The 56,736-nt window shown below is 65.2% G+C and carries 52 protein-coding genes (2 of these 52 only partly in view); 20 read left to right on the top strand and 32 right to left on the bottom strand.

The window, feature by feature from the left end; translation table 11 throughout:
- The 4 genes from HU230_RS39080 to HU230_RS39065 all read left to right on the top strand — a co-directional run.
- Window positions 1-1,921, top strand: partial view of an AsmA family protein gene (locus HU230_RS39080; protein WP_176533662.1) — the 3' portion only. The gene continues 56 nt to the left of window position 1, outside the view; the window shows 1,921 of its 1,977 coding nt (coding positions 57-1,977); the start codon falls outside the window, past its left edge; the stop codon is at window positions 1,919-1,921.
- Between the two features lie 177 nt (window positions 1,922-2,098).
- Window positions 2,099-3,484 (top strand): ABC transporter substrate-binding protein, encoded by a 1,386-nt coding sequence (locus HU230_RS39075; RefSeq protein ID WP_176533663.1) that lies wholly within the window; start codon window positions 2,099-2,101, stop codon window positions 3,482-3,484.
- A gap of 198 nt (window positions 3,485-3,682) precedes the next feature.
- Entirely contained in the window at window positions 3,683-4,552 is an 870-nt protein-coding gene (locus tag HU230_RS39070) for a carbohydrate ABC transporter permease (RefSeq protein WP_092123532.1), read from the top strand.
- Window positions 4,549-5,400 (top strand): carbohydrate ABC transporter permease, encoded by an 852-nt coding sequence (locus HU230_RS39065; protein WP_176533664.1) that lies wholly within the window; start codon window positions 4,549-4,551, stop codon window positions 5,398-5,400. The genes HU230_RS39070 and HU230_RS39065 overlap by 4 nt, the downstream gene beginning before the upstream one ends.
- Before the next feature lie 64 nt (window positions 5,401-5,464).
- On the opposite strand, the gene HU230_RS39060 is transcribed toward HU230_RS39065, so the two are convergent.
- From HU230_RS39060 to HU230_RS39045, 4 genes are all read right to left on the bottom strand, one after another.
- The gene (locus HU230_RS39060; RefSeq protein ID WP_176533665.1) at window positions 5,465-6,280 is read right to left on the bottom strand and encodes an ABC transporter permease; all 816 of its coding nucleotides are present in this window, start codon (window positions 6,278-6,280) and stop codon (window positions 5,465-5,467) included.
- Window positions 6,280-7,194: an ABC transporter permease gene (locus HU230_RS39055; protein WP_176533666.1), complete on the bottom strand. Its 915-nt coding sequence runs from the start codon at window positions 7,192-7,194 to the stop codon at window positions 6,280-6,282. The genes HU230_RS39060 and HU230_RS39055 overlap by 1 nt, the downstream gene beginning before the upstream one ends.
- Window positions 7,191-8,291 carry an ABC transporter ATP-binding protein gene (locus tag HU230_RS39050; protein ID WP_224944285.1) on the bottom strand — a complete coding sequence of 367 codons (1,101 nt, stop codon included), beginning with the start codon at window positions 8,289-8,291 and terminating at the stop codon, window positions 7,191-7,193. Before HU230_RS39050 ends, HU230_RS39055 begins: the two co-directional genes overlap by 4 nt.
- Before the next feature lie 302 nt (window positions 8,292-8,593).
- The gene (locus HU230_RS39045) at window positions 8,594-9,985 is read right to left on the bottom strand and encodes a serine hydrolase domain-containing protein (protein WP_176533667.1); all 1,392 of its coding nucleotides are present in this window, start codon (window positions 9,983-9,985) and stop codon (window positions 8,594-8,596) included.
- A 343-nt stretch (window positions 9,986-10,328) separates the two neighbouring features.
- Between HU230_RS39045 and HU230_RS39040 the strand changes: the two genes are divergently transcribed.
- On the top strand, window positions 10,329-11,558 hold the full coding sequence (locus HU230_RS39040; RefSeq protein WP_176535220.1) for a tetratricopeptide repeat protein: 1,230 nt from the start codon (window positions 10,329-10,331) through the stop codon (window positions 11,556-11,558).
- Between the two features lie 7 nt (window positions 11,559-11,565).
- Here the strand turns inward: HU230_RS39040 and HU230_RS39035 are convergent, their stop codons facing one another.
- From HU230_RS39035 to HU230_RS39025, 3 genes are all read right to left on the bottom strand, one after another.
- A complete protein-coding gene (locus HU230_RS39035; RefSeq protein ID WP_176533668.1) occupies window positions 11,566-13,032 on the bottom strand; it encodes a glycerol-3-phosphate dehydrogenase in 1,467 nt (488 codons plus the stop codon).
- 336 nt (window positions 13,033-13,368) lie between these two features.
- A complete protein-coding gene (locus HU230_RS39030) occupies window positions 13,369-14,892 on the bottom strand; it encodes an ABC-F family ATP-binding cassette domain-containing protein (RefSeq protein ID WP_176533669.1) in 1,524 nt (507 codons plus the stop codon).
- A gap of 357 nt (window positions 14,893-15,249) precedes the next feature.
- Window positions 15,250-17,928: a sensor domain-containing protein gene (locus tag HU230_RS39025; RefSeq protein ID WP_176533670.1), complete on the bottom strand. Its 2,679-nt coding sequence runs from the start codon at window positions 17,926-17,928 to the stop codon at window positions 15,250-15,252.
- 273 nt (window positions 17,929-18,201) lie between these two features.
- On the opposite strand from HU230_RS39025, the gene HU230_RS39020 reads away from it, so the two are divergent.
- Window positions 18,202-19,305: an NAD(P)/FAD-dependent oxidoreductase gene (locus HU230_RS39020; protein WP_176533671.1), complete on the top strand. Its 1,104-nt coding sequence runs from the start codon at window positions 18,202-18,204 to the stop codon at window positions 19,303-19,305.
- A gap of 93 nt (window positions 19,306-19,398) precedes the next feature.
- On the opposite strand, the gene HU230_RS39015 is transcribed toward HU230_RS39020, so the two are convergent.
- On the bottom strand, window positions 19,399-19,584 hold the full coding sequence (locus HU230_RS39015) for a YdcH family protein (RefSeq protein WP_050422666.1): 186 nt from the start codon (window positions 19,582-19,584) through the stop codon (window positions 19,399-19,401).
- A gap of 240 nt (window positions 19,585-19,824) precedes the next feature.
- Between HU230_RS39015 and HU230_RS39010 the strand changes: the two genes are divergently transcribed.
- The 3 genes from HU230_RS39010 to HU230_RS39000 all read left to right on the top strand — a co-directional run bounded on the left by HU230_RS39010 (window position 19,825) and on the right by HU230_RS39000 (window position 20,688).
- Window positions 19,825-20,031: a YdcH family protein gene (locus tag HU230_RS39010; RefSeq protein ID WP_029085523.1), complete on the top strand. Its 207-nt coding sequence runs from the start codon at window positions 19,825-19,827 to the stop codon at window positions 20,029-20,031.
- 177 nt (window positions 20,032-20,208) lie between these two features.
- A complete protein-coding gene (locus HU230_RS39005) occupies window positions 20,209-20,418 on the top strand; it encodes a hypothetical protein (protein ID WP_176533672.1) in 210 nt (69 codons plus the stop codon).
- 18 nt (window positions 20,419-20,436) lie between these two features.
- Complete coding sequence (locus HU230_RS39000) at window positions 20,437-20,688, top strand: hypothetical protein (RefSeq protein WP_050422668.1); 252 nt, start codon at window positions 20,437-20,439, stop codon at window positions 20,686-20,688.
- 3 nt (window positions 20,689-20,691) lie between these two features.
- On the opposite strand, the gene HU230_RS38995 is transcribed toward HU230_RS39000, so the two are convergent.
- On the bottom strand, window positions 20,692-21,408 hold the full coding sequence (locus HU230_RS38995) for a GGDEF domain-containing protein (protein WP_176533673.1): 717 nt from the start codon (window positions 21,406-21,408) through the stop codon (window positions 20,692-20,694).
- A 145-nt stretch (window positions 21,409-21,553) separates the two neighbouring features.
- Between HU230_RS38995 and purE the strand changes: the two genes are divergently transcribed.
- Both purE and HU230_RS38985 read left to right on the top strand, forming a co-directional pair.
- On the top strand, window positions 21,554-22,042 hold the full coding sequence (gene purE / locus HU230_RS38990) for a 5-(carboxyamino)imidazole ribonucleotide mutase (RefSeq protein ID WP_176533674.1): 489 nt from the start codon (window positions 21,554-21,556) through the stop codon (window positions 22,040-22,042).
- The gene (locus tag HU230_RS38985) at window positions 22,039-23,142 is read left to right on the top strand and encodes a 5-(carboxyamino)imidazole ribonucleotide synthase (RefSeq protein ID WP_176533675.1); all 1,104 of its coding nucleotides are present in this window, start codon (window positions 22,039-22,041) and stop codon (window positions 23,140-23,142) included. The genes purE and HU230_RS38985 overlap by 4 nt, the downstream gene beginning before the upstream one ends.
- A gap of 178 nt (window positions 23,143-23,320) precedes the next feature.
- Here HU230_RS38985 and aqpZ read toward each other — a convergent pair whose 3' ends face one another.
- The gene (gene aqpZ, locus HU230_RS38980) at window positions 23,321-24,043 is read right to left on the bottom strand and encodes an aquaporin Z (RefSeq protein ID WP_176533676.1); all 723 of its coding nucleotides are present in this window, start codon (window positions 24,041-24,043) and stop codon (window positions 23,321-23,323) included.
- Between the two features lie 264 nt (window positions 24,044-24,307).
- Between aqpZ and rpsU the strand changes: the two genes are divergently transcribed.
- Window positions 24,308-24,604: a 30S ribosomal protein S21 gene (rpsU, locus tag HU230_RS38975; RefSeq protein ID WP_021078544.1), complete on the top strand. Its 297-nt coding sequence runs from the start codon at window positions 24,308-24,310 to the stop codon at window positions 24,602-24,604.
- 113 nt (window positions 24,605-24,717) lie between these two features.
- Window positions 24,718-25,377, top strand: a complete 660-nt coding sequence (locus HU230_RS38970; protein ID WP_176533677.1) for a tetratricopeptide repeat protein — start codon at window positions 24,718-24,720, stop codon at window positions 25,375-25,377.
- Between the two features lie 73 nt (window positions 25,378-25,450).
- Here the strand turns inward: HU230_RS38970 and HU230_RS38965 are convergent, their stop codons facing one another.
- From HU230_RS38965 to HU230_RS38925, 10 genes are all read right to left on the bottom strand, one after another.
- Complete coding sequence (locus HU230_RS38965; RefSeq protein ID WP_176533678.1) at window positions 25,451-26,359, bottom strand: hypothetical protein; 909 nt, start codon at window positions 26,357-26,359, stop codon at window positions 25,451-25,453.
- A 261-nt stretch (window positions 26,360-26,620) separates the two neighbouring features.
- On the bottom strand, window positions 26,621-26,905 hold the full coding sequence (locus tag HU230_RS38960; protein ID WP_028340624.1) for a cupin domain-containing protein: 285 nt from the start codon (window positions 26,903-26,905) through the stop codon (window positions 26,621-26,623).
- A gap of 115 nt (window positions 26,906-27,020) precedes the next feature.
- Window positions 27,021-28,118, bottom strand: a complete 1,098-nt coding sequence (locus tag HU230_RS38955) for a calcium:cation antiporter (RefSeq protein WP_176533679.1) — start codon at window positions 28,116-28,118, stop codon at window positions 27,021-27,023.
- Window positions 28,119-28,172: 54 nt separating this feature from the next.
- Window positions 28,173-28,991, bottom strand: a complete 819-nt coding sequence (locus HU230_RS38950) for an alpha/beta hydrolase (protein WP_176533680.1) — start codon at window positions 28,989-28,991, stop codon at window positions 28,173-28,175.
- A gap of 16 nt (window positions 28,992-29,007) precedes the next feature.
- On the bottom strand, window positions 29,008-29,142 hold the full coding sequence (locus HU230_RS43740; RefSeq protein ID WP_275948969.1) for a hypothetical protein: 135 nt from the start codon (window positions 29,140-29,142) through the stop codon (window positions 29,008-29,010).
- 48 nt (window positions 29,143-29,190) lie between these two features.
- A complete protein-coding gene (locus HU230_RS38945) occupies window positions 29,191-30,588 on the bottom strand; it encodes an NAD(P)(+) transhydrogenase (Re/Si-specific) subunit beta (protein ID WP_173638198.1) in 1,398 nt (465 codons plus the stop codon).
- 43 nt (window positions 30,589-30,631) lie between these two features.
- The gene (locus HU230_RS38940; RefSeq protein WP_016841609.1) at window positions 30,632-30,949 is read right to left on the bottom strand and encodes a proton-translocating transhydrogenase family protein; all 318 of its coding nucleotides are present in this window, start codon (window positions 30,947-30,949) and stop codon (window positions 30,632-30,634) included.
- A gap of 11 nt (window positions 30,950-30,960) precedes the next feature.
- On the bottom strand, window positions 30,961-32,085 hold the full coding sequence (locus tag HU230_RS38935; protein ID WP_176533681.1) for a Re/Si-specific NAD(P)(+) transhydrogenase subunit alpha: 1,125 nt from the start codon (window positions 32,083-32,085) through the stop codon (window positions 30,961-30,963).
- A gap of 142 nt (window positions 32,086-32,227) precedes the next feature.
- Window positions 32,228-32,380, bottom strand: a complete 153-nt coding sequence (locus HU230_RS38930) for an aa3-type cytochrome c oxidase subunit IV (RefSeq protein ID WP_097676083.1) — start codon at window positions 32,378-32,380, stop codon at window positions 32,228-32,230.
- 249 nt (window positions 32,381-32,629) lie between these two features.
- Entirely contained in the window at window positions 32,630-34,546 is a 1,917-nt protein-coding gene (locus HU230_RS38925; protein WP_176533682.1) for a M3 family oligoendopeptidase, read from the bottom strand.
- Between the two features lie 142 nt (window positions 34,547-34,688).
- On the opposite strand from HU230_RS38925, the gene HU230_RS38920 reads away from it, so the two are divergent.
- The 3 genes from HU230_RS38920 (at window position 34,689) to HU230_RS38910 (ending at window position 40,664) form a co-directional block, all read left to right on the top strand.
- Window positions 34,689-36,179 carry a sigma-54-dependent transcriptional regulator gene (locus tag HU230_RS38920; protein ID WP_176533683.1) on the top strand — a complete coding sequence of 497 codons (1,491 nt, stop codon included), beginning with the start codon at window positions 34,689-34,691 and terminating at the stop codon, window positions 36,177-36,179.
- 306 nt (window positions 36,180-36,485) lie between these two features.
- Window positions 36,486-38,801, top strand: a complete 2,316-nt coding sequence (locus HU230_RS38915) for a L,D-transpeptidase family protein (RefSeq protein ID WP_176533684.1) — start codon at window positions 36,486-36,488, stop codon at window positions 38,799-38,801.
- Window positions 38,802-39,065: 264 nt separating this feature from the next.
- Window positions 39,066-40,664, top strand: a complete 1,599-nt coding sequence (locus HU230_RS38910; RefSeq protein ID WP_176533685.1) for a peptidoglycan L,D-endopeptidase MepK — start codon at window positions 39,066-39,068, stop codon at window positions 40,662-40,664.
- A gap of 26 nt (window positions 40,665-40,690) precedes the next feature.
- Here HU230_RS38910 and HU230_RS38905 read toward each other — a convergent pair whose 3' ends face one another.
- The 3 genes from HU230_RS38905 to HU230_RS38895 all read right to left on the bottom strand — a co-directional run bounded on the left by HU230_RS38905 (window position 40,691) and on the right by HU230_RS38895 (window position 43,335).
- A complete protein-coding gene (locus tag HU230_RS38905) occupies window positions 40,691-42,454 on the bottom strand; it encodes an adenylate/guanylate cyclase domain-containing protein (RefSeq protein ID WP_176533686.1) in 1,764 nt (587 codons plus the stop codon).
- A gap of 131 nt (window positions 42,455-42,585) precedes the next feature.
- Window positions 42,586-42,858, bottom strand: coding sequence for a DUF2312 domain-containing protein (locus HU230_RS38900; protein WP_029085502.1), 273 nt, complete (start codon window positions 42,856-42,858; stop codon window positions 42,586-42,588).
- A gap of 174 nt (window positions 42,859-43,032) precedes the next feature.
- Window positions 43,033-43,335, bottom strand: coding sequence for a DUF1244 domain-containing protein (locus HU230_RS38895; protein ID WP_176533687.1), 303 nt, complete (start codon window positions 43,333-43,335; stop codon window positions 43,033-43,035).
- A 197-nt stretch (window positions 43,336-43,532) separates the two neighbouring features.
- Between HU230_RS38895 and HU230_RS38890 the strand changes: the two genes are divergently transcribed.
- The gene (locus tag HU230_RS38890; protein WP_092123478.1) at window positions 43,533-44,141 is read left to right on the top strand and encodes a DUF1036 domain-containing protein; all 609 of its coding nucleotides are present in this window, start codon (window positions 43,533-43,535) and stop codon (window positions 44,139-44,141) included.
- Window positions 44,138-45,574, top strand: coding sequence for a pyruvate kinase (gene pyk / locus HU230_RS38885; RefSeq protein WP_176533688.1), 1,437 nt, complete (start codon window positions 44,138-44,140; stop codon window positions 45,572-45,574). Before HU230_RS38890 ends, pyk begins: the two co-directional genes overlap by 4 nt.
- A 116-nt stretch (window positions 45,575-45,690) precedes the next feature.
- Here the strand turns inward: pyk and HU230_RS38880 are convergent, their stop codons facing one another.
- Together HU230_RS38880 and HU230_RS38875 are read right to left on the bottom strand one after the other, a co-directional pair.
- Window positions 45,691-46,119, bottom strand: coding sequence for an OsmC family protein (locus tag HU230_RS38880; RefSeq protein ID WP_176533689.1), 429 nt, complete (start codon window positions 46,117-46,119; stop codon window positions 45,691-45,693).
- 82 nt (window positions 46,120-46,201) lie between these two features.
- The gene (locus HU230_RS38875; RefSeq protein ID WP_176533690.1) at window positions 46,202-46,876 is read right to left on the bottom strand and encodes a TetR/AcrR family transcriptional regulator; all 675 of its coding nucleotides are present in this window, start codon (window positions 46,874-46,876) and stop codon (window positions 46,202-46,204) included.
- 411 nt (window positions 46,877-47,287) lie between these two features.
- Here HU230_RS38875 and HU230_RS38870 point away from each other — a divergent pair, with 411 nt between their 5' ends.
- Window positions 47,288-48,790, top strand: coding sequence for a hypothetical protein (locus HU230_RS38870; RefSeq protein ID WP_176533691.1), 1,503 nt, complete (start codon window positions 47,288-47,290; stop codon window positions 48,788-48,790).
- 103 nt (window positions 48,791-48,893) lie between these two features.
- Here HU230_RS38870 and HU230_RS38865 read toward each other — a convergent pair whose 3' ends face one another.
- Window positions 48,894-49,370 (bottom strand): MOSC domain-containing protein, encoded by a 477-nt coding sequence (locus HU230_RS38865; protein ID WP_176533692.1) that lies wholly within the window; start codon window positions 49,368-49,370, stop codon window positions 48,894-48,896.
- A gap of 174 nt (window positions 49,371-49,544) precedes the next feature.
- On the opposite strand from HU230_RS38865, the gene HU230_RS38860 reads away from it, so the two are divergent.
- Entirely contained in the window at window positions 49,545-50,525 is a 981-nt protein-coding gene (locus HU230_RS38860; protein ID WP_176533693.1) for a LysR family transcriptional regulator, read from the top strand.
- 87 nt (window positions 50,526-50,612) lie between these two features.
- Here the strand turns inward: HU230_RS38860 and HU230_RS38855 are convergent, their stop codons facing one another.
- The 6 genes from HU230_RS38855 to HU230_RS38830 form a co-directional block, all read right to left on the bottom strand.
- Window positions 50,613-51,026 carry a DUF3052 domain-containing protein gene (locus HU230_RS38855; RefSeq protein ID WP_176533694.1) on the bottom strand — a complete coding sequence of 138 codons (414 nt, stop codon included), beginning with the start codon at window positions 51,024-51,026 and terminating at the stop codon, window positions 50,613-50,615.
- Window positions 51,027-51,038: 12 nt separating this feature from the next.
- Window positions 51,039-52,961: an ATP-dependent zinc metalloprotease FtsH gene (ftsH, locus tag HU230_RS38850; protein ID WP_092123466.1), complete on the bottom strand. Its 1,923-nt coding sequence runs from the start codon at window positions 52,959-52,961 to the stop codon at window positions 51,039-51,041.
- 259 nt (window positions 52,962-53,220) lie between these two features.
- Complete coding sequence (gene tilS / locus HU230_RS38845) at window positions 53,221-54,255, bottom strand: tRNA lysidine(34) synthetase TilS (RefSeq protein ID WP_176533695.1); 1,035 nt, start codon at window positions 54,253-54,255, stop codon at window positions 53,221-53,223.
- 50 nt (window positions 54,256-54,305) lie between these two features.
- Window positions 54,306-55,343, bottom strand: a complete 1,038-nt coding sequence (gene ybgF, locus HU230_RS38840; protein WP_176533696.1) for a tol-pal system protein YbgF — start codon at window positions 55,341-55,343, stop codon at window positions 54,306-54,308.
- Window positions 55,344-55,592: 249 nt separating this feature from the next.
- A complete protein-coding gene (pal, locus tag HU230_RS38835; protein WP_092123460.1) occupies window positions 55,593-56,087 on the bottom strand; it encodes a peptidoglycan-associated lipoprotein Pal in 495 nt (164 codons plus the stop codon).
- Between the two features lie 270 nt (window positions 56,088-56,357).
- Window positions 56,358-56,736, bottom strand: partial view of an N-acyl amino acid synthase FeeM domain-containing protein gene (locus HU230_RS38830; protein ID WP_176533697.1) — the 3' portion only. Its footprint extends 356 nt past the window's final position; 379 of the gene's 735 nt are visible here — the last part of the coding sequence; its start codon lies off the right edge, out of view; the stop codon is at window positions 56,358-56,360.

Here is a 56,736-nt window from a genome sequence, read left to right as displayed (position 1 = left end):
TTTCGGCCTGGCGCTCGTCGGGCTGGTCGGAACGTCCTGGTTCCTCAACCGGGACGCGCTGCGGAGCGCGGTGGAAGCGCAGATTCGCGCCGTGACCGGGCTCGAGCTCGTCGTCAACGGGCCGATCGACGTTTCGGTGTTTCCCGGCAGCTATGTCTCCTTTCACAACGTCGGGCTGAAGGGCGCCGATACCACCGATCCGGCCTTGCAGGTCGACGTGCTGACCGCGAATCTGCGCCTCCTGCCGCTGTTGCTGCGGCGGTTCGAGATTGCCGACGTCATGATGCTCCGTCCGCATATCCATGTGGTTCGCGACAGCGCCGGCGAGAGCAACTGGACCCCGTTCGTCGAGACCATCGCCAAGACGATGACGCCCGGCGCCGAGAACCAGGTGTCATTCTCGGAAATCCGGATCCAGGACGGCGAGCTGAATTACGAGGACGGCACCAACCACATCTCCGAACAGCTCGGCGATATCGACCTTTCACTGGCCTGGCCCTCCATCTCGCGTTCCTTTGCCGCAACCGGCCAGTTCGACTGGCGCGGCGAGCGCGTCGACGGCTCGATCAGCGCCAGCGATTTCGTCGCGCTGCTGTCGGGCGACCGCTCCGGCCTCAAGGCGCGGCTTGCCAGCGCGCCGCTGAAGATTGCGTTCGACGGAACCGTCGCCAACCGCACCAGCCTGATGATGGAAGGCACCGCCACCATGGACTCACCGTCGCTACGCAACGCGTTGCGCTGGATGGGCCAGGCGCCGCCCGGCGGCGGTGGCGGCTTCGGCCGCTTCGCACTGAAGGCTCGCGCCAATGTGGTCGGCGGCTCGGTCGCGCTGACCAATGTCAATGTCGAGCTCGACGGCAATGTCGCCGAGGGCGTGATGACCTACGCCAATAACGGCCGGCAGACGCTGCAGGCGACGCTTGCCGCCGGCAATCTCGATTTCACGCCCTACATCTCGACGTTCCGCCTGCTGGCCAGCGGCCAGCGCGACTGGAACAGGCAGCTGTTCGACCTCTCCTCGCTGTCGTCGACCGATCTCGACATGCGCCTGTCGGCAGCCAAGGTGACGGTCGGCCCGTCCAAGCTCGGCCGCACCGCGTTCGGCGCCAATCTGCGCGGCGGCGCGCTCGCGCTCAGTGTCGGCGAGGCGCAGATGTATGGCGGCATCGCCAAGGGCTCGTTCGCGATCGCGCGCTCCGATGCGGTCGCCGACGTCAGGGCGCAATTCCAGTTCACCGATGTCGATCTGCAGGCCTGTGCCAGCGAACTGTTCGGTATCAACAAGCTGTCCGGCCGCGGCAACCTCAACGTCTCGCTGACGGCCTCCGGCTCGAGCCCGTTCGGGCTCGCGTCGTCGCTGGACGGTACCGCGACGCTGAACGGGCATGACGGCGCGATCGCCGGCTTCAATGTCGAGCAATTGCTGCGGCGGCTGGAGAAGCGGCCGCTGTCCGGCGGCGGCAATTTCCGCTCCGGCTCGACGCCCTATGACAATCTCAGCGTCTCGGTGAAATTCGCCGACGGCGTCGCGACCGCCGACGACATCCATGTCGAGAGCCCCGCGGCGAAGATCACGCTGACCGGCACCGCCTCGGTGCCATCGCGCGAGTACGATCTCAAGGGCGTCGCCAGCCTGACCTCGGCGGCTGCCGGCGGCACCGCGTTCGATCTGCCCTTCGTGATCCAAGGCCCGTGGGACGATCCGTTGATCTTCCCCGATCCGGAGAGCCTGATCCGCCGCTCGCCGGCATCCGCCCCGTTGCTCGACGCGGTGAAGGATCGCAAGACCCGCGACGCGGTGCGCTCGGTGATCGAGCGCATCACCGGCGGAGCCGCGCGGCCCGCGGCCGCGCCCGATGCCGCGGCCGGCGCACCCGCCAACGCACCGGCGACAGCGGTCGAGAATGCCAAATCGAACTGACCAAGGGTCGAACTGATCGATCCATTCACTTTCCGCATCAATGCAGCGGGACTGATCCACGCTCTCCCGCGAGCCCCCTACAGAAGTCGTCGACGCAGCATCTTTATCGGGTCACGGGCATGCGCTAGTGTTTTCCCTAACCGGTTAAAAAAGCCGGCCTCATGAGGGGAGAAGAACGTGAGATCCAAGGTTATCGGTGCGCTATCAATTGCGGTCGCTGCGGTCGGCCTGTTCGCCGCAACTGCACCCGCTCTGGCCCAGGGCAAGACGATCACCGTCTGGTGGGGCAAGGGATTCTACAAGTCCGAAGACGACGCGCTGCTCGATACGATCAAGAAATTCGAAGCCAAGACCGGCATCAAGGTCGAACTGTCGCAATACGCGATCCAGGACATGATTCCGAAGACGGTTGCCGCGCTGGATTCCGGCTCCGTGCCCGACGTCGCCTATTCCGACACCTACGATGTGCAGGCCCAGGGCAAGTGGGCCTTCGAGGGCAAGCTCGAAGACCTGTCCGACATCATGCTGCCGATGAAGGACGCCTTCGCGCCGAACACGCTGGAAGCGGCCCTGCTCTACAATGACGTCACCAAGAAGAAGTCCTATTACGGCTTCCCGCTCAAGCAGCAGAGCATGCACGTCCAGATCTGGGGCGACATGCTGGAGAAGGCCGGCTTCAAGGCCGATGACATCCCGACCAAGTGGGAGGATTACTGGACGTTCTGGTGTGACAAGGTGCAGCCTGGGATCCGCAAGGCGACCGGCCAGCGCATCTACGGCGTCGGCCAGCCGATGGGCGTGGAATCCACCGACTCGTTCCAGTCGTTCTACACCTTCATGGACGCCTACCACGTCAAGCTGGTCGACGACGACGGCAAGCTGCTGGTCGACGATCCCAAGGTGCGCGACGGCCTGATCCACGCGCTGAAGGACTATACCGACACCTACATCAAGGGCTGCACGCCGCCGTCCTCGACGACCTGGAAGGACCCGGACAACAACGTCGCCTTCCACAACAAGACAATCGTGATGACCCACAATTTCACGATCTCGATCGCGGCGAAGTGGTTCGAGGATTCGACCAACCCGGCGCTGACCGACGCGCAGCGCGCCGCCGGCAAGCAGGCCTACGAGCACGACATCATCACGGCGTCGTTCCCGAAGGCACCGGACGGCTCGACGATCCGGTACCGCTCCGACGTCAAGACCGGGCTGATCTTCGCCAACGCCAAGAACAAGGCAGAAGGCAAGCAGTTCATCAGCTTCCTGATGCAGGAAGACAACGTCCGGCCCTATATCGAAGGTGCGCTCGGCCGCTGGTTCCCGGTGACCAAGGCCAGCCAGGCGAGCCCGTTCTGGCAGGCCGACCGGCATCGCAAGGCGGTCTGGAATCAGTTCACCGGCGGCACCGCGCCGTTCGACTTTACCAAGAACTGGAAGTTCACCATCCTGAACAACGAGAACGTCTGGGCCAAGGCCATGAACCGCGTCGTCAGCGAGAAGGTGCCGGTGGACAAGGCCGTCGACGAACTGATCGCCCGCATCAAGCAGGTCGCGGGGTAACGTAGAGGATGACCAGCGCTGCCGACACTTGCTTCGCGTCGTCCCGGCGAAAGCCGGGACCCATACGCCGCGGCAGCAGTTGTGGGGTATGCTGGTCGACGACTTTCGCGCAACGACCGGGACCTGTGGTTATGGGTCCCGGCTTTCGCCGGGACGACAGCGTGGTTGCGTCCGGCATCTCCTTCCCAGAGTAACCGAATGGCGATCACGCTCTCCGCATCCGATGTCCCCTCGCCGCCACTGTCTGCGCGGCTGTCGCCGCCGCAGGTCTGGGGCATCGTGCTGCTCGTGCCCTATCTGCTCGTCTTCCTCGCCTTCGTGGTCTATCCGGTCGGCTACGGCCTGTGGCTAGCGCGCCATCCGTCAAGCTATGTCGCGCTCTATAATGACCCGATCTTCGCGCGCGCGGCGGTCAACACGCTGATCTTCCTGGTCATCGGCATCAACATCAAGATGCTGATCGCGCTGTTCCTGTCCGGCTTCTTCGCCCAGCAGCGACCCTGGATCAGGTGGCTGTCTGTCATCTTCATCCTGCCCTGGGCGGTGCCGTCGATCCCGACCATCCTGTCGGTGCGCTTCATGCTCAATCCCGAATGGGGCGTGGTCAACCAGCTGATCTTCAAGTTCACCGGCGACGACGGCCCGAACTGGCTGAACGATCCGGCGGTCGCGCTCGCGATGGCGATCGGCGTGCACATCTGGAAATCGCTGCCGTTCTGGACGCTGATCCTGCTGACCGGGCGGCTCGCCATCCCGCACGATCTGTACGAGGCATCCGACGTCGACGGCGCCAATTGGTGGCAGAAATTCCGCTATATCACCTGGCCGTCGATGCAGACGCTCTACATTACCTGCACGCTGCTCTCGATGATCTGGACGCTGGGCGATTTCAACAGCGTCTATCTGCTCACCGGCGGCGGGCCCGCCGACCTCACCCACGTGCTGTCGACGCTGGGCATCCGCTATCTCAGGCTCGACCAGCTGTCGCTGGCGATGGCCTCGATCGTCTGCGCGATGCCGTTCGTGCTGCCGCTGGTCTATTACATGATGAAACGGTTGTCGCGATGAAGCTGCCCACCCTCCGCGAAGTCGGCACCGAAGCCAAGCTGCTGCTGATCGGCATCCCGGTCTTCATCTGGACCATGATCCCGATCTACCACATGTTCGTATTCGCGATCTCGCCGAAGGAGGACGCGTTCACCGGCAAGCTGTGGCCGACGCATCCGACGCTGCATAATTTCTCGATCGTGTTCCACCAGCAGCATTACTTCCTGCGCGACTTCTGGATCCAGTTCTGGAATTCGGCCGTGATCGCGCTCGCCGTCGGCGCGCTGACGCTGTTCGTCGCCACCGCCGCGGCATTCTCGATCTCGCGGCTGCGCGTCCCGGGCGGCCGGGCTGTGATGAACCTGGCGCTGTTCACCTACTTCATCCCGGCGGCATTCCTCGCCGTGCCGATGTACCGCACCATGGGCACCTACGGCCTGCTCAACAATCACTGGTCGCTGATCCTGGCGATGGTGACGATCGCCGCGCCCTACGCGATCTGGGTGCTGAAGCAGGCCTCCGACAAGCTGCCGGTCGAGCTCGACGAGGCGGCGACGATGGACGGCGCCACCACGTTGCAGCTGTTCCGCCTGGTCTATGTGCCGCTGATGATGCCGTCGCTGGTCGCGGTCGGCACCTATGCGATCCTGCTCGCCTGGAACGAATATCTCTACGCGTTCCTGCTGCTGTCGAAGGACACCGACATCACGCTGCCGGTCGCGCTCGGCAACTTCCTAGCCGCCGACGACTCGCCGTGGGAGCTCTTGATGACCACCGGCTTCATCTACGCGCTGCCGCCGGCCGCGGTGTACTACGCCTTCAAGCGTTACATGGTCGGCGGGCTGACCGCCGGCGCCGTCAAGTCGTGAGGCCAGAGCGTTTTCGAGCGAAGTGGACACCGGTTCGCGTGAAGAAAACGCGTCAAACAAGAATCTACAGCGGCGCGGCGCTCTCGCCCTGCGAGCTCGACAGTTTCGAGGCGAACGAGGCGACCACGATGATCACGGCGATCAGCGCGATCACCAGCGTGCAGATCGCGTTGATCTCAGGCTTTACGCCGAGCCGAACCTCCGAATAGATCCGGATCGGCAGCGTCGCCGAGCCGGGACCGGTGGTGAAGCTCGCGATCACGACGTCGTCGAGCGACAGCGTAAAGGCCAGCATCCAGCCGGCTATGATCGCCGGCACGATCAGCGGCAGCGTCACCAGGAGGAACGCGCGCACCGGATCGCAGCCGAGGTCCATCGCGGCTTCCTCCAGGCTGCGGTCGAGCGTGGCGAGGCGCGACTGCACCACGACGGTGACGAAGCACATCGTCAGCGTGGTGTGGGCGATCGTCACCGTCCAGAAGCCGCGTTCGGCATTCAGCGCCACGAACAGCAGCAGCAGCGACAGGCCGGAGATCACCTCGGGCATCACCAGCGGCGAATACAGCATGCCGGAGAACAGCGCCCGCCCTCGGAACCGTTCCCCGCGCGCCAGCCCGACCGCGGCCAGCGTGCCCAGCAATGTCGCCAGCGTCGCCGACACCGCGGCGACCGACAGGCTCATCCACGCCGCCTCCAGCATGGCGCGATCGCTGAAGAACTCGTGGTACCAGCGCAGCGACCAGCCGCCCCACACCGTCACCAGCCGCGAGGCGTTGAAGGAGTAGATCACCAGGATGACGATCGGCAGATAAAGGAACGCAAGCCCGAGCGCCAGCGACGTCATGTTGAAGCGCGTCAACCTCGTGACGTTGCCAGTCATCAGCGATTACTCTCGAGCTGGCGGCGCTGCAGGCGGTCGTAGAGCACGAGCGGCGGCACCAGCAGCAGCAACAATGCGACCGCCGCGGCTGACGCCACCGGCCAGTCCTTGTTGGTGAAGAACTCGAGCCACAGCGTCTGCCCGATCATCAGCGAGTTGGAGCCGGCAAGCAGATCGGGGATCACGAACTCGCCGACGATCGGAATGAAGCAGAGCAGCGCGCCGGCGCCGACGCCCGGCAGCGACAGCGGGAACGTCACCAGCCAGAACGCCTGCAGCGGCGAGGCGCCGAGATCGCCCGCCGCTTCCAAGAGCGACGCATCCATCTTCGAGAGCGTCGCATAGAGCGGCAGGATCATGAACGGCAGATAGGAGTAGACGATGCCGAGATACATTGCGCTATCGGTCGACAGCCAGACCACCGGCGCGGACACGATGTGCAGCGCCCGCAAGATCTGATTGAGCAGGCCGTCATGCTGCAGGATGTTGATCCAGGCATAGATGCGGATCAGGAATGAAGTCCAGAACGGCACGATGACCAGCATCATCGCCACGCCCTGCAAGCGCTGCGGCAGCCGCGCCATGCCGTACGCGATCGGGTACCCGATCAGCAGCAGGATCAGCGTCGAGGTCACGGCGACAACGAGGCTGCGCAGATAGGACAGGATGTACAGATTGTCCTGCAGCAGCAGGCGGAAATTGTCGAACGACAGTTGCGCAAACGCCGCCGCCAGCGCCGCGCGGCCCTCGGTGAAATCGAACACCGGCGTGTAGGGCGGCTGCGCGATCGCGGTCTGCGACAGGCTGATCTTCAGCACGAAGCCGAACGGCACCAGGAAGAACAGCACCATCCAGAGGTAGGGCGCGATCGCGGCGAGCCGCGCCGGCCGGGCGAAGATGCGGCGCGCGCTCATTGCTCGAGTACCAGGCAGTCATCGGCGGTGAACCACGCCACCACGCGCTGGCCGGCGAGATAGGCGTCGACATCGAGCCGCGCGGTATTGGCCATCGACGAACGCACCACCGCGCCCGTCTCCAGCTTCACCCGGTAGCTCGTCACGCCGCCGAGGTAGTTGACGTCGGTGACGACGCCCTCCAGCCGGTTGATCGTCTGCGATGCGCCCGCGTCCGAGGCCGGCGCGCGGCGCGACAGCTTCACCTTCTCGGGCCGGATCGCGACGCTGACGACCTCCTTGGTCACCGGCGGCCACAGCTCGCTGACCGCGAGCGCGCCTGCTTCCGCGGTCGAGACCGTCAACCGTCCATTCTCGCGGGCGGCAACCTGGCCGTTGAACAGATTGATGTCGCCGACAAACTCGGCGATCCAGCGCGAGGCCGGTGCCTCGTAGAGATTGCGCGGGGTGGCGACCTGGACCAGACGGCCGGCATCCATCACCCCGATCCGGCCGGCCATCGTCATCGCCTCCTCCTGATCGTGGGTGACGATGATGAAGGTCATGCCGAGCCGGCGTTGCAGCTCCATCAGCTCTCCTTGCGTGCTCTCGCGCAGCTTCTTGTCGAGCGCGGCGAGCGGCTCGTCGAGCAGCAGCACCTGCGGGCGGCGCGCCAGCGAGCGCGCCAGCGCGACGCGCTGTCGCTGCCCGCCGGAGAGCTGGTCGGGCTTGCGCTTCTCGAGCCCCCCGAGCTTGACGAGCGACACCATTTCCGCGACGCGGCTCGCGATATCGCGGCGCGCCATGCCCGCGCGCCTGAGGCCGAAGGCGATGTTGTCGCGCACCGACAGATGCGGGAACAGCGCATAGTTCTGGAACATCATGTTGACGGGCCGCTCATGCGGCAGCACCTGGGCGATGTCGTTGCCCCCGAGCAGGATGCGGCCCTCGTCCGGGGTCTCGAAGCCTGCGAGCATACGCAGCAGCGTGGTCTTGCCGCAGCCGCTCGGGCCGAGCAGCGCGAAGAACTCGCCGGCACGGATGTCGAGCGAGAGCCGGTCGACCGCGCGGAAATTGCCGAACGATTTGGCGACGCCATCGATCCGCAGCAGCGGCATGTCCGAGACGGCCGGTTCAGACAACGGCTTTGCCGCCTCCCCACTCGCTTCGCCCGATGTCACGTCCGCAAGCCCCGATTCCCCGCAAGGTCCAATCCTGGCGGCAAGCTAGCGGCGGATCGCCACCGGCTCAACCGCCTCACGGACATCTCCCGCAATATTGTCGGCCTCCGCGCCTCTGCTGGGGCGGGCCATCAATGCGTTGCGTCGGCTTTGAGGTACAAACCGGAAGGCACTTGCTCAATCTGAACGTTACGCTTTGGACCCTGAACGGACGTCGCGAGCCGATTGCTGCAAGCAGATCACTGAGGCGGCGCCACCCCGGCGATTTGCATGACGCCAAGCTGGTCGAACAACTCAATCTGTTCACCGTTCAGCACTGGAATGTAGCAACGACGTCTAGCAGCCGAGATCAAGATACAGAGCTTATCCTCCGCGACCGCCCATGTCCCGGTTGCAGGTCCAAAGGACTCGTCCCAGTGCGGATAAGTCATCCGGCCGTCGGGCTCGAATCGCATGGATAACGGACCATTCCTGAGCTTCGGACCGAAGCTGATCGTCTTGCCCTTGAATTTTGCGGCCAGGGTCTCACCTGTCGGTCTTTCGCCGGTTGCTGCGATGAGCGAGGCATCGGGCCCCGGATCATAGCCCTCGGCCTTCAGGATCAGCCAGAAGAGCCTGCCAATACTACGCATAGAAGGTTCGGTGAAGGGCGTGTCTTGGTCGACACGATGCACCACGACGAGGTCGAGTGCGGGAACGACCAAGGCGTACTGGCCGCCGAACCCTTCGGCCAAAAAGCTGCCCTCCGGTAAAGTCACCGTAGGCGCAACGTCACCGCTCAGAAAACCGATCCACCAGAGATAGCCATAGCCCATCCCGAACGATGCTCTCGAATAGCTGCGCGTGCTCTCTTCCACCCACTCCCGCGGCACGATCTGGTGTCCGGCCCAATTGCCTTTGTGCAGATAGAGAAGTGCAAAACGCGCCAAGTCCCGTGCGCTCATGCGGATCGCATACGCGGGGTGGATGGACGCTTCGCCGCGGACGTAGCTACCATCCTGTGGCCGGTAGTCCTGCATGCCGATTGGCTTTGCGATCTTTTGGTCGAGCGCCTCGAAGATGCCGGTGCCAGTTGCGTGTTCGTAGATCGTGCCTAGCGCGTTGAAGTCCCAATTGTTGTAATACCAGAAGGTGCCGGGCGGGTGGCTGCCGCGCGGCGGTCTCATCTTGGCCATGTCCGGCGTCTCGTAGAGCGCCGCGTGGTAGACCCCGGAACGCGCTTCGAGGAGTTCGCGCACCGTCGCGCCCTTCTCGCTCCCGGTCAAGCCAGGCGGATTATCGTCGATGCCGAGTTCGCCAAGCGTGCTGTCGGGGTTGATCAGGTGATCCGACACTGCGATGCCGGTCAGGGCGCTGAGCAGGCTCTTGCGGATCGAAGCGAGTTCCATTGGCTTCGTCGTATTGCCCCACTCGGCCACCACCTTTCCGTGCTGAACGATCACAACCGCGCTTGAGCGAATCTGATCCGAAAAGGATCGCGCTTGGGCCAATTCGGTTTCTGACCAGCCCAATTCTGCAGGGGTGACGCGCTCCCACTCCGCTGCCGGGAAGCCATCTTCTGCTGCCGCAGGCCCGAACCGAAGCAAAGTGCCGAGCAGCACGACGGCGAAAATAATCTGGCGAATATGCATTGGACGGTCCCCACACGCGGCGAGCTTGACCTGATCGCAGCACAATACTCATTAACGAAACTATGCAGAACGCCCATTGCAGAACGTGTATTGCAGTATTTTCTTTGGATTCCCGCCGACACGTTGTTGGCCCAACTCGGACCTCCGGTTATTTCCGCTCTTGCGATGTTGTTGAAGGCTAAGCAGACGTGAGCCCGACGAGGCTCGTTGCCTTTATCAGTACATGCCCTAGACTTCGCAGCCGAATTCGGGAGGACAACCGATGATTTGCGACCGCTACGGCCTGCCGCTGACGACCACCTCGGACCGCGCCGCCGCTTATTATGTCGACGGCGTCGATCGCATGCTGGCGGCGCTGCACGGCGCCGATGCGGCGTTCGAGGCGGCGATCGCCGAGGACCCCGATTTCGCGTTGGCCCATCTCGGCCGTGCCCGCGTGCATCAGCTCAACATGGAGGGCGCCAAGGCCCGCGCCAAGGCGAACGATGCGCGGCGGCTGGCGGCGGCCGCGAGCCCGCGCGAGCGCCAGCACATCGAGATCATCGCGTCCGTGATCGAGGGCCAGGGCAAGAAGGCGATGACCGCGGCCGAGCAGCATCTCGCCGAATATCCGCGCGATGCGCAGATACTCTCGCTGCTGCTCGGCGCCTTCGGCCTCTATGCCTTCTCCGGCCGGTCCGACCATGACGCCGCCCGGCTCGCAATTTCCGAACGTTACGCCAGCGACTATGGCGACGATTGGTGGTTCCTCACCTATCTCGGCTGGTCCAAGACCGAGGCCGGCGACCTCGTCTCGGGCCGCGCCATCACCGAGCGCGGCTATGCGTTGAAGCCGGAGAACGCCGGCGCCGCGCACGCGGTGGCGCATGCGCTGTTCGAGCAAGGCGACGCGGCGGAAGGCCGCAGCTTCCTCTCCGCATGGCTGCCGGCGAATGATCGCACCAGCTTCCTGCAGGGCCATCTCGCCTGGCACCTCGCTCTGATCGCGATCGAGGAAGGCGACGCCGACAGCGCGCTCGACATCTACGAGCAGCACATCAAGCCGGCCAACCGGCCCTATCCGCCGCTCAATATCTATACCGACACGGCCTCGCTGCTGTGGCGGCTGTCGGTCGCCGGCAAGACCGGCCTCGAGCCGCACTGGAACGATGTCGCCGCCTATGGCGACGGCTACTTCCCGAAGGCCGGCGCGCATTTCGCCGACGTGCACCACGCCCTGGTCGCAGCCACGACCAACAACGATGCGCTGGAGACGCGGCTGGCCGAGATGGCGGCGCGCGATGCCGACGGCAAGCTGGCGCCCGGCCCTGCCGCGATCGGGCTCGGCCGGGGCGTTGCCGCCTTCGCTGCCGGCGACCATGAGCGCGCCGTGCGCATCCTGGCGCCGCTGATGCCCGAACTGGTGCGGATCGGCGGCAGCCATGCGCAACGCGAATTGTGGGAGGACACCTTCATCGTCGCGTGCCTCCGCGCCGGCCAGGGCCAGCAAGCAACGGGCCTGATCTCGGAGCGGCTGCATCGCCGTCCATCCAAGCGTGACCTCGCCTGGTCACAGGAGGCGGCAAGGCAATAGCCGAAACTCAATCCAGCTTCGCCATGAACGCCGCGAGCGCATCCTGATCGGCTTGCGGCATGGTCAGGCCGAGCTTGGAGCGGCGCCACAGGATATCGTCGGGAAAGCGCGCCCATTCCTTGTGCATGAGGTAGCGCACCTCAGCTCCAGTCAGTTCCGGACCGAAGGCCGGACCGAGATCGACCTTCTGCTTCGCCTCGCCCAGGATATCCTTCACGTTCAGCCCGTAGGCGGCCACCAGCCGCCGCGCCTCGTCCTCGCCCAGGAAGCGCCAGCGGTCGCGCGCGATGTCGACCTCGGTCTCGAAGCGCTGCCACGCGAATTCGCCGCCCGGCAGCGGCACGGTTGCGGTCCAGCGCGGCGTCATCGGATAGAACCGCGTGAACTCCGACACCGCCCGCTCGGCACGGCGCCGCGAGGTGGTGACATCGCCGCCGAAGATAGTGAGCAGCGGTGCCTTGCCGCGCCTGAAGTCGAGCGATGCGGCGCCATCGCTGCTGCGCCGGCGCGCGGGAGCGACGACGGAATTGGCGCCGGAAATCGTTCGCAGCACATCGGCCGGGGTGATCTGCTCGCGAAAATAGCGATTGGCCGCGTCGCAGAGATAGGCCACTTCGCGCACGCCCATCGCGACAATGGCGGGATCGCCCTTGAAGGCATGACTGACACTGCCGATCAGGGTGAAGTCGCGCTCATAGGGGCTGGCGAAGATCAATTGTCCGTCGGAGTTCTGGAACGCATAGACGTTGTCGCAGTCGAACAGGCGGCGCACCACGATCTGGCTGATCTGCACGGTCGCAAGCGGTGGCGCCGGCACGCGCAACACGGTGTCGGCGACGGACGCGGTCCACGCACCGGTCGCGTTGACCAGCGACCGCGCCGTGATCACCCGCCGATAGCCGCGGTCGATCGCGACCAGCCGCCAGGTCTCGCCGCGCTCGGCCCGGGTCACGCGCGCGCCGGTGCGAATATCGGCGCCGCGCGCCGCGGCATCGACCGCGTTGAGCACGACGAGCCGCGAATCGTCGACAACGCAGTCGGAATATTCGAACGCGGTTCCGAACGGCCGCTTCAACGCATTGCCGACCGGATGGTGGGTGACATCCAGCGTCGTCGAGCGCGGCAGGCCGCTGCGCGAGGCCAAACGCTCATAGAGCAGCAGCAACGACCGCAATTGCCACGGCGGCCGCTCGTCGGCATGCGCCGGGATCGCAAAGCGCGCCGGCCGCACCAGATGCGGCGCGATGCGCAGCCAGACGTCGCGTTCCCTGAGCGCCCGACGGACGCGGAAGAACTCCCGCCGCTCCAGCCCGGCCAGATCGCCATGGACCAGCCGCGGCGAGGCCTGCGACGCGCCGGAGCCGAGATCGCCCTGCTCCAGCAGGATCACGCGCAGGCCGCGGCCGGCCGCATCACGCGCAATGCTCGTGCCGTTCAGCCCACCGCCGATGATCGCGACGTCACAGTCCGCCATGCCCAACGCCTATCGCATTTCAATGCGAACGAAATACGTGTTCGCACCCAAATTGCGTCAAGGCGTGGCGCTGAACGACATGATGTCTGGGTGAAGCGGTCTCACGGCACACTCCACCTCTCCCGCTTGCGCGAGCGACGCTTGCATGATTTCGGAATATTGGAAGAATGCCTCTGAGTTGCCCGACGTGTCAAGTAGCCTGCTCGAACGCCGGCCGCCGCCGGCTACTTTGCATGGGGTTGTTTTCGATATTTTGGCAGCGCTCCTCCTGCGACGGCCTCGCAAGCGGGAGAGGCACACAGTCCTTCGCGACGGCTATCCAATCTGACTCCATCGCTAGTCCGCACCGACCGAGGCAAAGAAGTGTTCGGGGCCGTCGGCCTCGATCAGCTTCTTGCCTTCGATCACCCAGAACCGGTTGGCCACCGTGCGTACGAGCTGGCGGTCGTGCGACACCAGGAGGCAGCTGGCCTGCTGCTCCATCAGTTCCTCCTCCAGCGCCTCCTGGCCCTCGATGTCGAGGTGGTTGGTCGGCTCGTCGAGCAGATAGAAGTTCGGCTGGGTGAGCCGCAGCATCAGCATGCCGAGACGGGCCTTCTGCCCGCCCGACAACCGCCCGATCGGACGGCCCTGCATCTCGATCGAGAGCCCGGCGCCGGCGAGCAGGCCGCGCGCTCGCTGGTCGCCGACCTCGAAGCGCCGCGTCAGCATACGCATCGGCGTGTCGCTATCCGCGAGATCGGCCAGCGCCTGATCGCAATAACCAAGCACCAGCGACTCGGTGGCCCTGATCTCGGCGGGTGCGGCCTCCGCGTCCTCGATCGCGAGCCGCAGCGCCGCGACGAACCGGGTCTTGCCCGCGCCGTTCGGTCCGAGCAGCGCGATCCGGTCGCCCTTGCAGATGAACTGCTGGCCGGTCCTGAACAACGGCCTGCCGTCGGGGGTCGCGATCGCGGCGTTGTTCAGCCTGATCAGAACCTTGGCATGGGTGTCGCGGTTGGCGAGCCGGATCGTTCCTGCCGAGCGTTCCACATGGGCCGGCTTCGCCGTCTCTTCGAGCTTCTCGGCGCGCTGCTTCAACTGCTTGGTCTTCGACAGCAGAAGGTCGCTGCCGGAGTTGATGCCGAGGTTGTTGAGCTTGGCGGCCTGCTGCCGGAGCTGCCGGACGGCCTTCATGTCGCGCTGAAAGCGCCGCTCGTCCGAGGCATCGAATTCGTCGAGCGCCGCGCGCGCCGCGGTGTAGGGCAACAAGAACAGCTGCGACCGTTCCGGGCGCAGGAACAGCGTCCGGTTGGTGGTCGCATCAAGGAAGGCACGGTCGTGGCTTGCGATCACCACCGGCATCTCGCGCGGCAGCGTATTCAGCCAGGCCTCAAGCCGGCTGATCTTGGCGAGGTCGAGGTGGTTGGTCGGCTCGTCGAGCAGCAGCACGTCGGGCTCGGTCACCAGCACGCGGGCGAGCAGCGCAAGCCGCAGCCAACCGCCGCTCAATTGCTTGAGCGATCGTGCCCACAACTCCTCCGGCACATCGAGCGATTGCAAGGCGACGTCAACCCGCCAGCCCTCGCCGGCGCGCTGCTCGCCGGGTACTGCCTCGAGCACGGCGGCATGGAACGGGGTATCGAGCAGCCTCGGCGGCGCATCCTGCTCGACATGGCCGACGGTCAGGCCACGCGAACGGGTGATGTCGCCTTCATTGGGCTCCATGCTGCCTGCGATGCAGCGCAGCAGCGTGGATTTGCCGCGGCCGTTGGCGGCAACGAGGCCGATCCGGTCGCCGGCATTGACGACAAAATTCAGTTCGGAAAACAGCGGCGCGTTCAGCGTCACACCGAGATTGCGTACATTGATGAGGGTCACGATCAAGTCTCTGGTCTTGCCGGCGATCACGACGTCATCCAGAGGCGTCCAGCCATCATCGGATGTGCGTGTCGAACCGCGGCGAGGGATTCAAATGCAGGCGCGAACGCTCAAAGGTTCGACGCCGCACGGCCACGAAGGGCAGACCAGGAAGAGATTTTGTCCGAGTTTCCGGTCAGCCCTGCAAACGCATTTGCAAGGCGTTGACGGGGCCACGCTTGAGGTGGGGATCAGTGAATCTCGCCACGACGCAGCCCTCCTTTCTCGGCTGAAATGATGTGGTGGGCCGAGATTTAGCCGGACGCGCAGCAGATGGCAAGCGCCGCCGGCCGGGCCGGTCCGACGGTTCAGGCCAATTTACCCGGCTCTGCGCACGGTTTCGGCCAGCCGGTCGCCGCCGACCAGCGCGGCAAATTGACCGATCGGGGCGGGCCGGCCGATCAGATAGCCCTGCACCGCGTCGCAACCTTCTTCGGAGAGGAAGCTGAGCTGCGCCTCGGTCTCGACGCCTTCGGCGACGATCGACATTTCGAGGCCGTGACCGAGATCGATGACCGCGCGGACGATCGCGGCCGATTGCGGATTGCGGCCGAGATTGATGACGAAGGCGCGGTCGATCTTGATCTTGTCGAACGGAAACGCCTGCAGATAGCTCAGCGAGGAATAGCCGCTGCCGAAATCATCCATCGAGATGCGCACGCCGAGCGCCTTCAGCCGCCGCAGCAACGACAGGCCGCGGTCGAAATCCTCGATCAGCACGCCCTCAGTGATTTCAAGCTCGAGGCGATCGGGCGTCAGCCCGGTCTCGAGCAGGATCGAATGGACGAGCCCGACGAGGTCGCCATGGGTGAACTGCGCCGGCGACAGGTTCACGGCGACCTGCATCGGCACCGCCCAGGAGGCAGCCTCACGGCAGGCTTCGCGCAAAATCCATTCGCCCATCTCGACGATCAGGCCGCTTTCTTCCGCGAGCGGAATGAAGTCACTGGGCGGCACGAAGCCGCGTACCGGATGGTGCCAGCGCGCCAGCGCCTCGAAGCCGATGATCTGGCTGCCCGCAACGCTCGCGCCGGTGGCCGCCTGCGGCTGATAGTAGAGCGACAATTCGCCGTTCTTGATCGCGACCGACAGCTCCTGATGCAGCACGCGGCGATCGCGGATCTGCTGGTCCATCTCCGGCTCGAAGATCGAGATCGTGCCGCGCGACTTGGCCTTGGCGCGGAACAGCGCCGCGCCCGAATTGGCCAGCAGAGAGGCGGCGTCGGATCCGTTGTGCGGGAACACCGCGATGCCGGTGGTGAGGCCGGTGCGCACCGATTTGCCGTCGATCGCGAAATCCTCACCCAACGCCTCGGCGGCCTGCTCGGCCAGCGCAATGCCGGCGGCCGGCTGCTTGCCGTCGATGATGAGGCCGAATTCGTCGCCGGACAGCCGCGCAACCACGCCGCCGCGCGCCACGGTCTGCAAGCGCTGCGCGACTTCGATCAGCACCTTGTCGCCCATCGCGTGGCCGTAGACGTCGTTGATCTCCTTCAGCCCGTCGAGGTCGACGCAGAGCACGGCGAACTCCTCGTCGGTGCCGTCGCAAGCCTCGATCATCTGGGTCAGCGCCTGCAGGAAGGCGGCGCGGTTCGGCAGATCGGTCAGGCCGTCATGATAGGCCATGTGCGCCATGCGCGACTCGGTCTGGCGCCGGTCGGTAACGTCCTCATGGGTCTTGATCAGATATTGCGGCTCGCCATGGTCGTCGAGCACGGTCATGCGGCGGGTCAGGAACAGCCGCAGGCCGTCCTTGGTCGAGATCGGGTGCTCCTCGGCGATCATGCTGCGCTTCCTGATCGCAGCCTCGTCGCGGGCGACGATCAGCTTGGCTTCGCGCGCATTGAAGATGTCGGAAGCGGTGAGCCCGGCGGCGTCTTCGCGGCGGCGGTTGAGGATCGTCTCGGCGCTGCGGTTGGCCAGGAGATAGCGGCCGTCGCTGACGCGCTGCACGATCAGCGAGACCGGGATGTTGTCGACCACGAGCTCGAGGAATTTCTTGTTGTTCTCGAGCTCGCGCGACAGCGAACGGCGGTCGGTGACGTCCTCGAACAGCGCGATCAGGAATTCCGGATCGCCAGCCTCGTTGCGGGCGATCACGCGGTTCGACGCCAGGATGCGCCTCTCCGAGCCGCGTTCGACGAAGAATTCGCTGCGGTGATAGCCTTCCGGCGCGTCCAGCGCGGCGCGGTCGGCGGTGTCGATACTGACGGCGGTCTCGGGACGGAAGATCTCGTCGGCGCGCTTGCCCACGATGTGATCGCGCGAGAAGCGCGAGAAGCGCTCGAACGCGCGATTGGCGAAGATGTAGCGGCCGTCCTCGATGTTCTTGGCCGCGACGCAGACCGGGACGTTGTCGAGCACGGATTCGAGGAATTGCGTGGTCGAGGCGAGCTTGCGCGACAGCTTGCGCTGGTCGGTGCAATCGAGATGGGTCGTGACCGAGCCGCCGTTCGGCAGCGGAAAATATTTCACCAGCACCGATCGGCCGCCGGGCAGTTCGGTGACCAGCCCATCGGGCGCTGCGGCCCTGGCGAAGAAATCCTCGGCGCTGATGTCGAGCACGCCGCGGTCGCGGCGCAGCTCCAATAGCTCGGTGCCGGTCATGTTGCGCCCGATGTCGGCGCGCGACAGGCCGTAGATGTCGAGATAGCGGTCGTTGCAGAACACGATGCGCTCACGCGCATCGGTCATCACCACGCCCTGGTTCAGATGGTTGAGGGCGGACGACACGAAGGCGTTGCGCCGCAGTTGCGCGCGCTTGGCCTTGCGCAGGGCCGAAAGGATCCACAGCCCGACCGCGCCGAGGAAGGAGGCAACCACCACGCTGCCGATCAGCAGCTCCCAGACCACACCGGGATCGAGGTCACCAAGATAGGTCGACGGGGCGAAGGCGGCCCGGGCTGCACCGACCGGCACGACGGCGGCGATCAGGCAAAGGACGGCCCTTGCCGGAATCGAATTCTTCCCGCCCGCCTGCCACTTCCTGCCAGCCATCAATCACCCGCGGATTACCGGGGCGAGTGTCCGGCTCTGGCGGTTTGGATCGGGTAAACGCGTGCGGATGCAACCGGGAAATGCCACTTAATGTACGGCAATTGCCCTGACATGATTAATGCGCCATTAACAGAGCATGGATCTCCAACCATTTGAGATAGCCCAAGCACTTGCCTGATAAGCACTTGCCGAAAGCGACCGGATCGGCTGAACGATGTTGGCGGCGACGGCACGGGCCTGGCTGCGCGGAAATGTTCGGATCTGAAGGACGAGATGGACAGGGTTGATTGTGTGGTCGTCGGTGCGGGGGTGATCGGCCTCGCGGTGGCGCGCCGGCTGGCACAGGCCGGCCGCGAAGTGATTGTGATCGAGGAGGCCGAGGGGATCGGCACCGTCACCTCGTCGCGAAACAGCGAGGTGATCCACGCCGGCATCTACTACCGGGCCGGCAGCCTGATGGCGCGGATGTGCGTCAGCGGCAAGCGGGCACTTTACCGTTACTGCGCCGAGCACGGCATCCCGCACAGGAATTGCGGCAAGCTGATCGTCGCCACCACGGCCAAAGAGACCGAAAAACTGCAGTCGATCCGGGCCCATGCCGAGGCCAACGGCGTCGACGACATGCGGCTGTTGTCCGGCGAGGCGGCCCGCGCGCTGGAGCCGGCGCTGAACTGCGACGCGGCGCTGCTGTCGCCCTCCACCGGGATCATCGACAGCCATGCCTACATGCTGGCGCTGCGCGGCGATGCCGAGGCGGCCGGAGCGGCATTCGCCTTCCATACGCCGCTGCTCCACGCCAGGGCCACGGCCAACGGGTTCGAGATCGAGGCCGGCGGCGCGGCGCCCATGACGCTGGCCTGCGATCTCCTGGTCAATGCCGCCGGCCTCGGCGCAACGGCCGTCGCGCGCAACGTCGAGGGCATGCCGATCGAGTTGATTCCAACGGCCTATCTGGCCAAGGGCAATTACTTCAGCTGCAGCGCCAGGGCGCCGTTCTCGCACCTGATCTATCCGGTGCCGGAGCCCGGCGGGCTCGGCGTGCACCTGACGCTCGACCTGGCCGGACAGGCGAGGTTCGGCCCCGACGTCGAATGGATCGATCACATCGATTATGCTGTCGACCCTGATCGGGCCGAGCGATTCTATCCGGCGATCCGGAAATACTGGCCGACCCTGCCGGACGGGGCGCTGATGCCGAGCTATTCGGGAATCCGGCCCAAGATCGTGCCGCCGGCGGTCGCGACCCAGGATTTCCTGATCCAGGGACCGGCTGATCACCGCGTCGCGGGCCTGATCAACCTGTTCGGGATCGAATCGCCCGGACTGACATCATCGCTCGCGGTCGCCGACCATGTCGGCGAGCTGGCGGAGCTCTGAGCAAATGCAGCATGACCTCCCGGGGGATGCGCGCCGCGGCGTTCATCCCTCGGTGAAAGGCCAGATCATTTGCTAATTTGCGGAGGAACCGGCTTAGTGGACCGTGTCGTCGGCGGAAAGTCTCAACCGCTCGATTTGGTCCTTGACCATCAACTTGCGGCGCTTGAGCTCGCAAATGTGGAGATCGTCTACGGAGGGATGAACGAGCGCTTCGTGCAGTTCGTTCTCAAGTATTTTGTGCTTACGCTCCAGCTCAACGAGATGGGCCTGTATTGCCATTGCGAACACTCCTCGGTGCGTTAAACCTCAGGTTCGATCCGGACCAATAAGTCTACACGAGTGGGCGGTGCTGTCGATAGGGGACGCGAAATGCCGCACGCACTCATTTCGGTTTATCTGTAACTAATCGTGACTATGGAACCGGTTCGGCTTGCGCCGCGCGCGCTCAGGGAGGATATTCCGGCGAGCGACTGCTTCGGTCGCAACAACCTCGTCGTGCTTACCAGTCAATACACAACCATGAACGATCAGGATGAGCGCGAACTCCACGCCGAGCTTGCGCGTCTGCAACAAGAGCACCGCGACCTCGATGCCGCGATCGACGCGCTGCATCAATCGCCGGCGCCGGATCTCTTGATGCTGCAACGCTTGAAGAAGCGGAAGCTGCAATTGCGCGACCGCATCGCCTTCATCGAAGATCAGATCACGCCCGACATCATCGCCTGACACCCGCCTCGGCGGCCCGCAGGTACAGATCCGGTGGCGGTTTTCCCCGTCATCCACAGCGCGTCATTGGCTTCACGTTCGCGGCACGGACACAGGTGTGCCTTTGGGCGCTTGACTCTAAAAGAACAAAATAAGAACATACCGATCCAGCCGCCAGCCATCAGAGGGAGTTTCGCCATGTCCGCACCGCCTTCCCAGCCCGACAACAGCCGCTACGAGCAGGCCTGCGATCAGGCGATTGCGATGTGCGACGGCAACCTGCGCAGCACCATCAAGGCGCTGATCATGGCCAACGAATATCTGGAAGCCGAGCTCGAGGAATTGCAGGCCGCGATCGCGGCCGGCTGCGTGCCGGCGCGAACCCATGCGGCGAGCGACGCCGCCTGATCTTCAGGGAGCACAGCAATGGCTGACGTGACCTATTACGTGGCGCTGCCTTTCATGCAGGACGACGACGGCACGCCGGTCGCGGGCAGTGCCGAGGAATGCCAGAGCTCGGCGATCGCGCTGCGCCGCGCCGAGACGATGTCGCGGATGCCCGGCAGCATCGGCGCCGTCGCGTTCAGCCGAACCGGCGATCCCGCGATCGGCGAATTCGGCGATGCCAAGCTGCTGCGAGCCTACGGCAATGTGCCGGAGGATCTGAGCGCGCTGTAATTTTCAGGATTCATGGCGCCGCTGCGCCTTGCGCACATACATCGCACGATCGGCCTCATCGAGAACGCGATCGGCATCCGAATGCGCGGTGAGGATCGCAACGCCCGCGGAAGCGCCCGCGGAGACCCGGCTGCCGCGGAACACGAAGGTCAGGCGGTCGATCGCCTCTTCCAGCGCAGCCGCCTTGGCGCGGGCATCGGTCTCGCTGAGATTCCACAGCAGCACCGCAAACTCGTCGCCACCGAGACGGCCGATCACGTCGGAGGCGCGCACCTGGTCCGATATCGCGGTGACGATCGTCTTCAGCACCTCGTCACCTGCCGCGTGCCCGAAGGCATCGTTGATCGGCTTGAGCCGGTCGACATCGAGCACGATCAGCGCGCCGGAGGCCTGATAGCGCTTGATGAAGGAGAGCGAACGGACGAGCTCGCGCTCGAAGCCGCGCCGGTTCAGGATGTCGAGCAGGAAGTCGGTCTCGGCGGAGGCTTGCAGCTCCTCGATCCGGGCCTGAGCCCGCACCAGCTGCGCCCGCAACCTGCGGATGGTGGATTTGTCGCCGGACGCGACCGCGCGCCGCGTGGAAGCTTCGGTTCCAGTCCCTTTGGTTCCGCTCCCTTTTGCTCCAGTCCTGCCCGGTGCGGATTTGCGCGCGGCGGGCGCGCCTTTTCGTCGTTTTGCCGCCCCGGAGGCCGCCGCCGTGGTCTTCTTCTTCATGCGCATCCTTGTTGAGGCCTGCTTATGAAGGCTTGCCGGGATTCACCAAGACAGGATAGTCCATTCTAACTCCCTTGCCACGCCTTGGATGACGCCCGGGCCGCCCCTATAATCGGCCTATGCGTTTGGATTCCTGCACAGAATTGAAGAGATGACCGCTCCGATCGCCATCATCATGGGAAGCCAGTCCGACTGGGAGACCATGCGCCATGCCGCCGAGACCCTGGCCGCGCTGGGCGTTGCCTGCGAAACGCGCATCGTTTCGGCGCACCGCACCCCCGATCGGCTCTATGCCTTTGCCAAGGGCGCCAAGGCGGCCGGGCACAAGGTGATCATTGCCGGCGCCGGCGGTGCCGCCCATCTGCCGGGCATGACGGCCGCGCTGACGGAGCTTCCGGTGTTCGGGGTTCCCGTCGAGTCGAAGGCGCTGTCCGGCGTCGATTCGCTGTACTCGATCGTGCAGATGCCGGCCGGCATCCCGGTCGGGACGCTGGCGATCGGCAAGGCCGGAGCGATCAATGCCGCGTTGCTCGCGGCGAGTGTGCTCGCGCTCAACGATCCTGCATTGTCGGCCCGCCTTGCGGCCTGGCGCACGCAGCAGACCGATGCGGTCAAGGAGCATCCGGAGGGCTCGGCGTGACGGCTTCGAACCTCGTGAAGCTGAAGCCGGGCGACACCATTGGAATCCTCGGCGGCGGACAATTGGGCCGGATGCTGGTGCTTGCCGCCGCGCGCCTCGGGCTCCGCTGCCAGGTGTTTTCGCCGGATCCGGACTCGCCGGCCTTCGACGTGGTGCAGAACGCGACCTGCGCGGAATATGCCGACGTCGAGGCGCTCGAACTGTTCGCCAACGACGTCGACGTCGTCACCTATGAATTCGAGAATGTCCCGGCCGCGACCGCGATGGTGCTCGCCGCACGCCGTCCGGTCCTGCCCGCACAGAAGATCCTCGAGACCACGCAGGACCGGCTGATCGAGAAGGATTTCGTCAGCAAGCTCGGGATCGGCACTGCCGATTATGCCGACGTCTCCTCGGTCGCCACATTACGCGCAGCGATCGAACGGATCGGCCTGCCCGCCGTGATCAAGACCCGCCGCTTCGGCTATGACGGCAAGGGCCAGGCCATCATCCGCGCCGGCGACGACCTCGAGCAGGTCTGGCAGGACCTCGGCACCAAGTCGGCCATCCTCGAGGCGTTCGTGCCGTTCGAGCGCGAGATCTCGGTGATCGCGGCCCGCTCGGCTTCCGGCGAGGTCGAGTGCTTCGACGTCACCGAGAACGAGCACCGCGACCATATTCTGAAAATTTCCCGCGCGCCGGCCGCGATCCCCGACGAGCTTGCGGCGCAGGCGCGGGCGATCGCCGAAAAGATCGCCGCGGCGCTCGACTATGTCGGCGTGCTCGCGGTGGAGATGTTCGTGGTAACAGGCACGGACACACCGACGGTGCTGGTCAACGAGATCGCGCCGCGCGTGCACAATTCCGGCCACTGGACGCTCGACGGTGCCTCGATCTCACAGTTCGAGCAGCACATCCGTGCGATCGCCGGCTGGCCGCTCGGCAAGCCGGTGCGCCACGGCGATGTCACCATGACCAACCTGATCGGCGACGACATCCTGAGCTATGAGCAGTGGCTCACCGTTCCCGGCGCCACGGTACATCTGTACGGCAAGGGCACGCCGCGCCCCGGCCGCAAGATGGGGCACGTCACCGAAGTGACGCCGGCCCGCAAGCCGTAATTCCACACCGGCAGCCGCTGGCCGCCTTCGCGCCATCGATGGAAATGGGATCGTGGCAACCACGATCCCATTCGAGCATCGGCTCTGACTGAATCAGAACCGATGCTCTAGCTTTGTGCTTTGACGCGTTTTCTTCAAGCGAACCGGCGTCCACTTCGCTCGAAAACGCTCCAGCAGATCACGCGGCCTTGACGCCGGCGACGACACCGGTCGGCTCGTCGCTGAGCCAGCGATAGATCACGCCGCCGAGCGCACCGCCGATCAGGGGCGCGACCCAGAACATCCAGAGCTGCCCCAGCGCCCAGCCGCCGACGAACAGAGCCGGCCCCGTGCTGCGCGCCGGGTTCACCGAGGTGTTGGTGACGGGAATGCTGACCAGATGGATCATCACCAGCGCGAGGCCGATGGCGAGCGGCGCGAAGCCGGCGGGCGCCTTGCCGTGGGTCGATCCCATGATGATGAACAGGAACATCATGGTCATCACCACTTCGGTGATGAAGCACACCACCATGCTGTAGTGGCCCGGTGAGTGCGCGTCATAGCCGTTGGACGCAAAGCCCTTGGTGACATCGAAGCCGGGCGCGCCGCCGGCGATCACATACAGCAGCCAGGCCGCGATGATCGCGCCGGCGACCTGCGCGATGATATAGGGCAGCACCTGGCCGCCGGGGAAACGCCCGCCCGCGGCGAGCCCGACCGTCACGGCCGGGTTGAGGTGGCAACCCGAGATATGGCCGATCGCATAGGCCATGGTCACCACACTCAGCCCGAAGGCCAATGACACGCCGACCAGGCCGATCCCGACCTGCGGAAAGCCGGCCGCGATCACCGCGCTGCCGCAGCCAGCGAATGTGAGCCAGAACGTACCGATCAGCTCGGCCGCGTATTTCTTCATGTCCATGTGGCATCTCCCCTATTTCCAATGTCCGGGTTATCTGAAACTCCGGGAGCGGCCCCGATCCTGGCGCCAAACCACCCAAATCAGGGCCGCACGAAGGCATTTTCGCCCCATTTCGTGGCTTTACTAGGCCCGAAAGTCACTCGACCGGTGGACATCTGCGCGTTTGTCTGATACATGCGCGCGCCTGGGGTTAAGAGGCAGGCCTTTTGCCGCCGCTTTACCTCGCCAGAATTCCGAACCGATCAATTCAAAAGAGGATGCCGCGTGCAGGTTCTCGTCCGCGATAACAATGTCGACCAAGCCCTGAAGGCGCTGAAGAAGAAGATGCAGCGCGAGGGCATTTTCCGCGAGATGAAGCTCCGCGGTCACTACGAAAAGCCCTCTGAGAAGAAGGCTCGCGAAAAGGCCGAAGCCGTGCGCCGCGCACGCAAGCTGGCGCGCAAGAAGCTGCAGCGCGAAGGCCTGCTGCCGATGAAGCCGAAGCCGGTGTTCGGCGCTGGTCCCGGTGGCGACCGTGGCGGCCGTCCCGGTGGTGCAGGCGCTGGTCGCGGACCGCGCTGAACCGTCTTGCCGATATGGAAGTCTGACAGCGCGGGCCACGGGCCCGCGTTGTTTTTTTGAAGCCAGCCGTGTTCCGGGGTACCCATGCAAGACGACCGGCGAGAGCACTTTGCATGATGGCCGTTCCGGCGCTCCGCTCCCCGCTCCCAGAAGCTGCGCACCGCCGTCGTGCGGCGCACCTCGTCATCATGGCCGTGGTTCTCGGCCTGCCGCTCGGGGGCTGTTCCTTCGACTTGGGTTCATGGGGCTCGGACGACAAGCCGAAACAGGCTGCCGCTGCGGACAAGCCTGCTGCCGACACCATCACCCCACAGGACATCAACAGCGCCAAGGATCACGCCACGCGCGGCCAGGTGCTGGCGCATTCCGACAAGGTCGATGAGGCGCAGGCGGAATTCGAGCAGGCGCTGACCGCCGACCCTTACAACATCCAGGCGCTGTACGGCCGTGGCCTGATCTATCAGGGCCGCGGACAACATCAGCAGGCGATCGACGATTTCACGGCGGCGAGCGGGCTGTCGCCGCAAAAGGCCGAGCCGCTGGTCGGCCGCGCCACCAGCTACCTCGCGCTCGACAAGGCCAAGCAGGCCGCCTCCGACCTCGACGAGGCCGTGCAGGCCGATCCCAGCAATGTTGCGGCGTGGAGCGCGCGCGGCCAGGCCTATGAGCGGCTCGGCGACAAGGCCAAGGCAGCGGCGTCCTACAATCGCGCGCTCGCGCTGCGGCCAAATGACGGAAGCGCGCGCAGCGGGCTGGCACGCACCGGCGGCTAGCACGCTTTCGAACAAAGCGGATACCGCTTCGCTCGAAGCAGATGCGTCGAGAACGATAGATCCGTGCTGCGCGTTACTTCGGCAGGACGGCGTGGAACATCGACTTCATGCCGGAGAACATGTCGTCGGTCACCGACGTGCGCTCGTTCTTCGGCGCCGGCATCGCAGCGTCGGCGCGCAGGTCGAGCGGCGCCTGCAGCACCGGGACCGGTATGTCGGCCGGCGGCGTCAGCCGATTCGCATCCTGGGCATTGGGCGCGTAGGGCGGACGCGGCTGCGCGGCTTGATCGGCATTGTCGCTGGACGGGTTCGACACCATGATCGGCGGCGGCAACGGCCGGATCGCCGGGGCTGCCGCCGGACGCTGCTGGTCAGGCAGGCGGGCGAGGTCAGTGCTGCGAGCGTCCTGGGAGCGCACGGCGTCCTGGGAACGCGCAGCGTCCTGCGGACGCTCCTTGCGCAGACGCTCGATGGCGGCACGCGCAAGATCGTTGGCATCGCGGGCTTCCTCCGGCGTGACGGCGGACTCGACCGGCGCCGCGGCGGGCGCAGCCTTCGCGACCGCCTTCGGCGCTGCCGGATGATGGCGCGAGTCGGCCGGGATGCTGGCCGTCTCGGCCGGCGCATCAGCTTTGGTGTCGGCAGCTTTGGTGTCGGCAGATTTGGTATCAGCCGCTTTGGGATCGGCGGGCTTCTCGGTGACGGTGGCCTTCTCCGACGCCGACCGCTCGATCAGGGTGCGCTCGGACATACCCTTGGCCTTCACGCCGGCTTCCGGGAGGCTGCTGACCACGGTGGACTTTTCGGCGGGCTTGGCGGCGGCTTTCGGATCCGCCTTGGGATCCACGGCGGCGGTCACCGCTGCGGCATCCGGCGCTTGCGGCTTGGCCACGATGTAGTGATTGACGATGTACGCCCCGATGATGGTCGCTGCCACCGAGGGTAAGATGTCCATCACGAATTTCTTCAGGTAACTCAGCATGACCTGCCACTCCCCACCCCGTTATTTCATGCTGGAACTTTGAGGCACATTCAGGGATCAACTGCGACGGATCGGTGGCAAACCCCCGTTCCGACGTCACCTTTGGTGTCACTTTGGTTTCAGCCGGAGGCGCCCCCTGCGTAGGCCGCATCCGTCTTCTAGATCATCGTGCAGCCGTTAACGGCTTATGAATTTCCACAGCCCCGCGGACTCGGACCTGCCATTCGGCGCGCGCAGGGTTCCTTGCAGGGTTGCGCCGCGTCAGGGCTTGAGTTCGACCTCGAGGAACACGATCTCGCTGGCCGTCTCGTTAAGCACGTCGTGCTGCACCCCGGCCTTGCGGAAATAGGACTTGCCGGCCCCGAGCTGTGCCTTCGAGCGCTCGCCGTTCGGCGCCACGATGGTCATTTCGCCTGCCGTGATCGGAACGATGACGTAGTCCATCTCATGGGTGTGGTGGCCGGTGGCACTCCCCGGCGCGAGCCGCCATTCGGTCACGCGGACCTCCGCCGTATCCACCTGCACATCCGATTTGGCACTGAGCATCGTCACTTCTCCACGAAAGCGTTTTCAAGCGAAGTGGATACCGGTTCGCGTGAAGAAAACGCGTCAAAACAAGAATCTAGAACCCCGTTCCGATTCAATCGGGATGGTAAAGGCTCTAGGGGACGAAAACCATGAATACGAACACAGCGAACACCACCATGTGAACGAGCCCGAACAGGATGTTGGTGCGGCCGGTTCCGAAGGTGAGCATGCTGACCATGAAGGTGAGCAGCAGGATCAGCATATCCTGGTTGCTGAGCCCAAGCACCAGCTGCTTGTCGAGCACCGAGGCGGCAACGGCCACCGCGGGAACCGTGAGCCCGATGGTGGCGATCGAGGAGCCGAGCGCGAGGTTGATGCTCTTCTGCAGGTCGTTCTTGCGGGCGGCCGACACCGCGGCAACGCTCTCCGGCAGCAGGATCAGGGCCGCCACGACCAGACCGGCAAAGGCCGGCGGCGCGCCGATCTTGACGGTGACGACATCGACCACCAGCGAGAATTTCTTGGCCAGCAGCACCACCGCCAGCAGCGAAACCAGCAGCAGGGCAACGCTGATCGCCGTCATGCGGTCCGACATCACCTCGCCATGCGCCGCCGCCTCATTGGCGCCGCTGACGAAATAATCGCGGTGGCGGATGGTCTGGGTGTAGAGGAACACCGCATAAAGCAGCAGGGTCACGACGCTGATCACGGCGAGCTGGGCCGTAGAGTAGATCGGGCCCGGCGCGGTGAGCGTGAAATTCGGCATGTCCAGGGTGATGGTCGCGAGCACGAACAGCACGCTGAGATAGAGATTGGCGCCGGTGATCTGGAAATCCTGCTCGCGGTAGCGGATGCCGCCGATGAAGATGCAGAGCCCGACCAGGCCGTTGCACACAATCATCACCACCGCAAACACGGTATCGCGCGCCAGGGTCGGCGCCGGCGTGTCGCCCAGCATGATGGTCGAGATCAGCGCGACCTCGATGACGGTCACAGCCAGCGTCAGGAGCAGCGTGCCGAACGGCTCGCCGATCCGCTCGGCAATCATCTCGGCATGGTGGACGGCTGCAAACACGGTGCCGAACAGGATCACCAGCAGCACAATTGCGAAGATCCAGCCGGGGGCCGACGGCGCGAAGCTGTAACCGGTGGCCGTGACCGCCGCAAACAACAGCACCGCCAGAACAGGATACAGCCAGGCCGACCGTGGCATCGGTCCGTGTGCGCTCATCGTGGGATCCCCTCGCTTCCGGTGATGCGATTATGCGATAGACAATTGCCCCCGTCAGCCTCTTGCGGCGTCGATAAACGGCCGCGCCGTCCCCATCGCACCGAAATCGTCGAGATTGTCGTGCGCGCCACCGGGCAGTCGCACAAACTGCTTGGGCTCATGGGCGAGGCTGAACAGGCGCTCGCCGAAACGGATCGGGATCACCGGATCGTCGGTGCCATGCATGATCAGGAGCGGCGCCGTGACGTCGCTGATTCGCCGGTCGGAATGGAATTGATCCCGCATCAGCAGGCTGACCGGCACATACCAGAAGTGCGCGCCGGCGACGTCAACCGTCGAGGTATAGGGCGCCTCCAGGATCAGTCTGCCGACCGGATGTTCGGCGGCGAGCGCGACCGCAACGCCGGTGCCGAGCGAGAATCCCCAGACCACGATCTGCGCGGGACGGTAGCGCGCTGTCGTGAACGCGTAAGCCACTGCTGCGTCCTGCAACAGGCCCTGCTCGCTCGGAGAGCCGCTCGAACCGGCATAGCCGCGGTAGGACAGCGCCACCAGCCCGGTGCCGTCGGCCGCGATGGCCCTGAAGCGCGCCACCCGCCCGGCAAGGAAATCGCCATTGCCGGGAAAGAACAGCACGACGGGCCGGCCGGGCTTCGCCGGCACGTGCCAGACGATGACCTTCTCGCCGTCGGCCGTGGTCAGGACATTCTCCTCCGCTTCAGGAAGGCCGGCGGCTGCGGGCGCCGTCCGCCCGACCGGCGGGATCGGAAACAGCAATTCGCGCTGCTTGACGTACAGCACCGCGAGTCCGCCGAGATAGACGACGGCCGCGGCGATCATGAGCCATTTCAGGATTGCGAGTGCCAGCGCCATATCACCGGTGCCGCAGCTATGTCTTGCCGCGGAGCTTGAGCAGCTTCTCGACGTCAACCTTGATGCTGTCGGGGATCAGCCGGCACGCGCACGCCACCGCATGCGCGACATGCCACTTGATGCGCTGCTCGCGCGTAGCCCGGGGCGGCATGCGATGGTCTCGATGCCACTCCCGGTTCAGCGCCATTCGCCGCGTGCCTTACATCGCCTTGACGATGTTCTCGGTGACCTTCTTGGCGTCGCCGAGCAGCATCATGGTGTTGTCGCGGTAGAACAGCGGGTTGTCGATGCCGGCATAGCCTGAGGCCAGCGAGCGCTTGATGAACATCACGGTGCCGGCCTTCCAGACCTGCAGCACCGGCATGCCGTAGATCGGCGAGGTCTTGTCCTCTTCGGCGGCCGGGTTGGTGACGTCGTTGGCGCCGATCACGAACGCGATGTCGGCCTGGGCGAACTCCGAGTTGATGTCCTCGAGCTCGAACACCTCGTCATAGGGCACGTTGGCCTCGGCCAGCAGCACGTTCATGTGGCCGGGCATGCGGCCCGCAACCGGGTGAATGGCGTACTTCACCTCGACGCCTTCCTTCTTCAGGAGGTCGGCCATCTCGCGCAGCGCGTGCTGGGCCTGCGCCACCGCCATGCCGTAGCCGGGCACGATGATGACCTTGGAGGCGTTCTTCATGATGAAGGCGGCATCGTCCGCCGAGCCAAGCTTGGCGGGCTTCTGCTCGCCCGAGCCGCCGCCGGCCGCCGCGGTCTCGCCGCCGAAGCCGCCGAGGATCACCGAGATGAACGAGCGGTTCATCGCATGGCACATGATGTAGGACAGGATCGCGCCCGACGAGCCGACCAGCGCGCCGGTGATGATCAGCGCCGAGTTGCCGAGCGTGAAGCCGATGCCGGCCGCGGCCCAGCCGGAGTACGAGTTCAGCATCGAGATCACGACCGGCATGTCGGCGCCGCCGATCGGGATGATCATCAAGACGCCGAGCGCCAGCGCGATGATCGTGATCAGCCAGAAGTCGAGCGCGCTGCCCGACATCACCAGGCCGACGATGAAGAACACCAGCGCCAGTGCCAGCACGATATTGATGACGTGGCGGAACGGCAGGATGATCGGCGCGCCGCTCATCCGGGCCGACAGCTTCAGGAACGCGATCACCGAGCCGGTGAAGGTCAGGGCGCCGATCGCGACGCCGAGCGACATCTCGACCAGGCTCTGCGGATGGATGTTGCCGGGCGTGCCGATGTCGAACGCCTCGGGCGCGTAGAACGCGCCGGCCGCGACCAGCACCGCGGCCATGCCGACCAGCGAATGGAACGCGGCGACCAGCTCCGGCATCGAGGTCATCGGCACCCGGCGCGCAATCACGGCACCGATGCTGCCGCCGATCGCGATCGCGACGATCACCAGGAGCCAGGCCACGCCATCGGCCGGCGGATGGCTCGCCAGCGTGGTGGCGACCGCGATCGCCATGCCGATCATGCCGAAGAAATTGCCCTGGCGCGACGATGCCGGGCTCGACAGGCCGCGCAGCGACAGGATGAACAGCACCCCCGCCACGAGGTACAGAACAGCAGCCAGATTGGCGTTCATCTCAGGTCCCCCTTTGTCTTCGTCACCCCGAGGTGCACGCCGCTCACTTGGCTTTCTTCTTGTACATCGCCAGCATGCGCTGGGTGACCAGGAAGCCGCCGAAGATGTTCACGCAGGCGAAGATCAGCGCCACGAAGCCGAAGCCGCGGGCCCAGCCCGAGCCGCTCGACACCATGCCGACGCCGACCGCGAGCAGCGCACCGACCACGATCACCGAGGAGATCGCGTTGGTCACGCTCATCAGCGGGGTATGCAGCGCGGGGGTCACCGACCACACCACGAAGTAGCCGACGAACACGGCAAGAACGAAGATCGACAGCCGGAACACGAACGGATCGACGGCCTGCGCGAGATGCTCCATGGCTTCTCTCCTTACTTCGGCTGGAAGTTGGGATGGATGACGGCGCCGTCCCTGGTCAGCGCGGTGGCCTTCACCAGCTCGTCGTCCCAATTGACCGCGAGCGCCTTGCTGGCCTTGTCGACCATCGTCTCGATGAACGAGAACAGATTGCGCGCATACAGGCTCGAGGCCGAGGCGGCGACCCGGCCGGCGACATTGGTGTAGCCGACGATCTTGATGCCGTCGGTCTCGACCACCTCGCCAGGCCTCGCGCCCTCGACATTGCCGCCACGCTCGACCGCGAGATCGACCAGCACCGAGCCCGGCTTCATCGATTTGACCATCTCGCCGCTGACGAGCTTCGGCGCCGGACGGCCCGGGATCAGCGCGGTGGTGATCACGATGTCCTGCTTCTTGATGTGCTCGGCGGTCAGCGCGGCCTGCTTGGCCTGATACTCTTTCGACATCTCCTTGGCGTAGCCGCCGGCGGTCTGCGCGTTCTTGAACTCCTCGTCCTCGACGGCGAGGAATTTCGCACCCAAGCTCTCCACCTGCTCCTTGGTGGCGGGCCGCACGTCGGTCGCGGTGACGACGGCCCCGAGCCGCCGCGCGGTCGCGATCGCCTGCAGGCCGGCGACGCCGACGCCCATCACGAACACTTTGGCGGCCGGAATGGTGCCGGCCGCGGTCATCATCATCGGGAAGGCGCGGCCGAACGCCTCGGCGCCCTCGATCACCGCGCGGTAGCCGGCGAGATTGGCCTGCGAGGACAGCACATCCATCACCTGGGCGCGGGTGATGCGCGGCATCAGCTCCATCGCAAACGCCGACACGCCGGCATCGGCCATCGCCTTCAGCGCGGTCTCGTTGCCGTAGGGATCCATGATCGCGATCACGAGCGCACCGCGCTTGTACTTCGCCAGTTCGGAGGCCTCCGGCCGCTTCACCTTGATGATGATGTCGGCATCCTTGAGCGCATCGGCGCTGACGGTGGCGCCGGCCGCGACAAGCTCCGAATCGGGCAGCCCCGACTTGACGCCCGCGCCCGGCTCGACCGCGACCTCGGCGCCCAGCGCCTTGAACTTCTTGATGGTATCGGGCGAAACCGCAACCCGCGGCTCGGACGCATCGATTTCCTTGGCAACGGCGATCTTCATGGGCCCTCCGGCGGCGCGAGCGGCGCACGCGTCTTCAAACTAGCGTTATTTTCGCCAGATTGGATACCCGGTTTTTCCATCCGGGTTTCGACAGGAATTCCGGCACCGCCGCGGGACGGCGATGCCGCTAGCCGATCAGGGATCAGACCAGGAAATAGGCCATCAGAGCGAGGAGGATGGCGACGCTGATGGTGCCGTATTTCACCAGCACGAGAAACCCTTCATAGGTCTGCTCATGCGCCACGTAATCGTTGCCGTCGGCGGTCGTATAGGCCACTTCGCTATGGTCTGCCATCGCTGTCCCCAGTCAGAAATTCGCGTTCTGCGAGCCATTACCGCAAACAGGTTGGCAGGGCAACGGCGTGGTCCCGATCAGGCGATTTGAACCGCAAATCGTCCCCGATTCACCCCTCGAGCGACGGCCTGCGGCCGCCCCTCGGGCAGGAGCGATCTCCCAAACGCGGGCGTCACGGGACGATCATGCCGTGAGGCGCAAAAAACGCTGCGCGAATCTGACCCGAGCGAGCCGGAAGGCCGATGGTCGTCAGCCCATCGTCTCCAGTTCGTCGATCATGCCGGCGATAACGGACAGGCCGCCATCCCAGAATTTCGGGTCCTTGGCGTCGAGCCCGAACGGCCGCAGCAGCTCGGAGTAATGCTTGGTGCCGCCGGCGGCGAGCATGTCGAGATAGCGCTCGGCGAAACCGTCAGATGCGTGCTCGTAGACCGCATAGAGCGAGTTCACCAGGCAATCACCGAACGCATAGGCGTAGACGTAGAACGGCGAATGGATGAAGTGCGGGATGTACATCCAGAACGTCTCGTAGCCCGGCTTGATCTCGATCGCGGGCCCGAGGCTCTCGCCCTGCACGCTGAGCCACAGCTCGCCGATCCGCTCGGCGGTGAGCTCGCCATTCTTGCGCTCGGTATGAACCGCACGCTCGAATGAATAGAACGCGATCTGCCGCACCACCGTGTTGATCATGTCCTCGACCTTGCCCGCGAGCAGCGCCTGGCGCTGCTTGGCGTTCCTGGTCTGGGACAACAGCCGCTTGAAGGTCAGCATCTCGCCGAACACGCTCGCGGTCTCCGCCAGCGTCAAAGGCGTCGGCGCCATCAGCGCGCCGTTCTTCGCCGCCAGCACCTGATGGACGCCATGGCCGAGCTCATGTGCCAGCGTCATCACGTCGCGCGGCTTGCCCTGATAGTTCATCAGCACATAGGGATGCGCCGACGGCGTGGTCGGATGCGAGAACGCACCGGGCACCTTGCCGGGACGCACCGGCGCATCGATCCAGCGATCGCTGAAGAACCGCTCCGCGATCTCGGCCATCTTGGGCGAGAAGCCGTTATAGGCCGACAGCACCATGTTGCGCGCCTCCGGCCAGGCGACGGTGCCGGTCGCCGCGAACGGCAGCGGCGCGTTGCGGTCCCAGTGCGGCAGCTTCTTCTTTTTGAACCAGCCGGCCTTCAACGCGTAGTAGCGGTGCGACAGCTTCGGATAGGCCGCGCGCACCGAGGCGACCAGCGCATCGACCACCTCGCGCTCGACCCGGTTGTTGAGATGTCGGGAATCCGCGATATCCTGGAAGCCCCTCCAGCGGTCGGAGATTTCCTTGTCCTTGGCAAGCGTGTTGGTGATCAGCGCGAAAGTACGCTCATTGTCCTTGAAGGTCTTGGCGAGCGCCTGCGCCGCCGACTTGCGCTTGTCGCCGGCCTTGTCCTGCAACAGGTTCAGCGTCGGCTCGATCGCGAGCTCCTTGCCCGCGACCTTGAAGCGCAGGCCGGAGATGGTCTGGTCGAACAGCCGGTTCCAGGCCGCGTAGCCGCTCTGCGCCTTTTCGTGGAAGAGCTGCTCGACGCGATCCTCGAGCTGGTACGGCTTGTCCTTGCGCAGATCCTCGATCCACGGCCGGTAATGCCCGAGCGTGGGTTCGGCCATCGCGCGCTCGATCACATCATCGTCAACCCGATTGAGCTCGAGCGAGAAGAACAGGAGATGCACCGATGCGGCCGTGAGCCGTTCGGAGACGTCGCCGTAGAATTTCGAGATCGCGGGATCGACGCTGTCGCCGGCATGGACCAGGCCGGCATAAGAGCCGAGACGGCCAGCCAGATCGTCGATCGCCTCATAGCGGCGGATCGCCCCGGCCAGCCACTTTCCGCCACCTTCCTTGCCGGTATTTTCGGCAAGCTTGCCCTTGTAGTCGGTCTCAAACGCGACGCAATCTGCATCCATTTTCTGCAAATCGCGTGCGACTTCCGGCGCGTCGATACCGGAGTAGAGATCTGCCAGATTCCATTCCGGAAGCTTGCCGGTCTTGCTGGCTGCCTGTTTCGCCGCCGGGCTGGCTGCGGCCGGTTTGCGTTGCGCGGCCGTCTTGCGCAGCGCGGCTTCCTTGCGGAGAGCGGCCTTGCTGAGAGCAGACTTGTTGGAAGCAGTTTTGGAGCGCGAGGTCATCTTGTTCGTAACCTTACTTCAGTCGGAAAGATGTCGCCGGCGGCGGAATGAAAGCGGGTTTGCAAGGTTTAAGAGTGCGTTAATCGGCATCGGCGACAGTGCCCCGATTCGAGACAGATAAACGTAGCGTGCGGGGAAAACCATGGCTGCCACCATTTTGATCGCCGATGATGACGCCGTACAGCGTCGTTTGGTTGAAAACATGGTGCAGAAGTGCGGTTATGAGCCCCTCGTCGTGGACAGTGGCGACGCGGCGATAGCGGCCCTGACCGCATCCGAGACGCAGGCGATCGATGCCGTCGTGCTCGACCTCGTGATGCCGGGCCTCGACGGTCTCGGAGTCCTCGCAAAAATTCGTGAAGCTGGTTTGAACGTCCCGGTCATCGTGCAGACCGCGCATGGCGGCATCGACAATGTGGTGTCGGCGATGCGCGCCGGTGCCCAGGATTTCGTCGTCAAGCCGGTCGGCTTCGAGCGGCTGCAGGTCTGCCTGCGCAACGCGCTCAACGCATCGGCGCTCAAGGGCGAATTGCAGCGCATCCGCCACAGCCGCGAGGGCCGGCTGACCTTCTCCGACATCATCACCCGCAGCGAGGCGATGGCCGGCGTGCTGCGCACGGCGCAGAAAGCGGCATCCTCGACCATCCCGGTGCTGATCGAGGGCGAGTCCGGCGTCGGCAAGGAACTGTTCGCGCGCGCCATCCACGGCAGCAGCGAGCGCAAGGCCAAGCCCTTCGTCGCGGTGAACTGCGGCGCGATCCCGGACAATCTCGTCGAATCGATCCTGTTCGGCCACGAGAAGGGCGCCTTCACCGGCGCCACCGAGCGTCATCAGGGCAAGTTCGTCGAGGCCCACGGCGGCACGCTGTTCCTCGACGAGGTCGGCGAATTGCCGCTGGCCACACAGGTGAAACTGCTGCGCGCGCTGCAGGAAGGCACCGTCGAGGCGGTCGGCGGCCGCAAGCCGGTCAAGGTCGATGTCCGCATCATTTCGGCGACCAACCGCAAGCTGCTCGATCTCGTGAAGGCCGGCCAGTTCCGCGAGGACCTGTTCTACCGCCTGCACGTGCTGCCGCTGACCATTCCGGCGTTGCGGCAGCGGCGCGAAGACATCCCGCATCTGCTGCGGCATTTCCTGGCGCGGTTCTGCGCCGAGGAGAACCGCAACATCACCGGCATCAGCGGCGATGCGATGGCGCATCTGGCGCAGCTCGATTGGCCGGGCAACATCCGCCAGCTCGAGAACACGGTGTATCGCGCCGTGGTGATGAGCGATGGCGACCAGCTCGGGCTCGCCGACTTCCCGCAAGGAGCGGCGCATCCGGTGCCGGAAGGCAAAATGCTCCAGGGCGAGCCGCTGGTGGTGTCGCCGTCCACGGCGCCCGCCATGATCTCCGGTAATGAAATACCTGTTACCGCTGCCCTGCCGACAGCGGGCGGCCTCTCGATGCTCAATGCCGCGGGCGAGGTGCGCCCGCTAGAAGATCTCGAGAACGAGATCATCCGGTTCGCGATTTCGCATTATCGCGGACAGATGTCGGAGGTCGCGCGTCGCCTCAAGATCGGCCGCTCGACCCTCTACCGCAAGCTCGACGAAGCCGCGGCCGGCACGCGCACTAGCGACGCTACCTAAACCTGAGGCCGACAGGGCCATACCAGGGAACCTTTTGAACCGTGTCCCGTCGGTGACAGACAAAGGCTGTGCCGCGTGGCAAAAACGCACGGCCCGAGCGAAATCAGCCGCTTCGAGGTCAGTTTGTCGTGAGTTGCCCCGCAAGGCGCTGGCTGCATAAGAGAGGCAAATGTATCGTCTGCGTTAATTGCATGCAGGCATACGAGTCGTCTGAGAAGCCAGGCGCTTTCGCGCAAGCTATGAAACCGAATACCGATTTGAACTGTTCCAGAATCTGGGGGGCAGTTCCACCCAGGGGGTGCGAAAATGCGTGACTGTTCGAACAACCGTCGAGGATTTGACCGCGTATTGATGGCCGTCGCGGCGACCTTCCTCACGGTGTCCGCGAGCTCGGCCTTCGCGCAGGACACGCCTCGCTCCAGCGCCTCGGAACTGGCGATCGACGCCGCGATCCCGCGCCCCGAACCGGCCAATGTGCCGCCGCCCACCGCAAGCGATTTCAAGGCCGACACCACCGCCGCGCTGCCCGACGCCGCCAAGCCGGCGGACGTGAAGCCCGCCGAGATGCAGGCCACCGAAGCCAAGCCCGCCGATGCAAAGCCTGTCGATACAAAGCCGGCAGAACCGGGCGCGACCGCCAAGGCCGTCGAGCCGAAGCCCGCTGATGTCGTCACCGCGCCGTCGACCAAGCCCGCCGATGCATCCAAGATCGATGCACCGAAGACCGATACCGCGGTCGCGCCGGCTGCGGCCACACCAGCCCCTGCAACCGCAACGGCACCTTCCGCAAGCCCCGCGCCGGCAACGGCCACGGCGCCCGCCATAACTCCGGCTCCCGCGACGGCAGCAGCTCCGGCGACTGAGCCCGCGATGGCTGCGAGCAACGTTGCCGCCGAGGATCAGCCGGTCGCCGACAAGCTGCGCGAGCTGCTCGCCGGCAAGTCGCTGCGCACCTTCGATCGCAAGAACGAGCGCGCCGCGGCCGAGAAGTTCTATTCGGCCCGCGAATACGCACCCGTCTTCACCAAGGCCGGCAAGCTGACCGATGCCGGCAAGGGCGTCATCGCCCGCCTGAAGGATGCGGCCGCCGACGGCCTCGATGCCGCCGACTATCCAGTGCCGGATTTCACTGCGGCAACGACGCCCGATACGCTGGCCGACGCCGAGCTGAAGCTCGCGGCCAGCATGCTGGACTATGCGCGCCAGGCCCAGAGCGGCCGCATGCACTGGTCGCAGGTGTCGGCGGACATCCTCTATCCGGAGCATCCGATCGATCCGGCCGAAGTGTTCGCGAATGTGACCTCGGCCAAGGACGCCTCCGCCGCACTCGACGGCTATAACCCGCCGCAGAAGCTCTACAAGGAGCTCAAGAAGAAGCTCGCCGAGCTGCGTGGCCAGGGCGACGGCCCGGTGATCACGATCGCCGACGGCCCTGCGCTGAAATACGTCCCCGCGCGCAAGAAGCAGGCCGCGGTCGAGATGGACGATCCGCGCGTGCCGGACCTGCGCAACAAGCTCGGCATCACCGAGGATGCCGACAGCACCAAGTATGACGCGACGGTGGCGCGGGCCGTGGAGAAATTCCAGAGCAGCGTCGACCTCAAGGCGACCGGCGTGCTCGACGAGCGCACGGTGAAGGCGCTGAACAATCCGAAGCGCGACCGTCAGATCGACACCGTGCTCGTCAACATGGAGCGCTGGCGCTGGCTGCCGCGCCAGCTCGGCGCTGCCAATGTCGGCAATGCCTATGTGATCCTCAACATCCCCGACTATACGCTGAAGGTGATGCAGAACGGCGCGCAGGTCTGGACCACGCGCGTCGTCACCGGCAAGCCCGGCCAGCACGCCACGCCGCTGCTGACCGAGACGATGAAGTACATCACGGTCAATCCGACCTGGAACGTGCCGCCGTCGATCATCTACAACGAGTATCTGCCGGCCCTGCAGCAGGATCCGACGGTGCTGCAGCGCATGGGCCTCAAGCTTGAGCGCAACCGCGACGGCTCGATCCACGTCTCGCAGCCGCCCGGTGAAGCCAACGCGCTCGGCCGCATCCGCTTCAATTTCCCGAACAAGTTCCTGGTCTATCAGCACGACACGCCGGACAAGTATTTGTTCGCGAAGGATGAGCGCGCCTTCAGCCACGGCTGCATGCGCGTGCAGAATCCGGATCAGTACGCGTCCGTGCTGCTCAACATCACCGAGCCGAACCAGCACTACACGCCGGAACGGATCCGCAGCATGTACGGCTCGAGCGAAGTCGATCTGAAATTCCCGACGCCGATCCCGGTCAACATCACCTACCAGACCGCGTTCGTGGACGACGCCGGCAAGCTGCAAATCCGCAGGGACATCTACGGCCGCGACGCCGCCATGCTGTCGTTGCTCAAGAACAGCCGCGGCAAGGACCTCGAAACGGTCGTTGCGCACGCCCAGCCGAGCTACGCGCGGCCGCCGAGCAGCAGCCTGCCGCCTGGCGTCAACGTCGCCGGCGACAACAGCGGCTTTGGCTCCTCCGGACCGAACTTCTTCGAGCGCCTGTTCGGTGGATTCGGCCAGCCGGAGCCGCAGCCGGTCCGCCGCGGCCAGGCCCAGCAGCAGCGCCGGGTGATCACCCGCTAATCTGCCCCTCCGCCCGATTGGGATAAATTTTGAAGTAAAATCAACGATCTCGCTCGAAAAGCGAGATCGTTTACGTTAACCATTTCCCATGGGGTCCGGGGAACAGGGCTATCTTTTGCCACACTCCCCCAGTTAGTTAAGCCCAACTTGGGGGCGGGTCGGTAAACCTCGGTTAACCCTCCCGCTTTAAGAAAGCGTTCACCGTCTTCCGCAGGGGGTCTGCGAGGATGCCGACCGAACGCTCGTCGACTGGGTGGGCTCATAGTGCTGGCTGTTTTCGCACGCCGCTACAATCCGCTGTCGCTGCCTAAGGCCGGATACCAAGTCGGCCTGACCGCGCTATTGCTGTTGGCGGGCGCCGGCTCGGTGCACGATGCGACTGCGCTGAACCAGACCCGCACCCTCACCTTCCACCACACCCATTCCGGCGAAGACCTCAACATCACCTTCAAACGCGATGGCCGCTACGACGAAGCCGCGCTGAAGCAGCTCAATCACTTCCTGCGCGACTGGCGCTCCCAGGATGAGGCGGTGATGGACCGTCACCTCTTCGACATCCTGTGGGAAGTCTATAACGACGTCGGCGGCAAGCAGCCGATCCAGATCATCTCCGCCTATCGCGCCCCTGCCACCAACGCCATGCTCCGCCGCCGCTCCTCGGGCGTTGCGCGCCACAGCCAGCACATGCTGGGGCATGCGATGGACTTCTTCATTCCGGGCGTGCCGCTGGAGCAGATCCGCTTCGCCGGCCTGCGCCTGCAGCGCGGCGGCGTCGGCTTCTATCCGACCTCGGGCTCGCCCTTCGTGCATCTCGACACCGGCGGCATTCGCCACTGGCCGCGGATGACCCGCGAGCAGCTCGTCCGGGTGTTCCCGGACGGCCGCACCGTCCATGTCCCGACCGACGGCACACCGCTGAAGGGCTATGAACTCGCCAAGGCCGACATCGAACGCCGCGGCAATGGCGATGATGCTGCGACCATCAGCAAGCCGAGCCTGTTTGCGAAGCTGTTCGGGGCCGGCAAGTCGGGCGACGATGAAGACGAAGGCGCGGCCGCTGTGAACGACAAGCCCGCGGCCCCCACCGTGGTTGCGGCCGCGGCCCCTGCAAAATCCGCCGACCCCGTTCCGCTGCCGCGCGCCAAGCCGCAGCAGTTCGCCGCCGCGATCCAGCTCGCCGCCGCCGACGCGCAGCTCGTCCCGATGCCGAAGGCGAAGCCGGCGGTGCAGGTGGTGCAGACGGCCGAGAACACCGCGCCGCAATCGCCGGCCGACATCATCAATGCCCGCGGTTTCTGGGGTGACGAGTCCGCGGCGCCGAAGCAGGCATCGGCCGCGCAGATCGCCGCGCTGAAGGCGCGTGAGGCGGTCGGCGGCTCCGATCCGCAGACCACCGCCAGCACGACCGACAACTTCAACAAGGCGCTCGCTTATGCGCCGGCCGCGTCCTCACCGGTCGATCGCGCCAACATCGTCGCGGCGACCGCGCCGATCCCGCGCAATGTGCGCCCGGCGCGCAATGCGGCGGCGCCGGCCACCGAAATCAACACCGTCGTTGCGAAGGGCACACCTGGCCAGGGCGTCATCACGACGTCGGCGCGGATCTCGGCCGCCAAGGGCAACGACATTTGGATGCGCGTCGTGATGCTGGCGCCGAGCGCGAGCAGCGGCATGCTGACCACCGTGCTCGGCGACACCGACATGAACATGATGCGGCAGCATTTCGTGAAGCCGCAGGCCGCCGTCGCCATGACCTTCTCGGAAGATCCGATGATGGGCATGACCTGCGATCGCTTCTCGGGCTCGGCGACCGCCCTCCTGACGACCCAGTCGTTCGTGCTGCGCACCGCCTCGCTGCGCTGAGCCTCGCGAGTCAATTTACCAGCAGGTCAAGCCGGCAGCCCTGCCTTGAGCAGGCCGGCCTCGTAGCGCGCCCGGTCGGGCGCGCGCTTGTAGTGCTGGGTTGCCAGGTGAGCGCCGACCGAGAAGGTCGGCTCGCGCTTCAGCACCTCGGTCGCATGGGCTGCGGCCGCCACCGCGTTGCCCATCTGCGCCAATGTCGCGGCGAGGAAGGCGTGATGGGTGTGGTCGGGCCGCGTGATCCGCGAGAACGCCTCGGCCGCGTCGGCGTATTTCTCGGCGCAATAGCAGGCCCGGCCGAGATGACTCCAGAATCGTTCCGGATGGAACGGATTGAGGCGCATCGCCCGCTTGATCCAGTCGATGCCCTCCTCCGGCCGCCCGAGCCAGGTCAGGAGCTCGCCCTGCTGCACGACGACCAGATCGTAGTTGGGATTGAGCGCGAGCGCGCGCTCCTGGTGGAAGGCCGCCTTGTCGTGGTCGTCGCGGTTGAGGTTCAGCGCCGCGAGGATCCGGTGCACGTCGCTGTCGTTGTCGTCGAGCTTGAGCGCGATCTCGAGCTCGGCCGCCACCTCCGCGAAGGTCGCGTCGCGATCGTCGCACCAATTGTAGACCCAAGTCTGGCCGAGCACGCAGGCCCGCCAGGCGTGCGCATGGGCGTAGTTGGGATCGAGCACGATGGCCCGCTCGAGCAGACGCCGCGCCTCCGCATTGTCGTCGCGGGCCGAGCGATGATGCAGCACCTTGGCGGCAAGCACGCACTCATAGGCCGCCATGTTGTCGGTCGGCTTGCGCTTGACGCGGTCATGGGCAGCGGCCTCGACGCGGCCCGGCAAGGTCGACACGATCGCGCGCGTCATCTCGTCCTGGATCGCGAAGATGTCGGCGAGCTCGCGGTCGTAGCGTTCGGCCCAGACGTGCCGGTCGGCCTCGGCATCGATCAGCTGCACGGTGACGCGAATCCGGCCGCCCGCCTTGCGCACGCTGCCTTCCAGCACATAGTCGACCGCGAATTCCTTCGCGACGTCCTGCACCTTCACCGCCTTGCCCTTGTACACGAAGGTCGAGTTGCGCGAGATCACGAGCAGATCGTGGAAGCGCGACAGCTCGGTGATGATGTCCTCGGTGAGGCCGTCGGCGAAGAATTCCTGCTCGGGATCGCCGCTCATATTGACGAGCGGCAGCACGGCGATGGAGGGCTTTTTGGCGACGACAGGGGCGGCCGCCGCGCTTGGATGGTCAGTAGTGGATCTGGCGCCCGATTCGAGATGGACGCGGAAAACCCGGATCGGGCGCGCAATGTTCTTGACGGATTGGTCGCCGAGATCCTCGAAGCTCAGATCTTCCAGGCGATCGCCGACCTGATCGCGGACCGCGCCGGAAATGCAGATGCCACCGGGTTCGGCCAGCACCTCGAGGCGCGAGGCGACATTGACGCCGTCGCCGAAGATGTCGGCACCGTCGACGATCACATCGCCGAGATTGATGCCGATGCGAAACTGCATCCACCGCGCCGGCGCGACGTCGGTGTTGCGCTTGGCCATCCGGCGCTGGACCTCGGCCGCGCACAACACCGCATCGACGACGCTGTGGAATTCGACCAGCAGACCGTCGCCGGTGGTCTTGATGATGCGGCCGCGATTCTTGGTGATGGCCGGATCGATCAGCTCGATCCGATGGGTCTTGAGGCGCGCAAGGGTGCCCGTCTCGTCAGCCTCCATCAGTCGGCTAAAGCCGACCATGTCGGCGGCGAGGACCGCAGCGAGCCGACGCTCTGGTCCTGGCACGTCCATCTGAACGCTCTGCCGGTTACCTCACCGGCAGTGTAGCAAATCCCGGGATTTCACCCAAGCCTCGCCAAGAGGATTGGGTGAGTTACCTCGGGGGGGCGCCTTGGCGACGCCAGACCGGCCCGCCTGCCGCCTCAGAGCATCCCGAGCGCCTGCATATAGGTCTCCAGGATGGTTTCCTGCTCCTGGCGCTCGTTGGCGTCCTGCTTGCGCAGGCGCACGATGGTGCGCAGCGCCTTGACGTCGAAGCCGTTGCCCTTGGCCTCCGCATAGACGTCGCGGATATCGTCCGAGATGGTCTTCTTTTCCTCTTCCAGCCGCTCGATGCGCTCGATGATGGATTTGAGCTGGTCCTTGGCAAATCGCGTTGCGGGTTCATCCTGAACGGCGGCAGACGTGGTGGCCATCGCGTACTCCTGAAATGGCAATGAAATGTCGCGCGAATACGCGCCACGCGCACCGCTTGTTGCGGGCGACCCTCGATTTTGGAGCACGTCCCGTCAAGGAAACATCGCGCTCATCCACAGCGCGCCCACAGGAGATGCGGACGGCCACGGAACTGGGGTCACATCAATCGGGAATTAGTGCCCGCTTTGGGCCTTCTTCATCGCCGCGAGCTGCTCCGGCGTCGCGCCGCCCTGATACTTCGCCTTCCACTCCTCATAGGGCATGCCGTAGACCGCCTCGCGGCTCTCGTCCTTGCTCACGGCAAGGCCCTTGGCGTCGGCCTCTTCCTTCATCCAGTTGGACAGGCAATTGCGGCAGAAGCCGGCAAGGTTCATCAGGTCGATGTTCTGCACATCGGTCCGGTTGCGCAGATGATCGACGAGGCGCCGGAACACCGCGGCCTCAAGTTCTGTTCTGGTTTTGTCGTCAATGCTCATGATCGTGATCCCGGTGTGATGTGCTCACCATATTGATATCAGGTGGGAATTGTCACAGATTTTGCCATATCGACGCGCAATACGGAGCTGGCTGGCCACACTGGCCACGGTGCCGCAGCGTGGCAGACGGGCGCCCGCCCGTTGACAGTGCGTGCCGGGCACGCGAAATCGACAATGATTTGATATAGCTTCGCCGCATGAGCCCAACAGATTCTCTCGCCTCAGCTCCCCGCACCATCCGCCTGATCCTGGCCGGCATCCTGCCGGTGCTGGCGCTTGTCGCGGCATGCCTGTGGACGAGCCCGGCGGCCGCCGATTTCCGGCTCTGCAACAACACCTCGAGCCGGGTCGGGATCGCGCTCGGCTACAAGGATGCCGAGGGCTGGACCACAGAAGGCTGGTGGAATGTGTCGTCGCGGACCTGCGAGACCCTGCTGCGCGGCAACCTTGTGGCGCGCTACTACTACATCTACGCTCTCGACTACGATCGCGGCGGCGAATGGTCCGGCCAGGCCTTCATGTGCTCGCGCGACAAGGAATTCACCATCAAGGGCACCGAGAATTGCCTGGCGCGGGGCTTTGACCGCACCGGCTTCTTCGAGGTCGACACCGGCGAGCAGCGTGCATGGACCGTCCAGCTGACCGAAGCCAACGAACAACAGCCGCAGAAAGTACCGGGAATGCCGGGCGGCGTGGCCCCGGGAAGTCCCGGGGCGATGCCGGGCCTGCCCAACCCGCCGCCGGGCGCAGCGCCTCCGGGCGCGTCGGGTCTGCCGCCAGCCGCACCACCCGGAAACAAACAATGAGACGACTGCGCCGAATCAAGATCCTCGCAACGCTCGGCCCGGCCTCCTCAGACAGCGCGATGATCCGCAGGCTGTTCGAGGCGGGCGCCGACGTGTTCCGCATCAACATGAGCCATACCCCGCATGACAAGATGCGGGAGCTGGTCAAGACCATCCGCAATGTCGAATCGAGCTACGGCCGGCCGATCGGCATCCTGGTCGACCTGCAGGGGCCGAAGCTGCGGGTCGGCGCCTTTGCGGAAGGGTCGACCCAGCTCAAGAACGGCCAGAGCTTCATTCTGGATTCCGACAAGACGCCCGGCGACAACAGCCGCGTCCAGCTTCCGCATCCGGAGATCCTCGCCGCGCTCCGGCCCGGCCACGCGCTGTTGCTCGACGACGGCAAGGTGCGGCTGATCGCCGAGGAAACCTCGCCCGACCGCGCGGTCACGCGCGTCGTGATCGGCGGCAAGATGTCGGACCGCAAGGGCGTCAGCCTGCCCGACACCGACCTGCCGGTCTCCGCGATGACCCCGAAGGACCGTGCCGATCTGGAAGCCGCGCTGCCGGAAGGGATCGACTGGGTTGCGCTGTCCTTCGTGCAGCGTGCCGAGGACGTGATCGAGGCCAAGAAGATGATCCGCGGTCGCGCCGCGGTGATGGCCAAGATCGAGAAGCCGCAGGCGATCGACCGACTCGCCGACATCATCGAGGTGGCGGACGCATTGATGGTGGCGCGCGGCGATCTCGGCGTCGAGCTGCCGTTGGAGCGGGTGCCGAGCCTGCAGAAGCAGATGATCCGGATGGCGCGCGGCGCCGGCAGGCCGGTGGTGGTCGCAACCCAGATGCTGGAGTCGATGATCCAGGCACCGGTGCCGACGCGCGCCGAAGTCTCCGACGTCGCCACCGCCGTCTACGAGGGCGCCGACGCCATCATGCTGTCGGCGGAATCCGCCGCCGGCAAATTCCCGGTCGAAGCGGTCTCGACCATGAACCGCATCGGCGAGGAGGTGGAGCGCGATCCGACCTATCGCAGCGTGATCAACGCACAGCGCGTCGATCCGGAGGCGACGGTGGGCGATGCCATTGCCGATGCCGCGCGGCAGATCGCCGAGACGCTCGATCTGTCGGCAATCATCTGCTGGACGTCATCCGGCTCGACCGCGATCCGCGTGGCGCGCGAGCGGCCCAAGGTGCCGGTGGTCGCGATCACGCCGAACCTCGCCACCGGGCGCAAGCTGTCGGTGGTGTGGGGCGTGCATTGCGTGGTCGCCGAGGACGCGCATGATCTCGACGACATGGTTGAACGCGCCGGCTCGATTGCATTTCGGGACGGCTTTGCCAAGGCCGGCCAGCGCGTCATCATCGTCGCCGGCGTGCCGCTCCGCGCGCCCGGCACCACCAACATGCTGCGCATCGCCTCGGTCGGACCGAACGGCGACGCGCAGCTGTAGATTCTCGTTTTGACGCGTTTTCTTCACGCGAACCGGTGCTCGCTTCGCTCGAAAACGCTCTAACCCGCCCCGCCGGGCGACGCATCAGCGTGGCCCCAAGGCTGCGCTCCAGACCGTCAGCCCTGCAACGCCGCGTCGAGCGTGATCTTGGTGTTGAGCAGCTTCGACACCGGACATCCGGCCTTGGCCTTGCCCGCCAAGTCCTGGAACGTTGAGTTATCGGCGCCCGGGATCTTCGCCGATAGCGTCAGGTGCACGGCAGTGATGGCAAAGCCGTCGGCGACCTTCTCCAGGGTCACGTCGGCCTTGGTCTCCATGTGCTCGGCCGTGAGCTTGGCCTCGCCCAGGATCAGCGACAGCGCCATCGTGAAGCAGGCGGCATGCGCCGCGCCGATCAGCTCTTCGGGGTTCGAGCCGGGCTTGCCCTCGAAGCGACTGGCGAAGCCATAGGGGTAATCCGAGAGCGCGCCACTCTTGGTCGAGATCGCGCCCTTGCCGTCCTTGATGCCACCCTGCCATTTGGCCGAACCATGGGTCGTCGTCATGCGTTGCTCCGTGAGATTGGTTGAACCCAGCCTCAACCTACAACGCCAATGCGACGGAAGTGTTCGCCGCGCAGCTGCGATCTCAGGCCCCGACCAGCGCCTTTGCCGGGGTCGTCGCCTGCACCACAAGGCCACGGGCGCGCGCGTCCATCACGCCGACCGCGCGCAGCGCGAGCAGCGTCACGGTCTGCACCGCATCGCGCAGCTTGATCGGATCGTCGAGATTGGCCGGCGCCAGCGGGCCGACCAGCGCTTCGTGCAGCGCGCCGAGCAACGCGGTGGCGGCAAGCGCCGTGTCCTGTGCCGGCAGATGTCCGGCGCGTACGGCGGCGTCGATGCGCATGGCCAGCTCGCCGGAAATATCGCGGCGGCTGGCGAGGCGCGAGGCGGTGACGTCGACATCGACCGGCTCGGCCAGGATGCCCCAGGCCAGCTTGCGCTGCGACAGCACGTGGACCGCAATCGTCGTCACCGCGGCCGCCAGCGCCGATGACGGTCCGGGCGCGGCCTCTGCGGCGCGCCGGATCGCGGACAACTCGTCGCGTGAGACCTCCGTGATCAATTCCGAGATCAGCTCGGCCTTCGACGGGAAATAGCGATAGACGGTGCCGGCCGCGACATTGGCCCGCACCGCGACGGGTGCGATCTGGACCGCGGCCATGCCGCCCGCCGCCGCCGCGTCGCGCGCAGCCGACAGGATGGCGCTGCGCCGGGCAGCCAGCCGTTTCACAACCTGATGAGTTCGCCGGTAGACCATGGCATTCCGTCCCCCCACCGTGCGCCCTGGCCGGCGCCCACCGGCAGAACACACGCGTCTTCAATGTTTTGAACGATTGATCCCGCAACCGTTTGAAGAAGTGAACAACTATTCAGACTGAATGACAAGCTGGAATTGTAAGGATTTTGCGACGGCCGCACGCCACCTCCGATTGAACTGGCGGCTCTCCGGTCGACGGAAGCGCGAGGTGCCAACAGCACTCAGGTCCGGATTGGGCTTCCGATGGTAAATCGCGCGCCAAAATAATTGCTCGAAATCGAGACATCCGATCTCGCGCGGACCCACGACATCGCGGTCGCATTTACCCGAATTTATCGGAAGCCGTGGTCGAGTGCGCCCAACGCCACGTGTGGCATTGCCACGATGTTCCCGGCCGGACCAAGAAAGCGCATGTCACTCTCCATCACCAGCAGCGTGGGCAGCCGTAGCGCGGTGCGAGGACTGCTGCCGCTGTGCGCCGCCGTGGGCGCCTATCTGTTCTATCTCTCCGCCGGAGAAATCCTGCTGCGCGATTCCGACACGGAGTGGCAGATCAAGGTCGGACAGAGGATCCTCGAACACGGCGCGATGCCGACATCAGACGTGTTCTCATTTACCCGTTTCGGCGAGCCCTGGATCTCGAGCTCGTGGCTGTCGCAGGTGGCGTACGCTCTCGTGTACGGCGGCGATTGGACCGGGCCGGTGATCCTGACGTCGGTCGCGATCGGCGCGTCGGTCGCGATCTTCCTGCATCTGTTGAGCTCGTATTTCGATCCGGCGCGTGCACTCCTGATCGCGGCGCTGGCGCTGCTGCTGTCGACGATCCACTTCTTCGCGCGGCCGCATGTGCTGGCACTGCCGGTGCTGCTGGCGTTCGTCGGCGGCCTGATGTCGGCCGCGGATCGCCGCACCCATCCGTCATGGTGGCTGCTGCCGCTGATGGCGTTGTGGGCCAATCTGCATGGCGGCTTCGTGCTCGGCCTGGCGCTGATCGGGCCGATCGGACTGGAGGCGGTGTGGAGCGCGGAGCCGAGCCGCCGCCGTCAACTCATCGTGCGATGGGGATTGTTCGGCGTCGCCGCGCTGGCCGCGAGCTGCGTGACGCCCTATGGCTGGAATAGCCTGCTGGGTGCGACCAAGATCCTCAGCCTCGGCAAGCTGCTGTCGCTGATCGGCGAATGGCTGCCCGCGGATTTCAGCAAGCCCAGCTTCTTCGAAGCCACGCTGCTCGGCCTGATCGGCGTCATCTGCTATCGCGGGCTGACCCTGTCGGTGCCGCGGATCCTGTTGCTGCTCGGGCTGATCTGGATGGCGCTGAGCCATATCCGCAACATCGAGATGTTCGCGTTCATCGCGCCGCTGGTGCTCGCCAAGCCGATCGCCGAACAATGGGGAATGGCAGGCGTCCGCGCCACCCGCTTCGAGGAAGGACGCGCCGTCCCCGTCGTCACGATCCTGGCTACTATCGCGATGGTGATCGGAGCGTGGGTGACGACGACGATGTTCGTCGCACAGCACGAGTTCAAGTTCCTGCCGGTGTTCTCGCCCATTGCCGCCGTCGACGTCCTCCAGCAACACAAGGCGCAGCGCGTGTTCAGCACCGCGCCGTTCGGCGGCTACATGGTAAGCCGCGACATGAAGGTGTTCATCGACGGCCGCGCCGAGCTTTATGGCGAGCAATTCGTGCTCGATTATTACGCCGCGCTCGATGCCCGCGACGTCGGCCAGCTGCTGGACCTGCTCGACAAATACCGGATCGACGCCACGCTGTTGAGCTCGGACTCTCCGGCCGGAAACGCGCTGGACCACCTCAAGGGCTGGAAGCGGCTCTACAAGGACGACATCGCCGTCATCCATGTGCGGTCGGACGAGACGAAGGCCGGCGTGCTCCCGGCAGCCGAGAGCTCGAACTAGGCGCGTACTCCTAAATGCGTTACGTCCGCTTTTGCCTCGAAAGCCGGCGTCGGAGGCGACATAGGTTCAAGCCAGCTTTGGGCCCAAGAGCAGACCCGCTCCATTAATCCGTTTGAATGAGGTCGCCGATCGAAATAATTCCACCCGAGAGAACCTCGGCCCGCACGCCGCCTCGATCGCGATAAGCCTCCGCAAATCCCATCTTGCCAGTGACTGCGGACGGGAGATGGCATGGCCTTGTCGGTTCGGAGCCGCGCAGGCGCACGGCGCCGATGCGGAATTCCTTGCCCAGCAATCCATAGACGTCGATACCGTCGACGACGATGTTACGTCGCGTTTCATTCACTTCGAAGGGAATGAGACCGCGCTGGACCAACTCTCTATTTGCGGCCTCGATGGCTTCGCAGGCGATCAGGGAAACATGGCGTGCTGCCACGCGCGGCAATTTCGAGTAAGAGCCCTCACCACGTTCGTATCGATCCCCTTCCAGCCCGCGACCGGCAAAAGCCCGCACTGAGGTGCACGTCTGCATGGGCTGTCCAATGGCGGAGGCGACAAACAGACCAACAACGCTCGCCATGGCCAACCTCCTGTGATTGATGCACATGTTCCCCGGAAGGACGGCCATCCGAGTTCCACCGTGGCATTCGCGGCAGTCCGCATCCCGCGCCGGGGGTGAGTTCAGCGTTGAAATTGCCCTGAAGGCGTCATAAGCAGAAGGGGGAATTTGCTACTACCTACATTAGGATTGGCGATGGCAAAGGCCTCCAACTGGGAAGCTCGCATCGGCCGGCGCATACGTCTGCACGACCTGCACGCGTTCGCGACCGTGATTCAATCTGGGAGTATATCCAAGGCGGCTGTGAAGCTCGGCGTTACCCAGTCGGCGATATCGCAGATGGTTGCGGATCTCGAAGCCACCCTGCAGGTTCGACTGCTCGACCGCAGCACCCGTGGTGTCGCATCCACGGTGTTTGGGGACGTTCTCCTCCGACGGAGCCGCGCGGCCCTCGACGAGTTGCGTCAAGGAATGGAGGAAATTTCATTCCTCAGCAATCAAACGACGGGTGAGGTGCGCGTCGGTTGTCCCGAGTCCATTTCGTCTGCCGTGTTGCCGCGGATCGCCAATCTGTTCTTCCGGCAATACCCGCGCGCCGTTCTTGACTTCGAGCACATTAATCTCGGTCGGCTGTCGCTTCTCCTCGACCGCAAGATCGACCTCGTGATCGCCCGGGGCAACCGCAGTTTTGGCGCGCCGGAGATTCCAGATGAAGTCGATGTCAGAACACTGTTCGAGGACGAGCTTGTTGTCGCCGCAGGGCCGAACAACCGCTGGTTCAATCGTCGCAAAATTGAACTTGCCGACATCGTTCACGAACGCTGGATCCTGACCGAGCCAGGGATATGGAATCACTCGGTGGTCACGGAGGCCTTCGCGGCACAAGGACTTGAGGTGCCCAACATCAGCATGCGAACGCTCTCGGTGCATATGCGGACCCAACTGATCGCGACGGGGGATTTCATCACCACATTGCCGCGCTCGGTATTGCACCTGTACGCCGAACGCTATTCGCTAAGAGCGCTGCCGGTCGACCTCCCCGCCCGACCGTGGCCTGTGTCAATCATCACCCTGAAGAACCGTTCATTGAGTCCGATCGTGCACCGCTTCATCCGGTGCGCCGAGGGCGTCGCAAAGGAGATGGATGCCCGGCCGCGCTTGCGCCAGTCGCGTTAGTCGATGACCGCTTCGGGTCAAAGCCGGCCTATAGCGGCCGAGCCGAGCGGCGTCCGCTTGCCCTCGGAGACCGACGCCGGGGCGATCTCAGCGCTTGCCGCGCTCTTTGACCGGGATCACGAATTTCAGCCCCGACCACACCGCATCGACGGCGCAGACCTTGATGTCGACCAGGCCGGACGCAAGCCCCGCCGCGCGCACCGCCCTGTCGTCAAGATCGGTCGCAACACCCGAGCTCTTCTTCGGCCACGACACCCAGATCATGCCGCGAGGTGCGATCGCCTCGCGGTAACGCCGCAGCTTGGCGGCGAGCCCCTTGGCCTCGGCCGCGAACAGATGCACGGCATCGAGCGGCGCCCGCACGGTCTTCGCGATCCGCAGATCGGCAGGCAGCCCGCCGACGATGTCGCCATAGGGAACGGACAATCCGTCGACAAAAATACAAAAGCCCGGCTTGAGGCCGAGCTTTTGCACAATCGGTTTGCCGGAAGGGCCGGCCATGGCGGGCGAGGCTTACGCCTGCGGCTGCGGCTCCATGCCGGTGTCCGGATCGGGACGCGGGCGGGGCTTGCCGGCCGGCGGCACGGCGGAGGCGCGCGGCGTCGACGGCTCCAGCACCGACTCGCGGTTGGGCTTCTTGCCCTTCAGCAGGTCGATGATCTCGTCGCCGGTCAGCGTCTCGAACTCGAGCAGGCCCTTGGCGAGCGCCTCGAGGTCTTGGCGCTTCTCGGTGAGGATCTTGGTCGCCTCGTTGTAGCCTTCCTCGACCAGACGCCGGATCTCGGAGTCGATCTTCTGGACCGTCGCCTCGGACGCATTCTGGGTGCGCGAGACCGACATGCCCAGGAACACCTCGTCCTGGTTCTCGCCATAGGACACGGTGCCGAGCTCTTCCGAGAGGCCCCAGCGCGTCACCATCATGCGGGCCAGGCGGGTCGCCTGCTCGATGTCGGAGGCGGCACCCGAGGTCACCTTCTCGCGGCCGAAGATCAGCTCTTCCGCGACACGGCCACCCATCATGATGGCGAGGCGCGAGGTCATCTGCTCCAGCGACATCGACAGCTTGTCGCGCTCCGGCAACTGCATCACCATGCCCAGTGCACGGCCGCGCGGAATGATGGTCGCCTTGTGGATCGGATCGGTCGCGACGACATTGAGGCCGACGATGGCGTGGCCGCCCTCGTGATAGGCCGTCAGCAACTTCTCTTCCTCGGTCATGACGAGCGACTTGCGCTCGGCGCCCATCATCACCTTGTCCTTGGCCTCTTCGAACTCGGCCTGCGTCACCATCCGCTTGTTGCGGCGGGCGGCGGTCAGCGCAGCTTCGTTGACGAGGTTCATCAGGTCGGCGCCCGAGAAGCCCGGGGTGCCGCGCGCGATGGTCTTGAGGTTGATATCCGGCGCCAGCGGCACCTTGCGGACGTGAACCTTGAGGATCTGCTCGCGGCCGACGACATCCGGATTCGGCACGACGACCTGACGGTCGAAGCGGCCCGGACGCAGCAGCGCGGGATCGAGCACGTCGGGACGGTTGGTCGCCGCGATCAGGATCACGCCTTCATTGGCCTCGAAGCCGTCCATCTCGACCAGCAGCTGGTTCAGGGTCTGCTCGCGCTCGTCATTGCCGCCGCCGAGGCCGGCGCCGCGATGACGGCCGACCGCGTCGATTTCGTCGATGAAGATGATGCAGGGCGCGTTCTTCTTGGCCTGCTCGAACATGTCGCGGACACGACTCGCGCCGACGCCGACGAACATTTCGACGAAGTCAGAACCGGAGATCGTGAAGAACGGCACGTTGGCTTCACCCGCCACCGCGCGCGCGATCAGCGTCTTGCCGGTGCCGGGAGGGCCGACCAGCAGCACGCCGCGCGGAATGCGTCCGCCCAGCCGCTGGAACTTGCCGGGGTCGCGGAGGAATTCGACGATCTCCTGCAGATCCTGCTTGGCCTCGTCGACGCCCGCGACGTCCTCGAAGGTGACGCGGCCATGCGCCTCGGTCAGCATCTTGGCACGCGACTTGCCAAAGCCCATCGCCTTGCCGGCGCCGCCCTGCATCTGCCGCGACAGGAAGATCCAGACGCCGATCAGCGCGATGAACGGCAACCAGGAGACGAGCAGCGAGACGAACCACGGCACGTTGTCGCCGGGCGCCTTCGCGGTGATCTGCACCTTGGCGTCATAGAGGCGCTTCACGAGCGACGGATCGCTCGGCGCGTAGGTCTGGAAGCTGGTGCCGTTGTTGAAGGTGCCGTGAATCTCGGGCCCCTGAATCACGACGTCGCGGACATGGCCCTGATCGACCTCGGTGAGAAGCTGCGAGAACGAGATGTCCGAGGACGACGAGCGCTGGCCGGGATTCTGGAAAAGCGTGAACAACGCCAGCAACAGCAGGACAATGATGACCCAGAGGGCGAAATTCCGCAGATTGGCGTTCATGGTCTTCCTTCGTGGTCGCGCGGATCGCGGCCTCTCTCTAATCCTTGGGCAGGCTCTGTGGGAATCCCCAGGGAATCCATCCCGTCGATGCCCTACAATCTAGGTGCCGCTGGGGTCGATGCCAAGGGAACCACGCACGACTATTTACCGCATCCTAGCCCGATTCCCGGTCAAAAAATGACGCGGAATCCGGTGTTTTTCCGGGGTGGTTAAGCCTCCTTGCCGGATTATGACCGCGGTTGAAACAATCGAACCCGGCTCAGCGGGAACGGGCCCGGCGAGGCGGCGCCGGGCTGATCCTGATACGGCCGGAGGCGACACTGATGACCGCTCCGGCAAGCGTCTGTTTCAGCTTGGATTCGCGTTGTCGCAAGGGCTGATTGACGGCCTCATCGACCGCGGCGAGCAGGGTTTCGACCTTGCCGAGTTCGGCCGGCCCCTCGTGTCCAGTGCGATCGATGGCGCGCTTGAGCAGACGGAGGCGGATTTCGTCCGGCATCACCGCGAACAGTGCCGCGTCGAAGCCCGCATCGAAGTGATCCTCGCTTTTCAACGCAAGATAGCGCTCGGCGCCGTCGACCAACACCTCCAGCGCGGCGTTGGCGCGCGCGATCCGCGCCGCGAGCCGTGCCAGGTTCCGCGCGTCGCCGCCCTCCTCCGCCAGCAGCGGCATCAGCGCGCGCAGCCGTGGCCGCGTGAAGGACGGATCGCGGTTGGTCGGATCGTCGGCAAAACCGATGCCCGCCTTCTTCAGCGTCGCGACCAACTGCGCCTTCGAGATATCGAGCAACGGTCGCGTCAGCATGACGCCATCGCGCTCGGTCTCGCGCGCCATCGCCGAGAGACCCGCGACGCCACTGCCGCGCAGCATCCGCATCAACAGCGTCTCGGCCTGGTCGTCACGGGTGTGCGCGGTCAGGATATGCGTCGCGCCGTGCTTGCGCGCGGCTTGGGCGAGCAGGCCATAGCGCGCCTCGCGCGCGGCTGCCGGCACGCCGGTGCTGGGCTTGTGCCCGCTCCAGCGCAATGTGTGATGCGGCAGGTCGAGGCTTCGCGCCAGCCGTTTGACGTCGCGGGCCTCGCGGGCCGCTTCAGGACGCAGGCCGTGATCGACGGTGACCGCCACCAGCCGCGGTCCCTGCGCGAGCGCGCGGCGCCAGCGCGCGGCCAACCACATCAGCGCGACGGAATCGGGACCGCCCGACACCGCGAGCACGATCGCTGGCGCACGCGCCAGGCCTGCGAACAGGCGCTTGGCGTCGCTTGCCGGGATGGCGGATTGGTCGTCGGGCATCACAGAACCAGCAGGTCGCGGAAGGCCGGAAGCGGCCTCCCCCGGCTGGTTTAGCACTTCACGCGCTTCTGCTCGCGGTCAACCGCAGCTTTGACGCCGCCGGACGCGCGCGGGTACTTCCGCGCGATCTCGCCGAATGCGGCGCAGGCGGCTTCCTTTTCCTTCAGCGCCGCCAGCGACTGGCCGAGCCGCAGCAGCGCGTCGGGCGCTTTCGTGGACTTGTCGAACTTGGTGGTCACACCGAGGAAGGTTTCCGCAGCATCGCGATATTGCTGGCGCTGGAAATAGCTTTCGCCGAGCCAGTATTGCGAATCCGCCACCAAAGGATCGCTCGGATACTTGGTGGCGAAGTTCTTCATCGTCTCTTCGGCGAGCGCATAGTCCTTGCGCTGCATGTAGCCGATACCGAGGTCGAACTCGTCCTTCGGCGTGGCCGACGGCGGCAACGTGGTCAGGGCCGCGCTCGCGCCGGGCGCCCGCTGCGGGCTCGTGTTGCCGAGATCGAGCGGCTCGCCCGCTCCGCGGCCGCCGGGCGCGCCGACCGCCGCATCGTTCTGCATCGGCATCTGGCCGCCGCCACCGAGCACGCGCGGAGCGCCGGGCGCATTCGGATTCTGGGTCGGATCGAAGGCATCGCCGCGGCCGCGGCGGCCGGGAGCCGCCGCCGCCGGCTCCTGCACGATCGGGGCGGGCGCTGCGATCTGCTGCTGGTCATAGCCGCCCTGCGGCTGCCGGCCGTATCCTTGCTGCGGCTGGCCATACCCCTGCTGCGGCTGAGCGAAGCCGGGCTGCGCCTGCGGGTACCCCTGCTGCGCCGGCGGCACCGCCGCGACGCCGGGCTGGGCCGCCGGAGGCTGTCCATTCGGGCCGGGCGGCTGGCCGCCAAGCTGGCGCAGGCGCTCCTCGAGCTGGCGGTTGCGGTACTGCAGCTCCTCGTTCTGCCCGGTCAGCTGCCGCAGCTGGTTCTCCAGCCGCTCGATCCGCATCTCGGCATCGGAATCGTCGGATTGGGCAAACGCTGGTGCGGAAACGGCGAACAGCGCCGCGATCGCCGCGGCGGAAGAAAGAAAATGTAGCCTGGATGACATTTTGCCCTGACGACGAGATCGACGTGAAAAGCGCGCGACTTTGAGGGACGGAGTACGCCAGAATTGTGACTTGCAGTTCAAATCCGGGACAGCGTCGCGGATACCGGTTTAGTACGGACGGTGGAACAAGCAAGCGGCCAATTGCACGCAGCTTCGTTCATCTTGATGAAGCCGGGTCGGGCTTTCATGCGGCCAAAAACAAAACCGGCGCCCGAGGGCGCCGGCTTGGAAAACGCGTCCAGGATCGCGTCAGGAGCTGGCGTTCAGCACGGTGACGGCGCGGCGGTTCTGCGACCAGCAGGAGATGTCGTTACAGACCGCGACCGGGCGCTCCTTGCCGTAGGAGATGGTGCGCATGCGGCTCGGATCGATGCCGCGCGAAGCGAGATAGGCGCGAACCGACTGGGCACGGCGCGCACCGAGCGCGATGTTGTATTCGCGCGTGCCGCGCTCGTCGGCATGACCTTCGATGGTGAAGGAATAACGGTTGTATGTCTGCAGCCACTGCGCCTGCTTGTCGAGGGTCGCTGTCGCCTGCGGGCTGAGATCGGTCTGATCGCTCTCAAAGAACACACGGTCGCCGACATTGACCACGAAATCCTGCTGGCTGCCCGGGGTCGCGGCGCCCCCAATTGCGCCATTGGCGTCCAGCGGGTTCTTGTTGGCGCAGGCACCCATCGACAACGCCACCGCCAGAACCGCAGCCAGCTTCATACCCTGGAGGATACGCATCTGATGTTTCATTCCGGAGCCTCCACGCTCACGCTCTTCGTACTGTCCATTGGGTCTACAGGGCGATGGTTAAGCGAACGTTCCGTCAACCTTGACGAGACCTTGCTAGAGCCGATCAAATGCCAGGCAATGGCGAAAAGCGCCCCCGATGGTTAATGGGTGGCAAATGTGGCGCGATGGTGAAGGGAAGGCAAGGTTCGCGGGAACCGGCCGCTTTTGCAGGACAATTTGGCCCGCGCGCAACAGTCGATCGATGTCAGATTGATCAGAACGCCGGCTTGCTCAGGGATTCGGCACGATCGAGGCGCGCTCGAACGGCCGAACAAGACCGTCGGGCTGCAACTGGCCTTCCCGATCGAACAGCATCCGCCGCTCGAAGGCGCTCGAGCGCAGGAACGGATAGCGGGCGAGCACACGTTCCCGCACGGTCGGCAGATGCGACGCCATTAACCCGACCGGCTTCACAAGCCCAGGGTAGAGCCGCGGCTCCGACCAGGTCTCGTGCAGGAACACACGCCGGTAGAACGCCATGTGCTCGGGCCGGACCGGCGCCAGGCCGTAATCGGCGTTGAAATGCACGCCCGCGGTCGAGCCGAGCCGCACCGTGACATAGGGCAGTTCCGGATTGTTCCGCGCCTTGTCGGGGTCCGCGACGAAGCGC

The sequence above is a fragment of the Bradyrhizobium quebecense genome (assembly GCF_013373795.3).
GTDB lineage: Bacteria > Pseudomonadota > Alphaproteobacteria > Rhizobiales > Xanthobacteraceae > Bradyrhizobium > Bradyrhizobium quebecense.
Note: the sequence above shows the minus strand (reverse complement) of the source record. Positions and strands in the feature narration are given on the sequence as shown.

Coding starts and splice junctions, on each gene's coding strand:
- HU230_RS39040 (WP_176535220.1), top strand. CDS start 10,329: ATGCTGGCGGCGCTGCACGGCGCCGATGCGGCGTTCGAGGCGGCGATC.
- HU230_RS38995 (WP_176533673.1), bottom strand. CDS start 21,408: ATGCGCATGAAGAAGAAGACCACGGCGGCGGCCTCCGGGGCGGCAAAA.
- HU230_RS38970 (WP_176533677.1), top strand. CDS start 24,718: ATGATGGCCGTTCCGGCGCTCCGCTCCCCGCTCCCAGAAGCTGCGCAC.
- HU230_RS39060 (WP_176533665.1), bottom strand. CDS start 6,280: ATGACTGGCAACGTCACGAGGTTGACGCGCTTCAACATGACGTCGCTG.
- HU230_RS39035 (WP_176533668.1), bottom strand. CDS start 13,032: ATGGCGGACTGTGACGTCGCGATCATCGGCGGTGGGCTGAACGGCACG.
- HU230_RS38965 (WP_176533678.1), bottom strand. CDS start 26,359: ATGCTGAGTTACCTGAAGAAATTCGTGATGGACATCTTACCCTCGGTG.
- HU230_RS39045 (WP_176533667.1), bottom strand. CDS start 9,985: ATGCATATTCGCCAGATTATTTTCGCCGTCGTGCTGCTCGGCACTTTG.
- HU230_RS39050 (WP_224944285.1), bottom strand. CDS start 8,291: ATGCCGCTGCTGCGGATCGATGGCGTCGCCAAATCGTTCGGCAATTTC.
- HU230_RS38905 (WP_176533686.1), bottom strand. CDS start 42,454: ATGGACGTGCCAGGACCAGAGCGTCGGCTCGCTGCGGTCCTCGCCGCC.
- purE (WP_176533674.1), top strand. CDS start 21,554: ATGACCGCTCCGATCGCCATCATCATGGGAAGCCAGTCCGACTGGGAG.
- HU230_RS38950 (WP_176533680.1), bottom strand. CDS start 28,991: ATGGCGCTGGCACTCGCAATCCTGAAATGGCTCATGATCGCCGCGGCC.
- HU230_RS38900 (WP_029085502.1), bottom strand. CDS start 42,858: ATGGCCACCACGTCTGCCGCCGTTCAGGATGAACCCGCAACGCGATTT.
- HU230_RS43740 (WP_275948969.1), bottom strand. CDS start 29,142: ATGCCGCCCCGGGCTACGCGCGAGCAGCGCATCAAGTGGCATGTCGCG.
- ybgF (WP_176533696.1), bottom strand. CDS start 55,343: ATGTCATCCAGGCTACATTTTCTTTCTTCCGCCGCGGCGATCGCGGCG.
- HU230_RS39070 (WP_092123532.1), top strand. CDS start 3,683: ATGGCGATCACGCTCTCCGCATCCGATGTCCCCTCGCCGCCACTGTCT.
- HU230_RS38920 (WP_176533683.1), top strand. CDS start 34,689: ATGGCTGCCACCATTTTGATCGCCGATGATGACGCCGTACAGCGTCGT.
- HU230_RS38895 (WP_176533687.1), bottom strand. CDS start 43,335: ATGAGCATTGACGACAAAACCAGAACAGAACTTGAGGCCGCGGTGTTC.
- HU230_RS39010 (WP_029085523.1), top strand. CDS start 19,825: ATGAACGATCAGGATGAGCGCGAACTCCACGCCGAGCTTGCGCGTCTG.
- pyk (WP_176533688.1), top strand. CDS start 44,138: ATGAGACGACTGCGCCGAATCAAGATCCTCGCAACGCTCGGCCCGGCC.
- HU230_RS39020 (WP_176533671.1), top strand. CDS start 18,202: ATGGACAGGGTTGATTGTGTGGTCGTCGGTGCGGGGGTGATCGGCCTC.
- aqpZ (WP_176533676.1), bottom strand. CDS start 24,043: ATGGACATGAAGAAATACGCGGCCGAGCTGATCGGTACGTTCTGGCTC.
- HU230_RS39015 (WP_050422666.1), bottom strand. CDS start 19,584: ATGGCAATACAGGCCCATCTCGTTGAGCTGGAGCGTAAGCACAAAATA.
- HU230_RS38875 (WP_176533690.1), bottom strand. CDS start 46,876: ATGGTCTACCGGCGAACTCATCAGGTTGTGAAACGGCTGGCTGCCCGG.
- HU230_RS38925 (WP_176533682.1), bottom strand. CDS start 34,546: ATGACCTCGCGCTCCAAAACTGCTTCCAACAAGTCTGCTCTCAGCAAG.
- HU230_RS38865 (WP_176533692.1), bottom strand. CDS start 49,370: ATGGCGAGCGTTGTTGGTCTGTTTGTCGCCTCCGCCATTGGACAGCCC.
- HU230_RS38930 (WP_097676083.1), bottom strand. CDS start 32,380: ATGGCAGACCATAGCGAAGTGGCCTATACGACCGCCGACGGCAACGAT.
- HU230_RS38880 (WP_176533689.1), bottom strand. CDS start 46,119: ATGACGACGACCCATGGTTCGGCCAAATGGCAGGGTGGCATCAAGGAC.
- HU230_RS39000 (WP_050422668.1), top strand. CDS start 20,437: ATGGCTGACGTGACCTATTACGTGGCGCTGCCTTTCATGCAGGACGAC.
- HU230_RS38940 (WP_016841609.1), bottom strand. CDS start 30,949: ATGGAGCATCTCGCGCAGGCCGTCGATCCGTTCGTGTTCCGGCTGTCG.
- HU230_RS38935 (WP_176533681.1), bottom strand. CDS start 32,085: ATGAAGATCGCCGTTGCCAAGGAAATCGATGCGTCCGAGCCGCGGGTT.
- pal (WP_092123460.1), bottom strand. CDS start 56,087: ATGAAACATCAGATGCGTATCCTCCAGGGTATGAAGCTGGCTGCGGTT.
- HU230_RS38860 (WP_176533693.1), top strand. CDS start 49,545: ATGGCAAAGGCCTCCAACTGGGAAGCTCGCATCGGCCGGCGCATACGT.
- HU230_RS38960 (WP_028340624.1), bottom strand. CDS start 26,905: ATGCTCAGTGCCAAATCGGATGTGCAGGTGGATACGGCGGAGGTCCGC.
- HU230_RS39055 (WP_176533666.1), bottom strand. CDS start 7,194: ATGAGCGCGCGCCGCATCTTCGCCCGGCCGGCGCGGCTCGCCGCGATC.
- HU230_RS38855 (WP_176533694.1), bottom strand. CDS start 51,026: ATGGCCGGCCCTTCCGGCAAACCGATTGTGCAAAAGCTCGGCCTCAAG.
- ftsH (WP_092123466.1), bottom strand. CDS start 52,961: ATGAACGCCAATCTGCGGAATTTCGCCCTCTGGGTCATCATTGTCCTG.
- HU230_RS38890 (WP_092123478.1), top strand. CDS start 43,533: ATGAGCCCAACAGATTCTCTCGCCTCAGCTCCCCGCACCATCCGCCTG.
- HU230_RS38955 (WP_176533679.1), bottom strand. CDS start 28,118: ATGAGCGCACACGGACCGATGCCACGGTCGGCCTGGCTGTATCCTGTT.
- HU230_RS39005 (WP_176533672.1), top strand. CDS start 20,209: ATGTCCGCACCGCCTTCCCAGCCCGACAACAGCCGCTACGAGCAGGCC.
- tilS (WP_176533695.1), bottom strand. CDS start 54,255: ATGCCCGACGACCAATCCGCCATCCCGGCAAGCGACGCCAAGCGCCTG.
- HU230_RS39025 (WP_176533670.1), bottom strand. CDS start 17,928: ATGGCTGGCAGGAAGTGGCAGGCGGGCGGGAAGAATTCGATTCCGGCA.
- HU230_RS38915 (WP_176533684.1), top strand. CDS start 36,486: ATGCGTGACTGTTCGAACAACCGTCGAGGATTTGACCGCGTATTGATG.
- HU230_RS38870 (WP_176533691.1), top strand. CDS start 47,288: ATGTCACTCTCCATCACCAGCAGCGTGGGCAGCCGTAGCGCGGTGCGA.
- HU230_RS39065 (WP_176533664.1), top strand. CDS start 4,549: ATGAAGCTGCCCACCCTCCGCGAAGTCGGCACCGAAGCCAAGCTGCTG.
- HU230_RS38945 (WP_173638198.1), bottom strand. CDS start 30,588: ATGAACGCCAATCTGGCTGCTGTTCTGTACCTCGTGGCGGGGGTGCTG.